This is a genomic window from Tsukamurella soli, from assembly GCF_039541155.1.
Classification (GTDB): Bacteria; Actinomycetota; Actinomycetes; order Mycobacteriales; family Mycobacteriaceae; genus Tsukamurella; species Tsukamurella soli.
In genome coordinates, this window is the sequence record NZ_BAABFR010000008.1 from 1 (window position 1) to 54,911 (window position 54,911).

The window sequence follows — 54,911 nt, forward strand, 5'->3', positions numbered from 1 at the left end:
CGGTCTCCGCGGGTAGCCATGGCGCCGGCGCGGGCGCAGGCGGCCACGTCTCCGCCGGTAGCGGCGGCGTGAGCGGCCACGCCGGCGGCGGTGGCGGCGTTCACTGACGTCGGTCTCGACGGCGGGGCGGGTCGCGCAAGCGGCCCGCCCCGTTTCTCTTCTTCCACAAGTCCGGACCGTTCCCAAAAGTAGTAAGTCGATGCAATCGAAATTTCTCTGATCCGCGGTTATAAAGGTCGCGATTCAGGTTTCAAACTCCGGCATCGGGTAATAGTGTTAACGCCGTGTGAGACGTCGATCACGCGTCTCTCAGGACCGTTGAGAAGGAGCCGGACATGACCGGTAAGCATCGGACGACCCCGCGCAGGGTCATCGCGCGCCGCGCGGCCACCGCAGCGGGCGCGATCGCAGCCACCGCGGGACTCGGCCTCGCGCAGCAGGGGGTTGCGCAGGCCGACACCACGACGGGGCCCGACTACACGCAGATCATCACCGACTCGTCGAACACGCTGAACAACTCGCTCGAGGCCGCGAACAACGTCAGCGCGATCCTCAACAACGTCACCAACCCGGTCACCTCGGCGGTGAACGGAGTCGTGCCGGGGCTCCTGCCGACGGACTCGAGTTGGTACAACCAGGCGAACGTCTTGGATCCGGCCGATCTGTCGACGACGCTCGGTGACGTCGCCAACCTGCTCGACGTGACCGGAACCGACGTCAGCAACATCCCGGGCCTGCCGAGCAACGCGGTCAGCTCCACACTCGGAACCGGCTTGGGCGATAGCCTCAGCACTGTTGGCGGTGCACTCGGAGACGTCGCCGACGTCCTGGACGTTCTCAGTCCGGTGACGGGCGCCTTGAGCGACCTCAATACAGCGATCGAGCCCCTGAACGATGTGGTCTCGGACGTCAACAGCCTGCTCGCCACACTCCCCGGTGGCCAAGGGCTCGAGCTGGGAACGATCTCGGTACCGACGCTCAGCAGCCTCCTCAGTGCGCTCGGCGTCGTCGCGACGAACACCCAGTACGGCAACGACTTCGACTGGGGACTGCTCGGCATCAGCGGAAACACGACGGTCAACAACCTGTTCGTACAGATTCCGAGCATCTCGCTCAGCGGACTGGTAGGCACGGCGGTGGACCAGGTGGACGCCAGCCTCAGCAGCATCTCGGGCAACAACGTCGTCCTCGGCGCAGTCAACACCGTTCTCTCCGGCTCGGGCCTCAGTCTCAGCGACATCTCCGGCGATGTGGGCGATGTGCTCGACGACGCCGGCCTCGATGCCACGACGCCGTCGATCACCGCCTGGGATCCGACCGCCACGGGCACGTATACATTGCCCTTCAACGGCGCCATCGGCTTCTTGGACACCATGCCCGTACTCGATGTCGGCCCCCTCGACACCGACCTCGTCGGCGTCCCTGCCCTCTCGACGAGCGACACCGTCGTCGCCATCCCGATCACGGCGTACGGAATCACCTTCCCCGGCAACCTGTTCAGCTACGGCACGCTCAGCACGCCCGGCCTGGTCCTCCCTACGGCGACCGGAGTGTCCATGGTCGGCGGGACGTCCCTGTCGAACTTCGCCATCGCCGACCTCGGCTTCAACGACCTCACCGTGACGACCGGGCAGTCCTCCTACTACGGCACCAACGGCGTATACAGCAACAGCGGTGTCTCGGCGGCCACGCTCTCGGTCGCGGGCCTGACGATCCCCATCGAGTACTCGATGGGCAGCTACTACTACGGCACCACGGGGGTCGGCTTCACCCTCCCGTCGATCGACGGCGTCAGCCTGCTGCCTCCGATCGACATCGGCACCGTCCCCGACCAGACGTCAGACGACGGCCTCATCACCGCTTCCGTCATCAATACCCTCGTATCCACGGCCGGTGTCACGTCGACTCCAGTTACAGATGTCACCGGCCTGCTGGGCCTGGACAGCGGGATCCAGACCGTCGCGTCCGCCCTGGGTTCCGTATACACGCCGATTGCGTCGACCGTCGGGGGCCCGATCACGAGCTACCTCAACGACAACGTGGGCACCTGGGCCAACAACCTCGCGAGCGAGGCGAACAGCCTGTCGGGGAGCCTCGCGACGCAGACCGGCGACGCGGCGACCTCGCTCGGCGTCACCCCGAACTCCACCGCCCCCGCAGCCACTCCGGCGGTCGTACCCGCAGCGACGACAACCACTTCCCTGCTGGCGACCAACAAGGTCACGACACCCAGCACGACTACCGACACCACCAACGGTACGGCCGACACCACCAGCAGCACGACGAGCAGCACCACCACCAGCAGCACGACGAGCGGCACGACAAGCAGCAGCACGACCGGCGGTAAGGGAGTCGGAGGTGCGGTCCATTCGGTAGCCAGCGCGGTCCACAACGCGATCAGCGGGATGACGCACGGCGGCAGTGCCGGTAGCAGCTCCAGTGGGGGCAGCAGTGGCGGCAGCAGCCACGGCTCGAGCTCCGGTAAGACCGGCTAGCCAACTATAGCGGGATCGACTGGACCGCAGCACATTTGCGCGCCCAGCGACCACACCTCCTCGAGGCGACGGCCCCGGCACCATCGTGCTGGGGCCGTTTCGCAATGCGTTCCGGGTCGGTCGGGTGGACGCCGCCGCCACGAAGATCCACCGCAGTTACGGGGACGCCCCGCGGACCACGCGCCTCACAGTCGCGCGGCGAGCCAGCCGAGATCGGCGACGAACCGCCATCTCTTGCGTGCCGGGATACAAGCCGCGCGACGGCCGTTCGGTGCAGGCGGCGATACACCCGTGACTCGCAACCTCTTCGGCCACGCACAGCGAGACGATCAGCCGGTACCCGACGGGGCTCACAGGCCAGGCCGAGGCTGCGGCGCACTCGGCTGACGAAACGGTCGTCCGCAGAGCCGTGCAGCGGTCACATCGATCTTCCTGCGCGCCTTTGGCGGTCACATAACAGCTGCCCGACCGATCGGCTGTCGCGGTCCCCCAGCGGAGGTCGCACGCTCGCGCGGGAGGTGCCCCTGTGGGAAGACACTCTTCTCTATGCACATACGACCCACAGCTGGTGTGTGCGCAGTGCTGGACGAGTGGCCTAGCGTCGACGGCGGCCCAGCGCGACCTGGTGGGGCAGGCGGGGCTCGAACCCGCGACCAGCGGATTATGAGTCCGCGGCTCTAACCGACTGAGCTACTGCCCCGCAGCGCGAATGCGCCAGCGACACTCTACCGCCCGATTCGCCGAACCCCACCTCCGGGACGGCGAACCGTCGCACACTTGACCGATGATCCGTTTGCGAACGTCGACGCAGATGGGGCCCGTCAAGGTCACCATCTCCCCCGCCGCCCGCGCAGCGGCATCGAAGGGCACCGGGCGTCGGGCGATATCGGTCCGCCGGGCGGTGTCAGCCCGTCAGACGATCCCACGCAAAACGGGCCGACGCACGGCCACCAGCGACGACGCACGGGGTGGGGCGCGGATGCCGGCACCGTCGGCCTTGACCTCGGGAGCACATGCGGGCGAGCCTACGACGGCACCTGCCGCCTCCACGGCGAAGGCCGCAGCGGCCGCGAAGGCCGCCGGCGCGCGCCTGCGGGGTACGACGTTGACCGCGCCGACGTCCGCGCCGCCGCCGGTCGCTCCCGCCGGTTGGTATCCCGATCCGGACAACTCCAACGCCGTCCGGTGGTGGAACGGCCGTAAGTGGACCCGCCGCGTCGCTCCGCGCGCGTAGGCCGCCTGCCCGAGGAGACGAGGGCTCTTCACGGGCTTCCATGATGTCTAGCAACCAGTTACGAAGATCAGAGGATTCCCCCGCCAGCGTGACCGCTTGCGCCGCCGCTGACGCTAGCACAGGCGGGCGATCGACGGCCGTGCTCAGATACGCATACCGGGCACACCGGATGCGAGACCACGCCAGGAGGACGCGCACACGGTCGGTCTCGGCGACCGATGCCGGACCGTGGACCGCGCACGCATCCCTACCGGAGATCGCCCGCCCCAGCGGACGTCGCCGTCCCCAGCCGGGATCGCACACTCATTCGGGACCGTGATGCAGCGTAGAGGGGAGCACTGGCAGTAGGGCACCGAACGCACCACGCTGGCCGCGGCTGGGCACAACCGGAGTCACGACGGCGGCACGCCCGACACCGGCGGCTGCGACCGACAACGGGCCGTCCGACCGACACAGGGCCACACCCAGCCGAGGCCGGCACCGAGCCACTCACGCCGCGTCGGCGGCGGGGGTTGTCCGAGTGTCAGACCGCCAGGCTCGTGGGCAGTTCCCACCGGCACTCGATCGCGACCGCGTCGTACACGATCGTCGGCCGGTCGTCGTAGCTGGCCGTCACACGGCCGTACTCGTAGGTCACATGCGTGTGTCCCCTCGGCAGCGTGATGCTGGTTCCGTCGCCGAATCGGACTCTGATCGGATCCTTCATGTATAGAAGATGACACTAGAGTGACTGGTGTGACATCCACCACGCCCAAATCGAGATCATCTTGTGGCCGGTGACATGTCGGACCGTGACGTAAAGCGCACTTCGCCGCCATGCGGCCGTCAACTGATTCAGTGTGATAAATTGCCATTGTGTCATATCGCACACCGTGGGAAGAGCTACTCACGTCGCTACGCGCGCGGGTGTATGCGCTGACCGGGCGCGAGAGCACCTTGCGCGCCGCCTGTGCACGCGTGATCCCCATGATCCCGACGCCTCCCCCGATCACCGATCCAACCGAGCCCCCTGCAACCGCACTCGCACCGGACGAGGAATGACCGCGCGCTGGAGAAACCTGCGTGTTCCGGCGCGCAGAACAGGCACCGACGGCTTAGCGTGATCGCATGACACGCGCGCAGGAGCACGCCGAAGAGCTCCACCAGCTCGGCATCAGCAGGCCGACCACAGGCCAACCGGACGACGCGCACCGCGCATCGATCAGAACCTTCCTCTACCGCCTCGCCAGCGACATCGACGGCGAGGCCGACAAGCTGGGAGTCCCCGTCACTCAGTTGTGGAAGGCGCTCGGCGACGCGCTCTCCGACCTCGAGGCCGGAGCCGCCGGCGGCAGCGTGATCCAGAAGCTGGAGCACTACTTCCGCGGACTCGCCGACCACCGCTGACGACGCACAGCCGGCGACCACCGTCGACGGCTGGGAACACTACTGCGCCGGACGTGGTTGGCCACAACCGTGGAATCCGCAGCCGAGCGACAGCATCTGCACCCGCTCCTCGCCGGGCGAGTGAGCCCGTACCGATTCGACGTCGGCCATGTGCTCACCGCTGCGCAGTCCCGGCTGTTGCTCGAGGCCGCGGGCCACGCACCGTCGGCCGGGAACTCGCAGCCGTGGGGCTTCCGCCCGGCGCTCCGCGGCGACCCCGTACACCGGTTGATCGTCGGGCACCTCGCACCGAGCTCGGCCCGATGGGCCCCGGACGCCAGCGCACTCATCGTCACAGCCGCCCGGCGCGCGGTAGGCGACATGCCCTACTCGGATTTCGCGGACTACGACCTCGGGCAGGCGGTGGCGCACCTGACGATCCAGGCCGAGGCGATGGGCCTGGCCTGCCACCAGTTCCGAGCATTCGACCTCGGCGGACTGACCGACGACCTCCGCCCGGCGCCCGGCTGGGCGATCATGTCCGTCGTGGCGGTCGGTCGGTCCGTCGACGAGACGACGGCCACCCCCGACAGGATGGCCATCGACGAACTGGTGACCGCAGCGTGGGAGCCGGATCGGGCATGACCGGTGCCCGGGCACCGGGGCTCCGCGATCGCACCCGTCACAGCGGCAGCGGCGCGCCTTCGCGTGCACCGGGCCCGGGGCGGGCGATGACGGACGTGCGCTCCACGATCTCACCGCACCCGTCACACACCCCGCGCAACCGCACGTCGCCGCCGCACCCCAGGTGCACGAGGGTGACGGGCGGACCGGCCGGTGCGGACCACCTGTCGCCCCACTCCCGCATCGCACCGATCACGTGCCACAGATCGAGCCCCTTGTCTGTGAGCCGGTAGTCGTACCGGATCGGCTTGTCCTGGTACGGCTCTCGCATCAGGATCCCGTCCTCCACCAGCTGCTCGAGCCGCAGGGTGAGCACGTTGCGGGCGATCCCGAGCCGCTCACGGAAGTCCTCGAACCGCGTCACACCCAGCAGAGCATCACGGATGATGAGCGGCGTCCACCGCTCCCCTACGACCTCGAGACATTGGGCCACGGAGCAGTTGACGTCGGCGAAGCTGGTCCTGCGCATGCCTCCAGGATAGTCGGTTGCGTCAAGCAACTCACTCACCTACGGTAAGTTGCATGACAAAACTCGATGCGCTCGCTCCGGCGCCATCGGCGCCGGCCCGCCGAGTACCGCACCCCGCAGCGATGCTCGCGGTCGTGTGCATCGGCACGATGATGACCTTCGTCGACGTCTCGTCGACCATCGCCGCGCTGGCCACCATCCAGGCGGACCTGCGGCCGTCGGCGGCGTCGGCGGTGTGGATCACCAGCGCCTACAGCCTGGTGGTGGCGAGCCTGGTACTGGTCGCGGGCACCGCGGCCGATCTGCTCGGTCGACGCCTCGTGTTCGGCGCCGGCGCCGCCACGTTCGCGATCGGGAGCGCCTTTGCGATGGTCGCCGGGTCGACGGGAATGCTGATCGCCGCGCAGGCCGTGATGGGCGTGGGCGGCGCGATGGTGCTGCCGTCCGGCCTGGCGCTGGTGACCCACGCGTTCAGCGATCCGCACCGGCGGACCGTGGGTGTCAGCATCTGGGCGGGCAGCTCCGGGCTCGGGCTGGCGCTCGGCCCCGTCCTCGCGGGGACATTCGTGAAGGCCGGCTCGTGGCATCTCGCGTTCGCGACCAACGTGGTGCTCGGCATAGGTGCAGTGCTCGGCGCCGTCCTCGTCCTCGCCGAGAGTCGGTATCCCGGCCGTCGTCGGCTCGACCCCGTCGGCGTGGCCCTCGGCACGCTGACGGTGGCGACCCTCACATTCGCCGTCATCGAGGGCGGCACAATGGGCTACGGCTCGGAGACGATCGTCACCGCGTGGATCGTGGCGGTAGCCGCACTCGCCGGGTTCGTGACATGGGAGTCGCGCCACCCGTCACCGATGTTGGACGTACGTCTGTTCCAGTCGCCGTCGTTCAGCGCCGTGATGGCGGTGGCGGCCACCGCGATGTTCGGCTTCACCGGCACCGCGCTGCTGACCACGCTGCAACTGCAGCATTCCGCGGGCACGACCGTCCTCGGCGCCGGACTGCGCCTGCTGGCGATGTTCATCCCGTTCGTCGCCGCCAGTGCGTCCGCAGGGCTCGTCGTGCGCCGCACCGGCTTCCGGGTGATCCTCACTGCCGGCCTGACCCTCATGGCCGCCGGCGACCTCCTGCTCCTGCTGACCCGGCCCGGCCCGGACTTCGCGCGAATGCTGCCCGGTCTACTCGTCGTGGGCCTCGGCGCAGGCGTCCTCGTCGCACCGTCGACGGCGGCCGCGGTGATCAGTGTTCCCACCGCGCAGGCCGGCATGGCGAGCGCTGCCGTCAACATGTTCCGACAGGTGGGCAACGTACTCGGCGCTGCGGTGCTCGGCACGGTACTCACCACCGGATTCGCCGAGCAACTCGGCCGACGCCTGTCCACGGCGCACGTGCCCACCCCGGTAGCCGACGGTGTCGTGGCCGCCGCCGGGCACGGCGACGCGGGCGCCGCCGCGCTTCCGGCCCACCTGACGCGGGTGGTCGAGGACGCCGTGCGCGGTGCCTTCACCACCGCGGACCATCACGGACTGGTGGTGGGCGCCGCGGTCCTGCTCGTCGTCGCGGTACCCGCGGCGCTGTTCGTCCGGTCGCGCCCCGCGGCCGCCTGAGAACCGGCCACAAGAGACAAGAAGACAAGGGAAAAGGGAGAATCATCATGCTCATCGATAGAGCCACCGTCCTGGTCACCGGCGCCACCGGCGGCCTCGGCCGGGAGTTCGTCCGCCAGACCCTCGAGCGCGGCGCCCACAAGGTGTACGCGGGCACGCGCCGCGACCACGACTGGCACGACCCGCGCGTCGTGCCGGTGCGGCTCGACGTGACCGATGCCCAGCAGATCGCCGCCACCGCCGAGACCGCCGCCGACACCGGCCTGCTGATCAACAACGCCGGCGTGAAAGGGGCACCGTCGCTGCTCGCGTCCCCGTTCGAGGAGATCCGGGCGACCTTCGAGGCCAACGTCTTCGGCCCGCTCGCCCTGACCCGCGCGCTCGCACCGGCGCTGGCCGCGGCAGGCGGAGGGGCCGTGGTGGACGTGCACTCGGTGCTCAGCTGGCTCGCGCAGCCCGGCGCCTACAGCGGCTCCAAAGCCGCACTGTGGGGCCTGACCAATTCGCTCCGGCTGGAACTCGCCGGTCAGGGGACACAGGTGTTGGGCGCGCACCTCGGCTACACAGACACACCGATGACCACCCACGTGGACGCACCCAAGAGCGATCCCGCGGTGATCGTGGGACGGATTCTCGATGCGCTGGAGGCGGGAGCCGACGAAGCCCTGGCCGACGACGTCACGGTGGCGGTCAGAGCGGGGCTGGCCGGCGCGACGACTGGGCGTCTCGGCTGACGGAACGGCGGAATCAGTTGCGCGGCTGCATGGAACACGCAGCCGCGCACACGTCATCGACTGTGGGTGGCGGCCCGCCGCGTGGGCCGGGCCTCGCTGAAGTGGCCCGGCACCCGGCAGTGCACGTACGGGGTCTGCCACTCGCGGTTACCGTCGGCCTCGGTGTAGGCCCGGCGGATCATCAGCAAGCCGCCGCACACCGGACAGGGATCTGTGGTCTGCGTCTCAACGTACATACCACGACGCTACGCCCGTGCTCCTCGATCCGACCCCGGTTGATCTCTTCGGCAACGCACCGGTGGAAATCGGGCCCTTCTCAGGCGATTCGGCCTAGCCTTGCGTAGAGATCAACGGCGATCGAAGGGGCACACGTGTTGGACCACTACGACGTACGTGGCAGGAGGATCGAGTTCGGCATCCGGCCGGCGGTTCCGCAGCCTCCGCGGAGGCGCATCCTCGATGTGCTGACATCGCTGCTGAATGCCGCGGCCGACCTCGACTCGATGGTCTGGGCCGCGAAATACCAAGCGGCGCACGCAGAGCTCGAGCACTGAAGCGTCACGTGAGTGCCGACGGTGACGACCCGGCACCGTCGGCGTCGCAGACCCACGCCCCTCCGGACGCGGGCCTGCGAGCCGTGTCCGTCCCTTCTGGAATGATCGATGATGTGACGGCGAAGGACGTGACCCCAAGCCCGCAGGACTCCTCCGAACCGGACGATCCTGGTCGGGCTCGCGGCGCGCTCGCCTCGGCACGCGAGGCCGTGCACGCGCTGAACCGGAACCCGACCGCGGCCGGCGCCGTCCGGGCCGCTCGCGAGATGCTGCCCGGCGGACCGAAGAAGGACCTCTTCCGCCCGGAGGCCGAGTCGACCCAGCGTCTGAACGCCCTACTCGACCGCGTGATCGGCGAGGAGCCGACGGTGACACGCGAGTTCGGCAGCCTGTTCACCGCCACCTGGCAGGCCTTTCTCTCGCGCCGCGACGAGGACTACGCACCTCCGAAGCCGGTGACGATCCTGTTCACCGACCTGGTCGCCTTCTCATCGTGGGCCCTGCACCGCAGCGACGATGAGATCGTGCGGCTGCTGGACGCCGTCAACCGCACCACCCGCGACGTGATCCACCGGCACGGCGGCGTAGTGATCAAAACGATGGGCGACGGCGCGATGGCCGCGTTCGACAGCGACAGCGCCATCGAGGCGACCTTCGAGGCGGTCGAGGCGGTCGGGCAGATCGACGTGGCCGACGGATACCGTCCGATCCTGCGGGCCGGCCTGCACACCGGAACGCCGCAGCGGGTCAAGGGCGATCTGATCGGCGTCGACGTCAACATCGCCGCGCGCGTCGCCGAGGCCGCCAGCGGCGGCGAGGTGCTGGCGTCGGAGACCGTCTTCACCATCGCCGACCGCACCCGCTACCAACTGCGGCCCCGGCGGTTCAAGGCCAAGGGCGCGCCCCGGAAGCTGCAGGTCTACGCGGTGCGCCCACTGTACTGAGCGCTCACGCCGTGAAGAATTCGCTCAAGCCGAGGGCGCGCAACGCTCGGCGGTAGGCGACCGAGCTGCGGTCTGCCGCGATGTTGACCTCGAGCCGTGGGTCGAGCGGCAGGTTCTCGGGCTTCTGGATCTCGACGACCTCACGGTCCTCCTCGAAGATCCGGAGGTTGAAGTCGTGCACCTCCTGTTCCGGCCGGTCCGTGTCGAAGTTGCGGGCCAGCGGCGCGAACATGCGCGTCTGCCGCGCCGACACCGGGCTGGCGGCGTTCATGATCTCGAGAATCCCGTCGTCCGGGAAGTGCACCGCGATCGTCGCGGTGAACGGGACGAACAGCTCGAAGTGCCGCAGCCACTCGAACCCGTCCTCTCCACTCCTACCTCCGTGCGGGTAGTTGCCGACGGAGCTGCGGTAATCGACCTCGAACCCATAGTCGGTGCGCACCGGGTTGTATGCGGGCACCACCGCGTTGTCCGGGTCGCCGAACGTGCCCGCATGCACGAACCCGAAGTGCGCGACGTCGAGAAATCCCTCGACCTGCCGGCCGGCGAACGCCTTGACATCGAACCCGGCGAGGTTGATGTTCTGGAATCCGGGTCGGTCCCAGTGCCGCATCGCCGGCATGAGCTCCGGATAGGCGCCGCGGTCGAGCGACGTCCATACCAGCCCGTAGCGTTCCACGACCCGGTACGGCCGCAGGTGCATCCGCGCCGGGATCTTGTCGTCGGGATGGGCGGGGATGCCCACACACCGTCCGCCGGCGCCGAACCGCAGGCCGTGGTACCGACACGCGATCGTGTCACCGTCGCCGGTACCCGCGCTGAGCGGCACGCCGCGGTGCGGGCAGATGTCGTCCGCGACCACGACCTCGGTACCCGCGCGGTACACGACGAGTGGGGCGTCGAGGAGGCGGACGTGGACGGGTGCCTCACCGATGTCACCGGCGAGCGCCACCGGATACCAGTGGCGCGCAAGGATCCGCCAGTCGTCGGTGTGGAAGGTGCATTCGCGTGGCGGCGTCGATGGCGCGGTGTCTTCGCGAACTGCCTCGATGGTCATGGATGTCCCCTTCTCGGAGATGGCTGGGCGATGCTCGGAGACGGCCCGGCAGCCCCGGAGTGATCGCGTTCGGGAGACGCGTGCGTCGGGGCGCGCTCCAGCTGCCTGGCCGTGTCGACAGTGGGAGCACGGATCACCGGGCGCGCAGCCGCGACGTGGTTCCAGAGCGCCGTGCTGCGGTCGGGGATGCGTTCAGAAGCGCCTGCGGCCGTGGGCGATCCGGCCTGGAACCCAGGGGCCGCGGTGAGCGAGGGCGCGGAGATCCACAGCGGGTGCGTGCATCGGGTCCCTCCTCAGTCGGCTGCCGACGGTCTGTCCTCAGTCTGCGGCGTGGCGGGACGGGAGGCCAACTCCTGAACGTAAAACCTGGGTTACCGAGCGAGTACGATCAGGCGGTCGCCACGTGGACGCCACCGAGAACCGTGGACGAATCCCGCAGGTACGCGGGGCTGCTGGCGTCCGCAGTACGGATGGTGACCACGACCGCGTATAGCCTCCGCCCCTCGGGAACGGCCACGATCAGCGATGTCGAGGGTTGCGCTGGAGTGACGGAGTGCGCGGCCGCAGTGGAGTACGACACGACGGCGCTGGGGAATCCGCACGCGGTCCCGCGGCTCACGCTGGGCGCGGCCGTGGCAGCTGCGCGGAGACGGGCGATCTCGTCGTCGATCACCGCCCGCGGCGTGCGCGAGCCGGTGTCGTCCCGTATCACCACGTCGGCTTCGGGCGGGACGCCGCCGGCGCGATGCGCCGGGTCGACGACGGCGGCGCGGACGCCGTCGGTGAGCGGGGCCGCGTGCCATCCCGCGGGGATGGGGAGATCGACCCGCGGCTCGGCGCCCGAGCGGACCGCCGGCACCGTCGGGACCGATACCGGCTGACACGACGTGTCTGCGGACGCCGCCCCCAGGACGGCTGGACCGATGAGCGTGGCGACGGCGGCTGATGCGAGAAGCGTTCCCAACACCGCGGGCGCATGCGAGCTGCTTGATAGCACAGCTCACAATAACCCGTTATCAACGTGAATTCCAGATTTGCCGTCATATGATCTGCTACACACTTATCCAGAACGTGTGGACCATCTCGCGATCCGCTGGTGGTGCTCGGGCGACCGATGCGCCAGCGGCTGCATGGCCGCCGCCAGCGATAGGACCGAATCGAGCGATCCGGTCCGCGATTCCGACAGCAGACGCTTCGCCATCCGCAACGCATGCCCCGGGTTGCGGACGATGCGCTGCGCAAGCGCGTGTGCGGCGGGCAACAGCTCGTCGTGCGGAACGACCCGGCCGACCATCCCCCATTCGAGGGCGGTGGCAGCGTCCACCCGGTCGCCCGTGAACGTCATCTCGGCGGCCCGCTCGCTGCCCACCACGCGCGGCAGGAACCATGAGCCACCGTCGCCGGGGATCAGGCCGAGTTGCACGAAGCTCTCTGCGAAGAACGCCCGCTCGGAGGCTACGCGCATGTCACACATCATCGCCAGATCGCAGCCCGCTCCCACTGCGGCGCCGTTCACCGCGGCGATCGCCGGCACCTCGAGGCGGGCCATCGCGCGCGGAATGCGTTGGATGCCGGACATGTACGCGTACCGCTGCTCGATCGGGTCGAGGCCGAACATCCCCTCGCGGTCGGCCATCTCGCGCACGTTGCCGCCGGCGGAGAAGATCCTGCCCGCACCGGTCAGGATCACCGCACGGATCTCGACGTCGGCGTTGACGGCGTCGACCGCCCGCTCGAGGCCGTCGATCACGTCCGCGCCCGTGATCGCGTTGCCCTGGTCGGGCAGGTTGAGCGTCCACACCTGGACGGGTCCGTCGATGGCGATGTCGAGTGGTGCGTCCACGGACGGATTCCTGCTTCTCTCGTGCGCGCCGCCGTCGTGGCGTCACGGCCTGACTGCAGGTTATCGGGTGACGACGGTGCCGGGCCCGCTATCTGCTGAGGTCGATCGGGTCGCGCCACGCGACACCAGCCACGACCGGGCCGCACTCAGTGGCGCCGCAGGAACTCGGCCGTCGCCTCGGCCAGGCGACGGGGTTGTTCGGCCACCATGCAGTGGCCCGCCCCGTCGATCACGGTCCGGGATGCCCGGTCGCCGATCTTCTTCTGCAGGGCGAGCGAGCCGGCCGGCGGCGCGATGGCGTCCTGGCCGCCTTGCACGATGAGCAGGGGCGCAGTGCCTCCGCCCTCGTACAGCGATACCGCGGTGGCTCCGGATGCCTGCGTCTCGAGGAGCGCCGCCGCCGGATACCAGCCCGTGTACCAGACCGACGCGTCGTTGCCGGGCGCGAAGAATCCGTCGGCGACCGCCTTCTTGAACTCGGGGGCCGGCGTGGTCGGGCTGGTCACAGCGGCGAGTATCCGCACCGCCTCGGGTGCAGGCACGCCCGCGCCCGCACCCCACAGCACGATGGAACGAACGACCTCGGGGCTGAGCGTCGCGAGGCGCCGAGCCACGCGATTGCCGAAGTCGTGGCCGACGATGTGCGCGCGACCACCGTTCGCGCTGATGATCTCGCGGAGGTCGGCGGCGAAGTCGTCGAGCGTCACTGTCGCGTCGGGACGTGCCGGCGCGTCCCGCGTGGCTCCGGCCGCCCGGGGGTCGAAGCTGACGACCCGATAGCCCGCCTCGGCGAGAAGGACCGCGACCTGATCGAAATCCGCTGCGCCGCGGGCGAGACTGGGATGGATCACCACCAGGTCGCCTGCGCCCACGGACCTCAGCTGGAAGCACGACCCATCGGCGGATTGGAATACCTCGGCGGTGAGGGCCCCCGGATCGCCCGTCGAAGCCGGCGTCATCGATGCCGCCGGGCCGGTCCTGTCCGACGTGGAACACGCTGCTGTAGCCGCGCCCACTCCCACCACGGCCGCCGCGACGAACCCCCTCCGGTTCATGCGGGCCCTCCCGCACTGTTCACCGAGCGCCTCCTCGATCGCGACGCCGCGATCAGCCAGGCGGCCGAGAGGGCGATGATCACGACGTCCAGAAGTGGGTGAACGACGCTGAAGACGTTCTTCTGCACGACGAAGACCCGGATCACCCCGCTCGTGCCGCCGATCGCCGTGGCGACGATCGCCAGACATGCCGCGATCCGCGTGGGGCGGGCGATGAGGGCTCCCCCCAGGGCGGCGTAGGGCACCGCGAATGCCGCGGAGCCGATCACCGTCGAGGTGACGTGCAGCGCCCACAACTGGCTGAAGTGCGTCGTCGCCGTGATCAGCAGCAGTACACCTGCGACGCGGGGGCGGCGGTCGAGACCGGGAGACGGGCGGCTCATCAGTGGGAGATCTCCTGTCGTAGGCTCAGCGATCGTCGGTGCACACCGCCCCGTCACAATAGTCAGGTATAACTGACTATTATTCGACGCTAGATACACTGGTGGGCGATGTCAAACCCACGACGACGACTCGACGCAGACGGCCTGCTGATGATCGCCCTCACGACCGAGTCGCGTATCGGAGCACTCGCGCGCCGTGTCGCTGCGATCGCCACCGACGAGGTGCTCGCCGCGGCGGTCGAATGCGACCCGCGACTGCGGCTCGCCCACGTGAGGGTGCTCGCGGCCCTGGAACACGGTCCCGTTCGGGCGAGCGCGGTGGCCGCCCGGCTCGGCGCGACCAAACAGACGATCGGCCCGCTGGTGGACGAGCTCGTCGTATGGGGCATCCTCACGCGCGAGCCCGACCCGGCCGACCGGCGCGCGAAGCTGCTGCACCCCACCGCGTCCGGATCGATCGTCGGTCAGCGCGTTCTGGCGGCGGCCGAGGCGGTGGAACAACGCTGGCGCGTCCTCGTCGGCCCCGACGAGCTGGACCACTGCCGGAGAACGCTGTGGCGACTCCTCGACGGGCAGGATCGGGACGAGCAGAACTGGTAGGCGTCCGGTCACATCGCGGCTACGAGGCATCCGCGTCGAGCAGCCGGGCGAGGAGTGCGGCCAGCCGCTCGAGGTCGCCGGCCGGGAGGGTACCTACTGCGGCAGGCGGGCGGAGCAGGATCGCGTCGGCGGTCGCGACTGCCTCGCGCCCGGCGGCCGTGAGCGAGACCAGCTTCCGCCGCCGGTCGCCGGGGTCCTGTCGGCGTTCGACGAGCTCGTGCCGCTCGAGCTTGTCGACGACCAGCGTCGCATAGGGGGCGTCGAAGCCGTTGGCGTCCGCGATCGCGCGCAGGCTCATCGGGCCCCCACGGAGCTGGAACAGGACCCGCCCCCGACCGCCGCCGAGGCCGAATCCCAGCGCGTCGGCGAGTTCGCGGTGGCGGCTGTGGGATTGGACGAATCGCTGCATCAGGTCCCAGGCGCGGCGGGCGGGATCCTCGGTGGTCACCACGGCACCGTCCGGCCGAGGTAGTCGACGTAGTGCAGTCCCGGTGCACCACTGAGCGATTCGAGTGTTCGGACGACGTTCGGGATGCTCTCGTCGACGGTGAGCTTCGCGCCTTCTCCGCCGAGTTCGGTGCGCACCCAGCCGGGCGCCATGAGGACCAGCGCCCGCGGCTCGCCGGCATGGCGTGCCGCGTAGCTACGCATGAAGGTGTTGAGCGCCGCCTTGCTGCCGCGATACACCTCGTGCCCGCCTCGCTCGTTGTTGGTCACACTTCCCTGCCCCGAGGACATCACACCGATCGTCCCCTCGGATTCGATGAGATCCTGCAGCGTCTCTATGACGCGCAGCGGACTGAGCGCGTTGGTCACGAACACCCGGACGAAGTCGTCGGTGGGCGTCTGCGCGACGGTGACATCGGATCGACTCGTGACGCCGGCGTTCACGAACAGCAGACCGAACCGCCTTCCTGCCAGCCGATCTCGCAGCGCGTCGATCTGCTCCGGTTCCGTGACGTCGACCGTCTCGATCTCGATCGCGCCGGGGTGCGCGTCCGCGAGGTCGTGCAACGGGGTGCGGGCCGAACCGCGGACGGTGGCCACGACGTGCCGGCCACGGCGAACCCACTCCTGCGCCAGCGCCGATCCCAGACCGCGAGATCCGCCGATCAGCAACACATTCGAATTAGTTGTAGACATAGCAACTATTATGCGTCATACAACTAATTCAGTCAAGAAGACTCGACGGTCACCGTGCCGACGGATCCGATTCGATGACGGCGCACAGCACATGGCGCACCTGCGCACGCAGCCAGGCATGCGCGGGGTCGCTGTCGTAACGGTGGTGCCACGCGACGATCACCGGCACCGACGGCAGCTCGACGGGCAGGGGACGCACGTGCAGCCCCAGCCTCGTCCATGTGGGACGACAGACCTGTTCCGCGACGACGGTGACGACGTCGGTGGCGGCCACCAGCTCGAGCGCCACCGAACTCGTGGGAAGAGCGGCGATCACGTGCCGTCGCAGGCCGTGCTGTGCAAGAACCTCGTCGACGGGACCCCGCAGCCGGCCGCGCCGCGAGATGGTCACGTGGCCCGCCGCGGCGAAGCGCTCCATCGTCAGCTCCCCTGCCGCAAGGGGGTGACCAGGGCGAAACACCGCCACCATGCGATCGGAACCCACTGTTTCCGAGGCGATCTCGGGCCGCAGAGGTGCGGTAGCCCCGATCTCCACGTCGGTGTGTCCGCGAGCCAGGTCTGCGACGTCATCGGCGGGCTCGGCGAGGAATCGGACGGCGGCGTGTGGCGCGAAGCCGGCGATCCGGCCGAGCAGCGACGGTGCCAGCGCCGCGGCGAGCGCATCGTGACAGCGCAGGGTGAACGCACGGTCGAGGGTGTCGAGGTCCAAGGTCTGCTCCGGCGTGAGGAGGGCAGCCGCCCTCCGAACCACGTCGCGGGTCTCGTCCCGAAGGGCGAGAGCCCTAGGCGTGGGGGTCATGGTGCGGCCCGTGCGCACGAGGATGTCGTCCCCGGTCGCCCGTCGGATGCGGGCGAGGGTCCGGCTCATCGCCGGCGGCGACAGGTGCAGGCGGTCGGCGGCCGCGGCCACGCTGTTCTCTTCCAACAGGGCGTCCAGCGCCACGAGCAGGTTCAGATCCACATGCACCACGGTAACTATTCGAATACCAAGCATGCACTCGCAATCATCGACCGGCGCACCTAACGTCGGAGATGAACCCCGGGCCGCCGACCGCTACCGAGTCGCCCACGCGCCCATACGAATCCACCGAGGAGATACCACCATGGCTCTCGATGCGCGCAGCGCCCCCTCCCCTAGCGACGAGTTGTCGGAACTACTGCCGGCGGTCGTGGACGCCACGACGGCGGCCGGCGACCGACTGCTCGCGACGTTCTCGCCCGACTCCCGTCCGGCCGGGCGCGCCGACATGTTCGCCGCCGGCCGCCGCAACGAGGACCTGGTACTCGAGCACCTGCGACCGGCGCTCACAACGATGCGCCCGGACGCCCGGTGGCTACCGGACGACCTCGAGGCTGCACGGCTACCACGCGGTGAATGGTGGGTGGTCGATGCGGTCGAGGGCAACGTCAACCACATCCACGGCATGCCCGAGTGGGGTGTGACGGTGACACTGGTGCGTGATGAGGCGCCGGTGCTGACCGTGGTCCGGCAGCCGATCGGCGACCTCACCTATTCGGCGGTGACCGGTGGCGGCGCGTTCTGCAACGACCACCGGATGCAGGTGTCGGCCAAGACGGACCTGGATGCCGCGATCGTGGCGACCGGCCAGGCGGAGGTGGGACAGACGGACACCTACCGCCGGATCGGCGCGTCGGTCGCCGCACTGCTCGGCCGAGCCCTGGTGGTGCGGGCGTTCGTCCCCTCCACGTTCCCCATGCTGCTGGTCGCATCGGGTCGGCACGAGGCGTTCTGGCAGTACGGGCCCGTGCTGCCCGGTGTGGCCGCGGGCGCGCTGTTCGTCCGCGAGGCGGGCGGCACAGTGAGTCGGGTCGACGGATCGGCATGGCGGCCGGGCAGTCCCGACATCATCGTCGCCGCACCCGGCGTGCACGCCGCCGCGGTCGCGGTGCTGCGCGACATCGCCTGATCTGTACGCCCCACCCACGGACCCTCCCGACGACATCCAGAGATGAGCACTGCCATGGAACTGACGATCCTCGCCGCGTCCGGCGCCACCGGTCTCGAGCTGACCCGCCAGGCACTCGATCGCGGCCACACCGTCACCGCGATCGCCCGCACCCCCGAGCGCGTCACCGTCGACTCCCCCCGGCTGATCCGCGTGAAAGCCGATGTCCACGACCCGGATTCGATGTCCTCCGCGCTGGCCGGCAGCTCGGTGATCCTGTCCGGGCTGGGTATCGCGGGCGGTGACGACCCCGGAGCGCTCGCCGCCGGGGCCCGCTCCGTGATCGCCGCCCGACCGCGGCTCGTCGTCTGGCTGGGTGCGTACGGCACCGGGCGTTCCGCACCCGCCGCCGGTGTCCTCACCCGGAACCTGCTGCGGATGCTCGGACCCCAGCTGGCCGACAAGGTGGCCGCCGACACGATCGTGCTCGACGCCGGTGGCATCGTGTTCCACGCCGGACCGCTGTCGAACGGCGCGCTCAGCGCGACCCGACGGGCCGTCGGGCTCGACCGGGCGCCCCGGCGGCCGTTCCCCGCCCGCGTCAGCCGAGCGACCGTCGCCGCGCTCATGCTCGACGAGGCCGAGAACCCGGGCGAGCCCGGCACGATCCGTATTCCGCTGCAACGGTGAGGTACCGCCGCCTGCGATCGCGTTGAGCACAGCGTCCGCACGAACCGAGAGATCAGTGCACCAGTCTGCTGTGCCCGACCCAGTAGGGCGCCTTCAAGGTCTTCTTGTCCAGCTTGCCGGATGCGTTGACTGGTAAGGAGTCGACGAAGTCGACCGACTTGGGTGCCCACACGCTGCCTTTGCGTTCCTTGACCAGGGCGATGAGCTCGGCGTCGGTCACCGTCGATCCGACTGCGCGCACGACCACGGCCTTGACAGCCTCCCCCCACTTGTCGTCGGGGATACCGATGACGGCGCACTGTGCGACATTCCGGTGGCTCATCAGGACATCCTCGATCTGGCGGGGGAAGACGTTGAATCCACCGGTCACGACCATGTCCTTCTTACGATCGACGATGAACAGGTATCCGTCCTCGTCGAGGTATCCGATGTCACCGGAGTGGACCCACCCGTTGCGCAGTGCTTCGTCATCCTTGGACGAGTCGAGATATCCGATCATCGCGCCATCTTGGCGAGCACAGATCTCACCGGTCACTCCCGTCGGAACCGGGTTGTCGTCACCGTCCTGGATGGTCAGCTCGACGTGGTACATCACCCTTCCGGCAGACGCCAGCCGGGCGACGTCCGCGCTCGTATCGACCCGGTGGTCCTCCTTGCGCAGGCAGGACATGAAGCCGGGCTCGGTTCCGGCATAGGCCTGGACGAACACCTGACCGAACACGTCGACGGCTTCCCGCAGCCGATCCGGTGCCATAGGCGACCCCGCATAGACGACGGTGCGCAGCGACGACAGGTCCGCTTCCGTCCGCCGAGGATGCGCGAGCATCACGTAGATCACGGTGGGGACCAGGGCGATTGCCGTGACGCGATGCCTCTCGATCGTGTCGAGCAGCAGGTCCACGTCCAACCCAGGAAGGACCACGGTGGTACCGCCGCGCATCATCGTGGGTAGAACGAAGATCTGGGTGAAGTGGGTGAGTGGGGCACCGTGAGCGAAGACCTCGCCCGCCGCGATGTCGCCGATCTCCATGCCCGCCACAATGGCCGCCGTCCCCCAGCTGCGGTGGGTATGCCGTACCCCTTTCGGGGTGCCGGTGCTACCTGACGTGTACATGATCAACGCCAGATCGTCGGGTTGCACATCGACCGCCGGCGGGTGGTCGGGCTGGGCGCCGAAGAACTGCGCGTAGTCGATCGCTCCGTCGATCCTCGCACCGGACAGGCGGATCAACCGGCGGAGCGAGGGGCAGCGGTCCGCGAATCCCGCAACCACGTCATCGAACTTGTCGTGATAGATCAGCGTGGTGGCGCCCGAGGTGGTGAGGAAGTGCAGAAGGTCGTTCGCCGACGCGCGGGCCTGCATCTGGACCATCGCCGCCCCGGATTTCCAGATGCCGTATTGGGTGGGAATGAACTCGAGGCAGTTGGGCATCAGCAGGCCGACGGACTCGCCGCGGGTGACGCCGAGCTCCACGAGACCGTTTCCGACGCGATTGGTCCACTGCTGTAGCTCGCGGTAGCTGATGCTGCGGTCACCACGCCCCCCCAGTCGCGCTGCTCACCCTGTCGACGAGGGCGGTCTTGTCGCGGTAGTACCCACAGGCTCGGTCCAGCGGCTCGTAGATCGCGTTCCACATCGACATTGCGTGCTCCGTTTCAGGGGTCGGGCTTTTCATAGGTCGTGCACCGAGATGGGGTGGACCGGCGCGCAGCATGCGCTCACATGCCGAGTCGTGCTGCGTCTTGATGGCGTCGATGACGGCCGCGACCGGAAGGACTTGCTTGATGCCACCCACCCCGTGGCCGGCACCCCATACGTCACGGTTACGCAGGAGGCGCTCCTGACGGAAGCCCCCGTCGGGACCCTCGTCGCTTACCGGGGCTTCGGCGGTTGGTCGACGCCGGTCGAGCCAGGCGGACAACACGTTCGCCGGTATGCCGCCCACGCCCGAGGTCAGGTGCACGTCGTCGAGGTCGGCGTCGACCAAGGCGGCTCGGTAGCCCGCACTCGCCCAGCTCTCCGTCGTGGCGATCAGGCGCGTCCCGAGATACACCAGATCGGCGCCCAGCATCTGGGCGGCGAGGATCGACGGCCCGTCGGTGATCCCACCGGCGAGGACGACGATGCCGTCGAAACGTTCCCGCACAGCGCGAACGAACGCGAAGGGGTTGGCTGCTCCGGTCTGGCCACCGGCTCCCGCGGTGAGCAGGATGAGGCCGTCGACTCCGGCCTCGAGTGCACGGTCGACGTGCCGCATGGTGGCGACATCGGCCAGTACGGTACATCCGGCGGCGTGCAGCGGTGCGACCACCCCGGCTGGGGATCCGACGCTGGTGATGACGATCTCGACGCCATGTCGGATAAGGCAGTCCACGTCCCCCTGCAGGCGCGCGTTGGTGCGGTGGACGACCAGGTTCGCCGCGACCGGCGCGGCGGCGGGAGACTGCGCCAGCGTGGCGAAGATCCGGTTCAGCCATTCGTCAAGGGCATCGACCGTCGGGGCGTTGTGTGTGGGGAACGAACCGACGATCCCACTACGACACGCTGCGACGACGAGCTCTGGTCCCGACACCCCCGTCATAGGGGCGGCGATCGCCGGCAACACGAGGCGATCGATCCAGTCGGCGGCCGTCACCTGCCGATCCCGAACCTCGCGCCCGCCACGAATAGCCTGTCCCTCATCGACTCTCCCATCATTTGGCTAGTGCTTATTCGGTTATGGTGCCACGCCAACCGAATCGTCACTAGCCCTTTCGGTTAGTCTTCTTCCGTGCCCGCTGTACCCGCTACTCCCCCGCCCCCGCGGGGTACGCGCCCGCACAACCGCAGGGCGTTGCTTCTGTCGGCCGCTGCCGACCTGTTCGCCGAGAACGGCTACGGCAACGTGTCGATGAAGGACGTCGCCGCGGCGAGCAACATGTCGGCTTCGTCCCTCTACACGCACTTCGCCAGCAAGAACGAGTTGCTCTACGAGGTCATCGCCGACCAGATCGACCGAAGCCTGAGCTACATCGAAGACGGATCCACCGCCGCTCCCCGATCCACCTACGCCCTCAGCGAGATCGCCGCCGGGCTCACGGCCGGAGTCCTAGCGCACAGGTCGCTGGGTGTGCTGTGGCAGAGAGAGGCGCGCAGCCTCGACGCTGCCGGTCGCGCAGAGCTGCGGCGGAGGCTGACGGGATTCGGCGCAGTGGTCCGGGACGCGCTCCTCGTACAGCGGCCCGACATGGCGACGGATCAGGCTGCGCTCCTGACCCAGTGCGCGTTCGGCGCGGTGACCAGCATCTCTTTCCACCATCAGTCGCTCCCGCGCCGCGAATTCGCCACCCTGCTCAGTGACCTCTGCCTGCGGATGCTGCTGTTGGAGCCCGCCGTCGCGACCGCCCGCTACCGGGCGAGGCGCAGGCCGATCACGCCCCGATCCGGCGGTCGACGACAGGAACTCGCCGATGCGGCGATCACTCTGTTCGCGCGGCGTGGCTTCAGCGAGGTCACCATCGACGACATCGGCGCGACTGTGGGGATCGCCGGCCCCAGCGTGTACAAGCATGTCAAGAGCAAGCAGGAGCTCCTTCAGATCGCGTTCGACCACTCGACGGCCATACTTCGCGACGCCCTCACCCGAGTCGAGCGCAGTTCGCAGGCCCCCACCGACGCGGTACGCGCCGTCACCGACTCCTACCTGGCGCTCGCGCTCGACCAGGCAGACCTGATCACAGTGCTCATCGGCGAAGCCCATCATCTCGACGGCGAAGCGCAGAGACACGCGCGGCACGTGCAGCGGGAGTACATCGACGCCTGGGCCGCCCTGATCCATCGCATCCGCGACGAAGCCCCCACTGTGACCCGCATCAAGATTCAGGCGGCGCAGATGGTCGCGAACGATATCGGCCGAACCCCACACCTCCACCGCGTCCGAGGATGGCGGGCGACCGTCGAGAATGCCTGCTGGACGCTGCAGCAATGACCTGAATCGCCCGAGGGCCGCTCGCGCTGATCGTCCGCACTGCAACTCCTACGGCCCTGAGCAGGGCGGCCCCGTCGCCCCACCAGCAGAGCACGCCCCCTGGAGCCGCAGGTGCTTCTGGAATTGCAACGGGGACATGCCGTTGGGGTGGCGGAAGTGACGGTGGAAGGTCGAGACGCTCATCGAAGCGGTCCGGGCGAGCTCGGCACCGGATCCGTCGCCGCCACGCTGGCGAGGCTCGACGCTCTCAGGGCCGAATACGAGTCCCTGGAATCCATCGCGTTCGGTGTCGACGACCCACCCGGCGACGCCGGTCGGCCGTCGGCAACCGCAGCCGATCGAGCGTGATCGACGTATCCCGACGAACGGAGACATCCACAGTCGGAATGCGCCTGCGTGCACGAGGGCTCTCGGAACCTGGCACCATGGCTGGGGTCTGGAAACGGGGGAACGAGACAGTGGTGGTGTCGATCCGGCGGCGGGAGCTGCTGCTGGCCGTGGTCCTGTCCGGGGTGTCGGGATTCCTCGACGCGGTCGGCTACCTGTATCTCGGTGGGTTCTTCATCTCCTTCATGAGCGGCAACTCGACGAAGATGGCCGCGTCCGCGGCCGAAGGGATGTGGCCGAGCGCAGGTCGAGCGCTCGGCGTGATCGGGCTGTTCTTCCTCGGGGTGATCGCAGGATCGGTGATGTCGAGGGTCGGGGACGGCCGGGCGACGGTGCTGTGGGCGACCACCGGCGTCGTGACCGTCGCCGCCGCTGCGCACACCGCCGGAGTCACGGTTCCAGCGGTTTTGCTGCTGGCGGTCGCGATGGGAGTACTGAACTCCACCTTCCAACGCGGCGGCGAGGTCTCGATCGGCTTGACCTATATGACCGGCACACTGGTCAAAGCAGGACAGCGCCTCGTCGACGCCGCATTCGGCGGCCCCCGCTACCTGTGGCTGCGCTATGTGATGCTCTGGCTCGCTCTGACCAGCGGAGCGGTCGCCGGCGCCTACAGCTACACCCGCTGGCACCTGACCGTTCTCTGGGGCGCCGCCGCCGTTCTCGCGGCTACCGCCGCCGTCACGACCATCGTTCGTGCAGCCACCCGCACGCGCCCGTCGGCGGGGGGTAACAGATGAATATCGGGTCGTGATCCATCCGTCGAATCGCCCGCCCGACATGTTCCGGCGTCGTAGCCTCACTTCCGTGATCGAACTAGTCGCGAGGATGGTGTCAGACAGTCGGCCCGCCACGCCCTGGTCCTCCATCGCGTATGCATGGGTGCCGTCCCGTGCGCGGACGGAGGTACCGGTGTGGACGACCCAGGTCGACCTGGTCGAGTACGTGCGGCGAGGAGGTGAGTTCCACGTGTGGTGCGAGCACGAGGACTACTGTGTCGGGATCATGACCGACGACGCCGGACGGGAATGCCTGCGGGCGCACGAGTTCGGGGTCTGGAACGACATCCTCGACGGTCTGCCGCTGCGTGCGGACGACGCGGCGGACCTTCGGGCCGCGCCCCTCGGCGGACACCGCTGACATCACCGGCCTGGAAGGCCGGGTACACCGGACCGGCGAGCGTCGCGCCGAACACAGCCCCCTTCCGGGCCGGCGACCACGATTTCTGCTCGATCAGGACGGACTTCGACCTACATTGGTCACGTTCGGGCGGTTGCCCATCGATCGCCTCGCAGGGCCTTCCGGCCGCCGGGCTCAGATACGAAAGCGCGAGGAGACACCCGATGTCGAAGCTCGACCCGGCGCAGACGCAGATCACACTGACGGACGCCATACCGTGGCGGGTGCCCGACCTGGCACCGCCGAACAGCGTTGCAGAAGCAGTGCTGGCAGGAGGTGAGGACCAGGAAGGCGCCTACCTGGTCCTCATGAAGTGGTATCCGGGTTGGATGAGCGCCCCACACACCTACGTGACCGACCGCCTGTGCGTGGTTCTGTCCGGGGTCTGGTGGTGCAACAGCGGTCCTGACTTCGATCCGGGCCGAGCAGTCGCCGTCTACCCGGGCGGATTCGTCCGTCGGGTGGCCGGCACGCCGCACTACGACGGGGCCCGCGCCGACGCCACCGAACCGGCCGTGATCGCGGTCAGTGGCCTAGGTCCGGTGAGGCAGTCCTGGGTCGACCCGTCCCTGCCGGTGCTCCGGCAGTGGTGAGCACCGATCGCGATCCGCGCCCGATCGATTCGTAACGCCGGTACCGCCCGCACTCGATGACACTCACTCGCGGTGCGGATCGGAACGGGCCGTAGCGCCCGCGATGACCAGATCCAGGCACTCGCGGAACAGGTCGTCGACGGTGCGGCCGGGAGCGAAGTATTCGGCGATACCGGACACCATGGTCGGGTGCTGTTCGGCGAACACGGTCATATCGAAGCCGTCCAGCGCCTTCGCATCGGGGCGCGGCGCCTGCTCCTCGAGCACGTGACCGACGGTGAAGCGTTCGATCGTCAGCACGATGACGCGAGCCTGCCGCAACGGGACACCGCGCGTCACCAGCGTGCTCATCGCCAATTCGGAGATCGCGGCCATCCTCAGCGACAGCTGCGACGCCGATAGGACACGGGCGCCGTCCGGGTGAGCCAAGAGCGCGCGGCGCAGCCTCTCGGCAAGGCCACCCAGCCAGTCCTGCCAGCGTTCGTCCGGCTCCGGTGGCGCCAGTTCAGGGAACTCCTGGTCGAGAATCGCCTCGGCGAGTGCGGTGACCAAGGCTGCCTTGCTGGGCAGATGCCAATACAGCGTCGGCTGTCGCACGCCGAGCCGGGCCGCCAGCTTGCGCAGCGTCACCCCTTCGAGGCCTTCTGCGTCCAGCAGGGCGACCGCCTCGGTGACGATCCGCTGTCGATCCAACGCCACTGTCCCACCTCCCCGCACACCCTATCAGTGATAGAGTCCCTCTATCACCGATAGGGACGTGGGGCGTTCGCCTACGTCGCACGATGATTGAAGGACGAGGATGACAACCGACAACTCACTGCGCGACCTGCTACACAGGGCCAGTCATCACATCCCGGGGATTCCGGCCCATCTCGATCGGCCGTCCGGCCATCAGGGCAAGACCCGCCACGGCCATTCGCGGCGTCACCGCGACGCCTCCGAACGCGCACAGCACCGCACGTGGAATCACTCGCCCGCCCGGCCTCCACGCGTCCTCGGGGAATGGCAGAGCCGGGTTGCCGCGTTCTTCGGCCGGGACCCGCGATGAAGGCGGCCGTGTTGCACGAGGTCGGCGGCGTTCCCCGGTATGAGGACTTTCCCGATCCGGTAGGCGGCGACGGGGACGTGCTCATCGACGTGATAGCCGTCGCCGTCGAGCACGTCGACAAGCAGATCGCGGCCGGCGCACACTACGCCAGCAAGAAGTACCTCTCCGAACTGCCGATGATCCCGGCCTTCGACGGTGTCGGCACCCTGCCGGACGGCACGCTCGTCGGATTCGGCGACCTCCGTCCGCCCTACGGTGCACTCGCCGAGCACGCGGTGGTGGGCAGCCGAGCCTACGCGCCGATCCCCGACGGGATCGATCCAGTTGTCGCGACCCTGCTCAGCACGGCGGTCACAGGCATGTCCATCACGACCGCCGCGGGGTTCGTCTCCGGGGAGACGGTACTGGTGCAAGGCGCCACCGGGGTCGCCGGGCGGCTCGCGGTCCAGGTTGCGCGGCTACTCGGCGCAGGGCGGATCGTGGCGACCGGCCGCGACGATGATCAACTACGCGACGTGCAGGCCCTCGGCGCCGATACCGTGATCAACACCGCGGTCTCCGATGACGCGTTGACGCAGGCATTCATCGATGCCGGGAACGGCGGGTACGACGTCGTCGTGGACTACCTCTGGGGCCGGCCCACCGAGATTCTGCTGCGCGCGCTGATCCCGGAATCGTTCGCGTTCGCGAAGCCGACCCGCCTGATCCAGGTCGGCGAGGCGGCCGGTCGCCGACTCACCGTCGACGCCGCGAGCCTGCGGACGTCCGGCGTCGAGATCTATGGCGCGGCCAAGGGATTCGACGCGGTCACCATCGGCGAGGCGTACCGGCGGATAGTCGAGTGGGCACTGTCCGGCGAGCTCGCGTTCGAGATGGAGACGATCCCCTTGAGCGAGATCGAAACCGCCTGGCAGCGAACCGATCTGCGGGGTAGACGACTCGTCGCACTGCCATGACCGATAGCCGGTTTAGCACCTTAGCAATTACAAGGAACACGCAATCTGCACGTTATGTTCTGATGGAAGATTCTTTGCATTAGGGTTCCGTCTGTCGATGCCCGCTCCGGGCACCGAGAGGGGCGATCCACCTTGCGCTACAACACATTGGCGGGAAGATGTCTGAGCAGGTAGAGAACGTGGTGCCGGTGTGGACGCTGACCACTACCGAAGTCGACATGCAGGTGGCGGTCGACGAGTCGTCGATGACGCCGCAGCGACTGACCGAGCTCCGCAGCGCACTGGCGTTGTTCGCGGACGCCCCGATCGCGACGCTCGAGGTCCACCCGAGACCTCGCGATCTCGACCGGTCGCACGGGATCCCCTTTGGAGCGATGAGTCCACTCGCTCGACATCTCGGGACGCTGATCTCCGGTGCCGCGAAGTCGACCTCGTCTGCGGCAACCGGTGAGGCGCTCTACCGAATGGTCGTGCCGGCCAAAGTCGCCGCTCAGATCGGCAGCGGCGTGTTGTCCCCGATGGCGTCCAGTGCGGTCTCGGGTGGCGTCCACAGCGCGCTGGTCGGCGCGAAGGGCATCGCGGCCCAGGCGTCGTTCATACCGGCCGTCGGCGTGGGTGCGGCAGGCGCAGCGACCGCCGGGATCGGCGCGTTGACCGTCGCCGCACCGCTGATGCTCATGGCCGTCGCAGCGGGGGCGAGCGTCTACGCGGAATACCAGCGCAAGCAAGCGATCGACCGACTCACGACACTGCTCGAGAAGCTCCATGCGGACCGACTCGACGACGAACGCAACCGGCTCGACGGCTGCCGGAATGCGATCGACAAGGCAACGGCGGTCCTTCTCGATCAGGGCCGGATCGGGGCCTCACTCGGGCTCGACAGCGCTGTCCACGCCATCGACACAGAGATCGCGTCGGCAGAACGACGCCTCGCGCAGTGGCGGCGGTCGCTGGCCACACTCCGGGGCGACACGATCGAACTGGCAGCCCTCAACAGGGCACTTCCCGGGATCGACGCCCCCGACAGCGAGTTCTACGCTCATCTGGAGCTGGCGCGACTCGCCATAGCTCTCAAGCGTCGCGTTCTCGTGCTGCAAGCGGTGGAGCATGCCCAGCTGAACGAGGGGAACCCGTTCGACAATTTCGTGGCAGCGCTCGAGCTGGACTCGCAGAACCTCGACAAGCTGGTTGCCAGCCTCGACAGTCTCCTATATCGACTGTCGACGGTGCGAATCGATCGATCACATGGCGTATTCGACTTCACCTTCGGCTCCGGTGACGTGGACAAGCTGCTGAACACCGCACACCGACTGCGTGCCCTCAGCGACAGCGTTTCCCCAATCGAGCAGCCGAAGGACGTCGCGATCGAGATCGCACGTGAGGCGGACGGCTCCATCCTCGTGTTCCCCGCGATCGCCGCGCAAGCCACTCCGATGCCGGGGCGGAGACATGTCGGGGCGGATGCGTCAATCGGGTAGCGAGCGACGTCGGGGCTATCTAGATGACATCGATGAACGGCCCGCTCGCCGCTCCGAGCGAGTTCCTTCCCGAGATCGACGTCGCGGCGGTCGGGCGACAGCCACGCCTGACCGTGGCGTTCCGTTTGATCCTGCTGATTCCGCACTACATCGTGCTCGGTGCTCTGGGTATCACCTCGGGGGTCGTCGGGGTCATCACGTGGTTTGCTGCGCTGTTCACCGCGCACACCCCGGACTTCGCACGCAGGTACCAGACCGGGTACATCAATCGGTTCGCCCGGGTGAGCGGGTACTCGATGTTTCTGACCAGTTCGTACCCACCGTTCGCGTGGCAGCCCACCGGCTGTCCGGTCGTGGCGCACATCCCGCCGCCGACCCACCTCAACAGATGGACGGTGTTCTTCCGGGGGATCCTCAGGATCCCCGCCGCCGTCGTCGTGGTGGTCGCCGGCTTCGGCCTCGGTGTCGTGTCGGTGATCGTATGGATCGTCGTACTGGTTCTGGGGCGCACGCCCGGGGCGGTCTTCCAGGCCAACGCGGCGGTTCTCCGGTACACCGTGCGGTACAACGCGTACTGGCTGATGCTGACGCCGGCGTACCGAAACACCTCTTCGGTGACCGGGAGTTCGGCGTCGCCCGGGCGACGCCGACGCGGCCGCTGCTGTTGACGGGCGCGGCCCGGGCGCTACTGGTGGTCTACATCGTGTTCGGCGTCCTGGGATACCTGGCCGATGTCGGGACAACGTCCACACGGCGCTCACGACGCATCCGGTCACCGCCGAGAACCCGGACGGCTAAGCGCCCGGCTCGTTGCGACCCTCCGGAATCGGTGGTCCGGCGGCGCACTGGCGGTGGCACGTCGGTCGCCGCCCGGGCCTCCGAGAACCGCGCCGGTCCGATGCCGTTCATCGGCTCCGGGTGTATCCGCGCGCGCCCGATCAGCTCCGTTGCGACCGGATAGCAAAAGAGACGGAGTCCGAAGACCCCGTCCCGCCTGCGATGTTGCGCTCCCCCAACTGGACTCGAACCAGTAACCCTTCGGAGTGGTGTCGAAGGAATCACCAAATTCCCACAAAACACTACGATTCGTATAGATGCAGATCAAGGCACCTCACCTCGCTGGTTTCAGTCTCTGGTTGCAGGCAGACGCTGGGAATCCGTTACATAAGCGTTCCGCTCCGACTTGCCAAGCAGGGCTTGCCTACGGAGACGTTGCACAACGACAGTCTCACACCTCACACCTCCGCGCCCCGGTCCTCGAAGATCCCCCGCACCGCTAGTGTCCGGCAGTCGACGACCGCCAGGTTCCGATCGGCACTCGACCCGTCGCGGTCGAGTCCCAGACGGTGACGTTCCTCTGGCCGTCCAGGTCCAGCCGTTCCCGCGCGGCAGGTGGGGTGATCCGGTGGGTGCCGTCGGCGTCGACCCGCGACGCAGTGAGCGCGCCGTGGTCGGCGTGGTTCCCGGCCACCCACAGCAGGCGCACGCCGCGGTCGGCGGAACGTCTGTCGAGGTCGCCGAGGTATCGCACGCCGCTCGATCCCGGCCGCAGACCGAAATCGCCGACGCGGACGATGGTGTCGACGCCATGATCGACCGCGGTGTCGACCGCATGTACCGGGCCCAGTGACCGCTTCCGTGCCAGTCACCGACCACCACGACGTGGTCGGGATCCGCTATGGGCACATAGTGCCTTGTCGGATAGCCGGACGGCCAGCGGATTTCGGCCGGTCGGTTCGAACCTGAGGGCGTCGGGCTGCTGCTTGATGTCGCTAGGTCGGCTCACGACGAAGGCCCGGAACCCACTGCCGCCACGCAGTAACCTCGGTTCCGGGCCTTCGACACATGTCCGCGCCAGCGAACCGACGCGCTTCGGACTGTATCTGATCCGCCGCGCGGAATGCGCACCGTTGGGGACCGTCGATGGGACATCCCCCTCAGCGCGAGTTCGGTTCATGTCCGACAGGATCCATCACGGCGATGTAGGCAAGTTTGCTTGTTTACAAGTTTGCTTACCCGCCGCGGCGAAGGTGGACCTCCAAGCCGAACGAGTCGAGCACGGACCCCGCTGAATCCCCACGCAAACAAGCGTGTTTGCTTACAAGCTTCCTTACCGACTCGAGGGACTGCTGCACGGATAGGTGACATCTGATCTGGCTTGCCCGTCGGGCGGTCGGGAAGGATGTAGCTGTGCCCAAGCCCTACCCTCAGGAGTTTCGTGACGACGTCGTCCGCGTGGCCCGCAGCCGCGGCGACGGGGTGACGATCGAACAGGTCGCTAAAGACTTCGGGGTGCACCCGATGACGCTGCAGAAGTGGATGCGCCGCGCCGACGTCGACGACGGCGTGAAACCCGGCGTGACTTCGTCCGAGTCCGCCGAACTGCGTGAGGCAAACAAGCGGATCCGGTTGTTGGAGCAGGAGAACGAGGTCCTGCGTCGGGCGGCGGCGTATCTGTCGCAGGCGAACCTGCCGGGAAAAGGCTCTACCCGCTCGTGAAGGAGCTCGCCGCCGACGGGATCCCCGTCGCGGTGTCGTGCCGGGTCCTCAAGCTCTCGCGTCAGCCCTATTACCGATGGCTGCGCCGGCCGGTCACCGCCGCCGAGGTCATCGAGGCGTGGCGGGCGAACGCGCTGGTCGACGCGTACCGCGACGATCCCGAGTTCGGATACCGGTTCCTCGTCGGCGAAGCCCGGGAGGCTGGTGAGTCGATGTGCGAGCGGACCGCGTGGCGGATCTGCCGCGACAACGGCTGGTGGTCGGTGTTCGGGAAGAAACGAGGCCGCAACGGTAAGCGGTCGGGGCCGCCGGTGCACGACGACCTGGTCCGCCGCGAGTTCACCGCGGATGCGCCGAATCGGTTGTGGCTCACCGACATCACCGAACACCACACAGGTGAGGGCAAGCTCTACCTGTGCGCGGTCAAGGACGTGTACTCCGGCCGGATCGTGGGCTACTCCATGGATTCGCGGATGAAGGCTCGACTCGCCGTGAATGCGCTCGACAGCGCCGTCGCCCGCCGGGGTGATGTCGCGGGCTGCATCGTGCACAGCGACAGGGGTTCCCAGTTCCGATCGCGGAAGTTCGTGCACGCCTTGAATACTCATGATCTGGTCGGGTCGATGGGCAAGGTCGGGGCGTGCGGCGACAACGCCGCGATGGAGAGCTTCTTCGCACTGCTGCAACGCAACGTCCTCGACCGCCGCCGCTGGGACACCCGACAGCAGCTGCGGATCGCGATCGTCACCTGGATCGAACGCACCTACCACCGGCGGCGGAGACAGGTCCGCCTCGGGCTGTTGACCCCCGTCGAATACGAGACCATCATCGACCCAGCCGCACCAGCGGCATGACACCCAAACTGTCACCTATCCGTGCAGCAGTCCCCGATGTCACTCGCGGATACGCCACGGCTCGACCCGCCCGCGGTCCCACGGTGCCACATCGACCCGCTCGAGGTCCTCGCCGCGGGCATGAGCCTCGGGCCGGCCCTCTAGACGGTTCTGCAGGGTGACGCGATGAACCCCCAGTGCCCGCGCCAGCTGCGTCACCGACACCCGACCGAGCACCAACGTCGCCGCGAGGTCGCGTTCGAGTTGCTCCGCGCGCAGGCGCGCTTCACGGGCAGCGACGAGGGCCTGCAACGCGTCGTCGACATCCGCCTCACGCGCCCGCGCGATCGACTGCAGCACTTCCACCGCATCGCTGTGTGCAGCAGCGAGTGCACGCGCCCGGAACGGCAGCAGTTGCTGTGCGGCTTCGGCTGCGACCGGATCGATCCGCCGCATCTGTGGCCCCCTGCGGTGTAGGCGGTGGAACCGCAACCGTAACGCGAGCCTGTGAAGCCCGCGATCAGCGGCGCTCACGACACGGCCGATCCTGAGGGACCGTCATCCGCTGGGTGCGAAGCCCACCGCCCGCATCACGCTGGACGTAGAGTCCGGCGGCCGTCCCGATACGTGGCGGAGCATCGAGGTGCAGGCGATGGGCAAGTCTGCGCGCGTCGTCCTCCAACGCGATCGCACGGGAGACGGTCCCCGTTCGGATGTGGAGCGCGACCGTCTCGATATCAGAGAGGAGTATCAGCTGCGTGCGCAGTTCAGCGGCCGCCACGCCGAGTCCATGCCACCGCGCGAAACCGCTCGACCCCGCGTTGCCGATCACTACGAGCGGATCGGCAACGCTTCGCAGCGCCAAGTCGGCGAGCAGTGCCCGGCGACCGAACACGAGGTCCGTCATCTGATCGATATCTCTTGAGCCCCAACGATAATGATCGACACCCGCCGCGTGGAGGGACTGTCGAAGCTGCTCGATCAACCCCCGCTGCGCGTCGGCGGCGCGACCCGTGCACACGACGATCGGCGCACTCGGCAGCGTGAAGGTCAGTCCGCCGAGCGTGAACGTGCACGAATCCGTGGTGTTGACGCTGGCCATGATCCACCTCCGACGGGATGTGTAGCGCATCTGCGCTACACATCTAAAGCATGCAACCCTTCGCCCAGATGGTCAATACCCTTTCGGCACAAACATTTTCACCATGATGTAAATCAAACACGCTTTGTATCATCGTGGTTCGACTTCCGCCCCTGGAGACTCGCAGCGGCGCGACCGAGAAGGTACGGCGCGAAGAACCGATGCCCTCTCCGGATCACCGGCCACAGCGCACGCGCATACGCCGAGTCGAGACTGATCTGCGTCGCGACGACGGCTTGCCCCGGGGTGGTGACGGCGACCATGCGGGCGAGAAGTCCTCCGGCGGAGTCGAGTCCGACGACGAACACGTCGGGCCGATCGTCAAGGACCTTCCATCCGACGATGTAGCCAGAAGTCGGGGTGAGCGGGCCGAACCTGGCGCCCAGCAGCACCTTCCCGACACCGGCCCAGGGAACCTTAAACCAGATCGGCGCATCCTCGACGAACGCACGCATCCACTGCTCTGGCGTCCGGTCGACGGTCGTGTCCACCGAGTACGCATCCTGGTAATCCACCCGGTCGAACAGTTGCAACTCTGTGACCTTCGCGGGCGGAGCGATCTCGACGGGCTCGGCGGTGGTCACCGCAGCCCTCCAGACGGCGCGACGACCGAGCCGCGTGTTGCGTGCTCGGCAAGGCGCTTGAAGTTCAGCAACTGTCGGCGGGCCATAACGAGATCGCCGACGCTCAACAGCGGTGCGGCTACACGAGACAGCGCCCCGAACGGGCCACCCCATCGTCTCGCCGTGATCTTCAGAAGGAGGCGCGTACCGCCGTCGCCGCTCGGTCTCAGGACGTACGACATGAGCACGCCGGCGAGTTCGGCAGTCAGGGCTCGGTTCGGCTCCACCGATAGAACCCGACCCAACGGACGGCCCCCGGAGGCAGTGAACCGATCCCCCACCTCCGGGTCACCCAGACCCAACGCGACCCGGGGCGACCGCCGACCAAGGTTGTCGATCCAATCGTACGAATAGGGCGCAAGACGTACTTGAATCAGCCACGACCACACCTTCTCCGGCGAGGCGGCGATCGTCACCCCACGCCAGACCTCGATCGCGGGTTCGCCGACCAACCGGTCGCAAGGAAACTCCTCGGCGATCTCCACCATTGTCACGCCCCACCGATCGCCGATCATCACGCCTCCATTTTTTAATGAACGGATCGTTCAGCTAAACGGAGCGTATAGCATTGTCAGTGTGGCGACAAGAGGCCGGAAGCGCAGTCCCGAGATCGACGCGGCGATCCGCGCGGCGGCCGCCGAGGTGCTCGGTGAAGTCGGCTACGCGAGCCTGACGATGGAGGCCGTCGCCGCCCGCGCGGGAGTCAGCAAAGCGACCCTCTACCTGCGCTATCCGTCGCGCGCGGTCCTCGTCTTCGACGCGATCTTCGGCAAGACCAAGGTTCGGGATGTCCCCGACCACGGCGACATCCGCGCCGAGCTGCGCGAGACCTACCGCTGGGCAGTAGACGAGTTCTCCGCGTCCGAGGCCCGCGCAGCAATCCCCGGGCTGCTCGCGGAGGTCGGGTCGGCACCGGAGCTGGCCCGGCTCGTACGCACCGTCGCCGTCGAACCCGAGTACGGACGCGTCCGATCGATGCTGGAACGGGCCCGGACGCGCGGCGAGATCCGGACCGACGCCGACATCGATCTCATGATCGACGTGTTCATCGGCACAGCACTCGCCCGGGTGACCTTGATCGACCACCCGCTCGACCACGACTTCGGCGACCGACTGGTCGACCTGATCCTCGACGGGGCACGGTAAGCAAGGAAACAAGCTTGCTTACTTGCATGCTTACGACTCGATAGCGAACCTTCGCAAATGGCTTTGCCCGCGGATCGCGCGTTCGGAAAGCGTGAGTGCCATAGTGACGTGGAGTAGATCAGGACCGCTCCCACCGAGGGATACCGTCGACCAGCACACATTTCAGCCCAACCGCGGGGTGAGTGTGCCCAAGCCAGTCCGTTGGGCACGGGTTGCCGGTCACGACATCGGGGATCGTGACCCACTGCTGCGGGTTCGCCGGATCGTTCACCCTCTGGCACTCGATCGCCGGCTGACCGTCATAACCGGGCCCAAGGGTGCCGATGTGAGCGCACCCGTTGCCGGTCGGCGCAGCCTGGGCAACGGTCGGGATCGTCGCAAGCGCGACTCCACAACTCAGGGCTGCAACGAGCAGCAATTTCATCTCGGTTCCCCACTGTGACAACACCTTCGAGCGGCCCACACCGCGCCTTGCGAGTGAACCGTATCGCATCGACGTTCCGCAAGTTTGTAAACAAGCAAGTTTACTTACCGCTGATCAGGCCAATGCCGCCTCCGCCCACCGATGGACGACACGCGGTGCAACACTGTCCCCATGTACTCCGGTGTCCGCCTCGTCCCCCAGGCAGCCGATGCAGTCGCCACCATCTCCGTCGGCGATGCGGGCTGGTGGCTCGTCTCGGTGCGTGGAGAGGCCCACCAGCAGCCGTGCCCCACTCTGGAGGACGCGCTCTACGACGCGAGGCAGCTCGGCCACGAGGCCGGGTTCGATGGGATCGTGACGGTGCGCCCGGCGGACGAGGCGACAGTGGACGTGCTTGCAGCACACCGGGATCGACTGCTCGCTGTGGCCGCTGAGATCACCGCGTGGATTTCGGGGTGAACGTCACGACTGCTTCCACCGTGGGATGCCATCCGCGTACTGAGGCGCCCGCCAATCGGTTCGCCGCAAGCTCGTAAACAAGCCTGCTTGCAAGCTTTCTGGCGGTTCGAACTCGTCTTCCCGCGACCCAGCGCCCATCGGCCCATTCCCGCTCTGCGTCGGTCACCGCCCCGCGGGTCTCCGCGAGGGCAGGCACGAGCGTCCCGCTCCGGTCGTCATCTACAAGTCGGCTACTCGCCGAGTTCGATGTCCATCGCCGCGAACCAGGGCGGGGCCGTGCATGTCGGGCGGTCTGCTGCGCAGCAGCCGCATTGAGGTATCCCGCCCAGCACGACGTCGGCCCGGGCGGTGCAGGTAAAGCCAGGCACGCGCTGGGGGCATTCACGGGCCCCGGATTGGTCAGTGGCGGCATTCATCCATCGTCCGCAGTGCGCGGATTCCGGGGCATCCCGCTCATCGTCGAGATTCCCGTCGCGACCTACTCACGGGAACCGACTCGCGATCGCCGAGACGATCTGATCCGGTGCGTCTTCCTGGATGAAGTGCCCCGCCTGGGACAGCTCTACGACCTCGAGATCAGTGAAGGTGGCCCGAATGCGAGGGAGGCACGCTCTGGGCCGGAAGACCATGTCCCGCATGCCCCACACCGCCAGAGTCCGCTTGTCACCGAGGAGGGCCGGCACGTCCTCGGCGAGCCGCTCCAACAGTGGGCGCGCCACACGAATCTCCCTGGGCATGACCGCGAGGCCACACCGCGCCTCTGCCGTGGGCTGCACCATGCGGTACTGGTCCGCCTCGACGTCGGTGAGCGTCGGGCCGAGCCGTCCCAGCAGGAACTGCTCCACCAGCAGGTTCCGTTCGAGGATCCGCCGCTGCATGGGGCGGCTGCTCATGATCACACTGAACGCCCGATTCGCCAACGGTTCGATCGGCCAGAAGACGGTGTTACCCAATACCATCCCCCTGACACGGTCGGCCCGCTCGGTCGCCGCCCCCAGCCCGATCGGGCCACCCCAGTCCTGCCCCATCACGATGAACCCGTCCAACTGCAGATGGTCGACCAACTCGCCGAGGACCGTGGTGTGCTCGGCGATCGTGTAGCCGAAGCTCGCGGGCCGTTCCGACAATCCGAAGCCGAGGTAGTCCACGGCGATGCATCGATACCGGTCACGCAGCCCCTTCACGATCTTCCGGTACAGGAAACTCCAGGTCGGAGAACCGTGGCAGAACAGCAGCGGCGGTCCGGACCCCTCGTCCATGTAGTGGAGCCGACCGACCGACGAGTCGAACCACCGCGACGCGAAGGGGTACAGGCCGTCGTCGGGAACGAAGTCGATCATCACTGCGCGCGCCTCCCATGTCCGCTACATCTGTAGAGCCTTTGGCCCGAGACTCTACACCTGTAGCATCGAGACGTGTCTACGACTACAGCGAGCGGTCGTGAGCGGCGGGAGGCGATCGCCGACAGCGGCATTCGCATCATCGCCCGCGACGGCGTCCGCGCGCTCACCCACCGAGCCGTCGACCGCGAGGCGGGGATACCCCAGGGGTCGACCTCCTACCACGCGAACACGCGGCTCGCTCTGCTGGAACTCATCGTCGACGCACTCGCCGACCGAGCGATCGCCGACGCCCGGCAGGTTGCACGCTCGCTGGACACCATGTTCCAGAACGGCCGCCGACTCGACACCGCCGAGCTAGCCGGGATGATCGCCGAGTTGGTCGAGACACTCGCGGCGCGCCGCGACGACATGAGAGCCCGCTACGCGCTGATCCTCGAACTCGACGACGCGCCTCTACTACGCGAGAAGCTGACGACACAGTCCGAGGTCCACGCCATCAACCGTCAGGTCACGGAGTCGGCCCTCACCAGCGCGGGTCTGCCCAACTCCGACGAACGGGTGGAGGAACTCCTCGCTCTCACAGACGCGCTGCTGTTCCATCGCACGGCCATCGACGAGACCACCTCGCTGGAAGCCATCCTCGGCGCATACCTGCGCGGCACCGCCCCCTCGCCGTAGTCATCCGCGGGTGTCAGCTTCTTGATCCGTCTCGATCATCAGGGTCGGTCTCGTTCATCATGCTCCGCCAAGCGAACTCGGTGCCCGTGCCAGGCCCCATCCGGTTCTGCTACACCGTCGAGTCGGCGTCGAAGACGGTCCCCACTCGCACGCCACGAGTCGCGGCGCACGGGGACCGTTCATCTCGTCGATCAATCCCCCGGCGTATGGATCCCGCTGTCGTCGCCCGTTTCGACCCGTGCCACGGCTGCCTGTTCGGCGTCGGTCGGCGGATGCAGCCGCAAGTGTGCCCGCCCCCACCACCGGTTGATCACCGCGTCTACCCGGGACAGGTCGAAGTCATCGTCGGCCTCCGCGAGGGCGGTGCGGAACTCGGCCTCGAACTCGGGCAGATCATCCGGGGCGACGTCGGCAAGCACGGCACGGATGGACGGTCCAGTGCGCTCGAGGTCACGTGCGGCCTTCGTAGGCTGCGTGGGCTGCGCATCGACGTCCTCGTTCAGGTCTGCCGTCCGGGCCGTGAGCCCGAGACGTTCGGGCTCGAAGTCGACATCAGCGCCGTCGGCGGTACCGAGCAGGCCCGGGAGTGCGAGCGCGGCGCGCAGGCGTGCGGCGTTCCTCGGGGATCGGAGCAGATACGCCGAGTCGTCTCCGAGCGTCCAGTCGCGAAGCATGTCGTCGCCCGATTCGTCGATAAAGGCCACTAGCTCCGAGTGCCGCTCGTGCCCGGGCCGTTGCTGCAGCTCGGCGTGCCACCTGACGGCGTAGGCGCGCAGTGCGCTGACCATCTCGATCGCAGCCTCCTCCCGCGTGGCGCCGGCTGCTGCCACCGGAACGCTGGGCAACGCCGCCACCCAACCGTCGTCATCATGGACGAGGATCGGGCGTAGGGTGTCGGTCCCCCGCTCGCGGCTACGGCTGAAGTTGCGGCGCACAGTGGGTGACGTGAGAACGCGGGCAAGCAGCTCACGGAGGATCTGCCGATCTGCGTCGTCGGGGCGCGGGACGACCGGCATCTCGTCGTCGGCGTACTGATGCAGGTTCGCCCCGTCTCCCCGCGGCATCCCGGCGGCGTACGCCTCGGCCGTTCCTCGCCAACTCCGGATCAAGTCCGCCCGCTCACCGGGCGCCGCGGCCGCGAATGCCGCGTCCATCTCGTCGCGTTCCTCGGCCGACAAGTACTGGGTCCACTCGCGATCCTGCTCGCCCGCCTCGTCGCTCATTCCCCCATGGTCCCTCGTAGCGGCAGCGGGAGCACACTGGTTTCCGGTTTACCATCGCGCCGCGAGCAGTGGACAATAGGTGCGTGCCCGGTACCTTGCACATCCACCTCTCTGTTGCCGCCCGCCGGGGGGTGGCCGCGCTCGTCGCGTGACGGCAGCAAGGCCAGGCGGTCACCCCAACACGTTGTGCGGCACAATCGTCCCGTGACCCACCAGAGCGACCCGACCCACCATCCCCACCCCGCCGATTCCGACTGGTCCCCCTACGGTGCGGATCTGGGCAGCCGCGTGCAGGCGCTGCGCCGTGAGCGTGGTCTGTCGCAGACGCAGTTGGCCGAACGCGCGGGGCTGCATCGCAATCAGGTGTCGAACATCGAGCGCAACGTCAGCTCGGGTGACCGGTGTTCGGACCCGCACCTGTCGACGCTGTACCGCCTCGCCGCGGCGTTGGGTGTGCCGCCGGAGCGGCTGCTGCCGCGGCGGTGAGGGGCGTCGGATCGACGCAGGTCGAGCAGCTCTCCGCCCGAGGCCCCTTCACCGCTGTGCGAAGATCGCACGCATTGATGCGAGGGCTCTCGGTCGACGGATCGCCACGGCGCGGGCCGATGCGCAGACGGTCGATACCGTCTGTGTCACGTCCTCGACCGTCCACCGCCCTGCCAGCGGTGTTCATCCCCACCGAGGCCGCACGCGCGTCGTATCCGAGAGTTATATTCGGGTCATCCCCTGTTGATCGACGGCCGAGAGGAGTCGCAGTGGATCGGCTACACGACGCGGAGACACTCCAGTTCACCGTCGGACCGGCGATCTCCGACGACGAGGTCGCCGAGAGCCTCCGCGGGCACTGGTACCGGTTGGTGGCACTCGACACCCGAGGCGGCACGCGAGGAGTCATCCGCCCGCTCTCGTCCATGCACGTCCGCTGCGGGACGTCGCCCCGTACGCCGCGATCGTCGGCGCCGCCGACACCCCGCTGCGTGGTTGGGACGCGTTCGAGCACGTCTTCGTCGGCGGGTGGGATTCGCTGGGGCGTTCTCTGTTCGAGCGGACGGTTCGGCAGATCACCGCACACCTCCCGCACGGCGGACCGGCAGTGGTGATTCCGGCGCCGGTCGGGGAACCGGAACGGCGATGGCACCCGGACATGCAGTTCGCCGCGGAGACCCCGTACGGCATCGTGCAGGCGTACACCGCGGGCGAGATCGACCACGCCGAGATGGTCGAGCAACTCGTCCACTTCCCGTACGCCGCGGCCGCGCCCTGCGACCCGGGGGACGGCCTGTCACGACTGGATCCACCCGGCGCGTTCGGTGAGGTGCTGCGGGCGTACCGGGAGAAGCTGATCGACCGGCGGACGTACGGCGAGGTCGTGACCCGTCATGCAGCCGCGGCGGTGGGGTGACCACCGGTCCCGACGAGGACGAGATCGACGAGATCGAAGCGCATCGCTGGCTCTGTAGCGCACTCAGCAAGCCGGGCGAGCCACTCGATCCACGCGGGCCCAACGCGACGCTGTCGAACCCCGACTGGTTCGTTCGAACGGGGGCGGGGGCCGAGTACCTCGTCCTGCCGACACGCGAAGACGTGTGGGACAGGATCATCCCGGTACCGGCGGGGACCGTCCCCGTCGAGCGGCACGCCTGCCTGTTCGCCGGACCGCCGGGGGCGGGCAAGACCTACGTCCGCGAGCAGCTGCTGCGGCTCTCCCCGGGCGGCTGGGAGATCATCGACCCGGACGTGATCAAGGTCGATCTGTTGCGGGAGGCGATCGCGGACGGATCGTACGAGACCTACCTGAAACCGGACCTGATCCGTGGATTCGAGGCGGAGGGCCACCGGTTCCGGCCTCTCGAACTCGCTGCGCTCGTGCACGAGGAGTCGTCGCTGATAGCCAAACTGCAACGGGCGGAGGCCATCGCGGCGGGGCGCAACATCGTCGTCGACACGGTGCTCGGCAGTCGCGACACGGCATCCGGGTTCGTCCAGGACCTCGTCGCGGCCGGTTACAGCCTCGACATCATCGACGTCGAGGTCCCCGAGGAACTGTCGTTGCTGCGGATCCGGCAACGGTGGCGCGAGCAGACGGAGGAGTCTGACTCGGACCCGGACGGACTCGGCGGGCGTTGGGTCCCCAGCGACTTCCCCCACGATCTGTACGATCGCTCGACCGTGCCGGGTCGCGCAGTGTCGCAGGAGATGGCGCGTGTGTCCGGAGCCCGGTACCGCAGGTTCTGGACACCCGGCGCGGACGCCGACGCGGTCATCGAGGTCGACACCGGCGCCTGATTCCCCCATTGAGCAAGAAGGAACATCGCCCGCCGGGGCCGCCTCCGCCGTCGATAATTCATTGACATACCGCAATGGATCGGTGCAGTCTCGATCAGCGAACGTCGCCGACACCGCTCGGTGGGCTCATTCCGCCCGCCGGGTCGTCGATGAGAACGTCGGAACAGCGCGCGCAGCGTCGGAAGGAGCAGAAGTGACGAGCACCTGGGCTGTGACCACGACGTACGACGTCGACCCCGACATGGAGACCATGGATCGGTGGGAGACGGCGCTCGCCGGTGCCGACGGGAGCGTCGGTCGTCGGCCGCGCGTGCTGTACGCCGACGACCGGATCGTCACGGACGTGACCGTGTACGTGGACGCGCCCGACGACGTCGCCGCGCTGCAGTCTGCTCGGGATCTGGTCGGACCCGTGATCGGAGAGCACCCCGTCATCGCCTCGGAGGTCGAGGACGAGCAGGTGCACTACGACCGCGCCGACGCCCCGACCCTGCCGCATCTGGTCTCCGCCCCGGAGGTCGGCGAGATCCTCGAGGTCAGCCGCCAGCGCGTGCATCAGCTCCGATCGACGTCGACGTTCCCGCAGCCGCTGTTCGAGCTGCGCTCCGGCGCGATCTGGGACCGGGCCGCGATCGAGGCGTTCGCGCAGAGGTGGGACCGCCGACCGGGCCCGCGCCGCTCAGCCGCCGCGGTCGTGATGGAGGTGCGGCCGCCGCCTGGCGCGAGGCCGCGCGGCGTGGTCGCATCGAAGAGGGTGTCGGCGATGAAGACGGTCCCCTCGAAGAAGAGTCCGACCGCTCCGTCGAAACGAGACGGGTCACACGGCTCGGTTCCGGCGGCCGCCCGGCGGAGAGCCCGCGGCTGATCCGCCGCCGGGTCCACGGCTGCACCTACCGGACGATGCGGAGAACGATCACCTTGACGTACTGGTCATTCACCGCGTAGGTCAGCAGCCCCCGACCACCGGCGAACACCGCAGTCCACTGGTCGGCCCGTTTGTCGTATCGCCCGCCACCCTTGGGATCGTCGAGGATCGTCGAGAACGTCGCATCGAAGGAACGTCGCATGTCACTCGGTAGCGCCGCGTACTGTTCCCGCGCGATCTCCAACCAGATCGGCGAATACAGTGCCACTAACCCGCCCTCCTCGGGGAGGTCGGGAGTCCGTCGAAGTCACCTGCGGCCACCTGCTCGATGACGCTGCGCTCCTCCGGAGTCGGCGGGTTGAGTCGCAGGTGCGCCACACCCCACCACCGATCGAGAACCTCGTCCACCCGCGACAGGTCGAAGTCGTCGTCGGCCTCGGCCAGGGCGATCCGGAACTCCGCCTCGAACTCTGCAAGGTCGTCGGGTGCCACAGCGGTGAGCGCGGCGCGGATCGCGGGACCGGTCCTCTCCACCGCGGTGTAGCCACTCACCTGCGCATCGTATCGCCCACCTCGGTGGATTCGTCGGCATCCCACGACGGTGCGTCTCGCGGCGGGCGACGGCGCAGCGGTGAGGGGACCGTCTCGGGCATTGACTGCAACCACCCCATTACGTACAATTTTCTGTACGTAGAGAGGTGATCGCTGTGAAGACCATGACCTATTCCGAGTCCCGGGCGAAGTACGCCGAGACGCTCGATGCGGTGACCGACGATCGCGAGGAGGTCGTGATCACCCGCGCCGGTCACGAGCCCGTCGTGATCGTGTCGCTCGACGACTACCAGTCGCTCAAGGAGACCGCGTACCTGCTGCGGAGCCCGGAGAACGCACGCCGCCTGCTCACCTCCATCGAGCGCCTCGAATCCGGCGGCGGACACGAGCACGGTCTCGCCGACGGATGAGGCTGGTCTGGGACTCCCTCGCCTGGGAGGACTACGTCCGGTGGCAGACCGAGGACCGCAAGATCCTCAAACGCGTCAACACGCTGATCAAGGACATCGACAGGAACGGCAACGAGGGCATCGGCAAGCCGGAGCCGCTCAAGCACGGGTTCCAGGGGTACTGGTCGCGCCGGATCACCGATGAGCACCGGCTCGTCTACAAGATCGTCGACGGCGACATCCGCATCGCCGCATGCCGGTACCACTACGGGCGTTGATCCACCACCGCCCATGCGCTTTCGACCAGACGACCACCGCTCACCGAGGACTGATCGCCTCGCCCCGACAATGCCTGGCCAGGGGACGTGACATGCCGAGCAGACGCCGCGGGTCCACGGCTGCATCGGTCCGAGCGCGACCTGACGGACGGTCCGGGACTCCCTCCGGCACCCACGGAGAGGACGGGATGATGCCTGCGCGAAGCGCGTCGCCTCGATCGGCCGCACGCGACCTCCGCACAGCGGAGTGGAACGTCGACGGCAGGATCCCCTTCCCTGTCGACCCGTTCGAGATCGCCGCCCGCCTCGGGGTCGAGGTGCACGTCGCGCCGCTCGCGAGCGGTGTGGCCGGGTTCGCCGTGAAGGACGACGGCCCCGCCGAGATCTACGTCGACTCGCGTTCCGCGGCGGAGGTCCAGCGGTGCGTCGTCGCCCACGAGCTGGGCCGCATCGTCGAGAACCGGGGTGCGGACAGGATCGGCCACGTCTACCGGCGCGACGGCCGCTCGTCGGCCGCCGCCGAGTCGTGGGCCGACCGGTTCGCTGCGGAACTGTTGATGCCCGAGGCGATCGTGGTGAAGAACTGGGCCGAGGGGTGGTCACCCGAGAGGTTGCGCCGTAGGTTCGACGTGTCCGGTCCGGCGATGACCCACAGGCTGAGCGGACTCGGGCTGATCTGACTCCGGCGGGGTTCGGATCCCGCACGGACGGCGCGGGCCGGTGCGCGCGTCCGGCTCCAGCTGCACCGGCATCGGCGCGACAGGCAGCACGTCCGGCTTCCCCCAGCTGCGCGTCGACGTGGCAGTACCGAGGGGACCGTCGCTACGGGTGAGACGCCGCGATGCACGTCTCGACCGACGAAGAGCACGTGTGGCATGCGAGAAGGTGACAGATCCTGCCTGATAGCCGGATCGTTGTCACTTTCCGAGTCTCCGAAACTGACAGTCACGGCTCCCGCGAGTCCGGTGAAGTCGAGGCGGTAGTGGACGCGGCTCGCCTTGGGCTGGGACAGTCGCGCGATTCGCCTGCCGTACAGCTACACGTCGAGTGGTTCGGCGCGGTCAGCCATGGGTCACCGACACGTGCGCGAACTTCGGTACGACGACCATGGACACACCGCATTCGGACAGGGCCCGCAGCGCGGTGTCGACGGAGACCGGCACCCCCGTTCCATCCGTGAGACCGTCATGCGGGAGACGCCGAGACGTTCGGCGAGGTCGGCCTGCTGCCAGTCGCGATCCTGCCGTGCTGTGCGCACGGCGGAGCCGAGAGCTTCGGAGTCGGGTACCCACGACCACACTGGGTGATTCATATATCGATCATCGTTCAGGACCGGCACGAATGATCTAAATATCGATCTCACTCGGCCCTCCGCATCACCCTCGCCCCACACTCCACCGAGCTGCGACGACACAGCTGGGACAGCACGGCTCACAGCCGGTGATGCTCACCGGTGTGGACCCCACTGCCTGGGTGTGGACCCGTGGACCCGGTTCACCTTCACCGCCGATACGGGAAGCTCCTCGACGAATCCCCAGCTCAGGCTATAGAAGATGAAAAATCACGGCCGTCTCTTATAGCCGCTGTGTGCGGAGCGTGGACCCAGGGTCCACGGGTCCACACCTCGCCGCGTCACCACCGGCGGCACGACCGATCCGGAGATCCAGGAGATCCGCCGCATCCGTGACCGTGTGCGCAGCGTCGACACCCGCGACCTGGATGCGCAGCGGCGTCTCACCGCGGAGCTGCGCGCCGAGCGGGATCGGCTTGTCCGGTCCCGCTGAGCACATCCCCCACGACAACGGGATCGACCGGATATTCCGCACGAGTGTCGTTCCCGATCTGTTCGGCGATACACGACCGTCCCCGAACCCACTGCCCATCCTCGTCGGGGCGCAGCCCGGGGCGGGCAAGACACGAGCGGGGTTCGAGGCGGCCCGCGAATCGGGACGTGACGTGGTGCGCATCATCGGCGACGACCTGCGGATCTATCACCCCGCGTACGAGGAGCTGCTCGAACGGTCCCCACTGCGATGTCACGCACCGGCTGGAGCGGCGGTCTCCTCGATCGGTGTATGGATGATCGTCAGGTGGAGTCCGAGCCCCACCCCGATGTTCACCAGAGCGTCGAGGGAGAACTTGTCGATCTTTCCGCGGATCAGGTCGCTCATGCGGGGCGCGGTGATACCGAGCCTGTGCGCGGCGTCCGCCTGCGACCACCCGTACGCGGTGATCACCTCCGCGATCGAGATCATGAGATCGGCGCGTACGCGGAGGTTAGCGGCCTCCTCCTCGGTGTCGGCGACCGCTTCCCACGGGTCCGCCGTGGTGGTGATCGTGACGTCCTCGTCTTCGTCGGTCATTGCTGTTCTCCCTTCCGGCTCTTCTCGATGACCGCCTTGTAGCGCTTGGCGGCGAGGTCTTTCACCGATTGCGGTGTCTTCTCGGTCTTCTTCGCGAAGACGGCCAGCACATACACCGCGGACGGGTCGCCCACGACCACGTACACGGTGCGGTAGATCCCGTCGCTGTCCTTGACCCGGATCTCGCGTACACCTTTGCCGATGGAGGGCATCGGTCGCCAGTTCTGCGGTTCCAGTCCCCGTTGCACACGTCGCAATTGGAAGCCCATCATCCGTTGAGCCGACGGTGGCTGCTCTCGCATGTCGGACAGAGTGGCTCCCACCCAGCTGATGGGCGTGTCCGGATCACTCACCACACGATGTTATCAGAACCGATAACTATAGGGCCAGGGACCGTTCGAGGACCCGAAGGGCGACTACCCCCGCGGCGTTGCGTCGGATTCGGCTCGAATCTGACGCGCGGACGACGGGTAGCGGAAACCGCCGGGGGACCGTCGTCTCGTCAGAGACCGAACAGCCTCCGGCGCTCATCCCGTTCCCGCTCCGCACGCAGCCGACGGGCACGGGCCAGCTCGGGATCGGGCCCGGACCGCTCGTCGAACACCTCGTCGTCGCCGACCACCAGGACGCGGTCGAACTGCGCCCAGTCCGGCCCGGCTGCGGCGAACGTCGTCGCGATCACCAGACGCGGGCCGCTGTCGTCCGCCAGGAGCGTCTCCGCGGCCTCCCGCAGCGGTGCGCCGATGCCCTCCTGGTGGCCGTGGAACCACTCCGGGTAGGCGTCGACGTGCGGCAGGTACACCGCCCGTTCGACGCCGTCGTCCGCGGTGACGGCGCGGACCATGTCCCGCAGCGCCGCGACGGGGTCGGCCGCGAGCGGTGCCAGGTCCGTGGCGAACACGTCGCTCAGGTTGTAGAGATGCAGACCCGAGGGTGTCCCCCACGCACGGGGCACGATCACCGTGTCCTCGGTGTGGAAGAGCGGGACGTGCAGCTCCCATCCGTCGGCGAGCATCCCGTGCACCAGGGCCGTGCTCCGGTCCACCAGGCGGTACACGCCGAAGCCATTCCGCAGCCGAAGCAGCACCCGCCGGTGTCCCGCCGTGGTCAGCCCCCGCAGCGGGCCGAGATGGAAGTCGCGTCCGTATGCCATGTGCGGCAAGGTATCGCCCCCTGTGCGGGGTCGGCGGCCGCGGCGCGACCGGCGGTGGGAGGAGCCCACGAAAAACGTGGAGATCGACCTCGGAAGAATCCGGTTCGCACCGGTTTCCGGCGCACCGGACGGCGATGATTCCGCAGGTCAGTGCGGTATTACGCGTCGATCGGTGAGACTACCGGATCGAACGGGATGAGATACAGAACAGCCCCGCGTTCTTGAGGACCAGCACGGGTGAGACTACCGGATCGAACGGGATGAGATACAGAACGAGAAACTCGTCGAGGGGGCTTGCCAGGGTGAGACTACCGGATCGAACGGGATGAGATACAGAACCCGCTCGATCAGATGGTGGCGGCCCTGCGTGAGGCTACCGGATCGATAGAGATCGAGATACAGAACCAGTCGACAACGGTCCGCGGCAGAATCGCTGCGTGGCACGCCGATTCCGCACCCTCACCGATGCCGTCGCCCACCCGGACACGACGCTGCGGCGGTACCTCGACGGGCGGTTCCCGTACGTGCGCCCGATCCAGGACGCCTACCGCGCCGCCGCCGGTCCGATGCTGGTGCCTCCCGGTGAGGCACCGTCGGGGACCGTCGGCGCGGCGTTCGACGCCCAGCTGCGGTTCACCCTGGACCCGGCGCACACCGACACCCTGGCGACCCGGTCCCCCGACCTGCTGCGCAGACAGGTCCTGCGCGACGCGGTGGCGGAGGCGGTCGCCCTCGCCGGGCCCGCCGCGGCCGCCGGGGACGAGGACACCGCAGCGCGGGCGAGCTGGGTCTACGCGCTGGGCACCGAGCTGTACCGCAACCCGCGGGCGAAGGACGGGTCACCGCTGCGGGAGTTCTTCGACCGGCCCGCCGTCACCGCCGCGGATCTGCTGGCCCTCGCGCCGCCGGACGCGCTCCGTCAGCTCTCCGCGCTGGCGGCGGTCGCCCGTGAGCGTCTCCTGCCGCACCTGCACGGGGATCTGCGGCTCGGCGTCGAGTTCGACGGCTCGCAGCTGTGCCGGGCCGAGGCCGATGTGATCAGCGGCGGCCTGCTGCTGGAGGTTAAGGCGCGCCGCGGGAAGGAACGCCACCCCCGCGGCTCGGACGTGTGGTACGACGACCTGCCCGGCGACGTGCTCCACCAGCTCCTCGGCTACCTGCTGTTCGACCGCTCGGACACGTACCGGATCGACCGCATCGGCGTGTACTCGGCGCGGTACGGCACCTTCGCGGTGTGGGACGTGGGCGCGACGCTCGCCGCGATGGCCGGGGAACCGGTCGATCTCGCCGCCGAACGCGCGCAGGTGTGGCGGATCCTCGAAGCAGAGGCGGCGGATCGCGCTGCGCGGACCGCCGTGGTCGAACAGATCACGGTGCTCTCCTGCCCCTGCCCCCGCTGCGGGGCGGCGGAGGGTGACCCGTGCGACTGGGAGCGTCCGTACCCGCACGTCGAGCGGATCCGTGCGCGGCGTGCGCGCCGGGATGATGTGCGCCGGTCGCTGTGACGATGCGGCGGTCTCATCCGTCTGCTGCCAGCCGGTCAGGACGTGACACGCCCATCGGATCCGCCCCGCCCCGCTCGACAACGTGCCGCTACCCGCGCAGTGTGCACGCTGAGACGTGTCTGGGCCGAACCCGATGGTCTCGCGGAGGGTCCTCCCCGCTACCGGTACTGCGGGCGGGTCCGGATCTGACTGTTCTCGGGAAGGCCGACGCCCTTCTGCGCCAGGGCCCGCAGCACCGACTGACCGACGCCGAGCGGTAGCGCCGCCGAGCTGTGTGCAAGCGCGACGGGTATCACGGCGTTCGGGTACAGCCGTGTGCGCACGCCGTCGAGGACCTCGCAGATCGCCCTCAGTGTCGGGTAGCTGGCGAAGTCCTCGGCCGCGGTGCCTTCGTAGGGCAGGACCCCGGCCTTCGGCGGGACGGTGATGACGAGTGGGTCACCGGTGGTGGTGCGGTAGATGAACCGGCGCCCGTAGAACTCGTCTGTGCCGTACCGGTTTCCAGCGGGCCTGCCGGTGATCCGGTTGATGTATTCGGTGGTCAGCCGCATCACGTGACCTTCCGGGATGATGTCGCGGATCAGCTCGGCGTGCTCGACGAACCGTCCGGTCTTCTCGACGCCGACCAGCAGTGGTAGATCGGTTCCCAGACCGTCCGACCAGGTGAACAGCTTGTCGAGATACTCCTGGAACCGCCGCTTGAGTGGCGCCACGACGCCGAACAGCGCAAGGGGACCGTCGGTGATGAAGATGGTGTCACGGAACGCATCGAGCGGGCGGTCGGCATGCACGTAGAAGGTGTCGAGGTAGCTCAGCGTCATGAGCCGCTCGGCCACGTTCATCGCCCGCGTGATCGGACCCTGGTTGGAACCCTCCTCGCTGTACTCCTCGTGCGTGCGGAGCACATCTGCGAGGTACAGCGGCTCCGCGCAGGAGGGACACGTCGCGCCGTCCTTCCCGACAAGGGGACCGTTTCCGGACGGATAGTCGTGGGTCCTCGACGGGCAGGTGCGGAGGACGATTCCGGGTGCCTGGACACCCGGACCGCCGTGGAGAGTCAGCAGCGCGTCCGCGAGGGTCAGATCCGAGTCCGCGTCGTAGCGGGTCTCGCGGAGGAACCGGTCCATCTCGCGGCGCCAGGTGTCGACACCCGAGAAGCCGTGCTGCACCAGACCGGACCCCGGCAGCGCCGCGTCGAACGCCGCGGCGTGGTGCGCCTCGCTCACCAGACGTGGATCGACGAACGGTCCCTTCCCGGCCTCGTCGAGCTTGCCGATCTCGAGTAGTGACCCGGCCACCCTGATGTAGCCGACCTTGATCGTCGGGTGCTCCCGTGTCGCCTCCACCTCGGTCTCGGATCCGTCGACCGTGATGGAGAAACGGACGTCGGACGCCTGGATGCGCGTCGGCAGCGAGTCGACGGAAACGCAGAGATCCGTGATCCGGTTCTCGTCGTCCGGGCGTGCCTGCGCGATCTCCCAGCGGGAGAACGCATCCTGGACCGCCTTGCTGGACACGGTGGGGACGTGGCCGAGTCTGGGTGCCCGCTCGTTCGGGTACGGCATGTCAGCTCTCCACGACGGATCCGTCGGCCGCGACCGGCGGCAGACCGGCCGCCCGACGAGCAGCATTGATCATCGCGTGGTCGAACTTGGCGATCTGCACCGGGACGATGTACTTGCCGGAGTAGGTCTTCATCCGCACGAACCCGACGTCCTCGCAGCGGCGGATGCTGTCCGCCCAGGTCTTGAAGTCGTAGTAGTGCGACAGCTCGTGAGTCTCCTTGTCGGAGTTGAGGTGTGCGACGATCCAGTTCGACGTGTTCGACAGGATCCGCTGGTCGACACTGGACACCTCCTGCGTCGCGTACACGAGCCCGATCTTGTACTTGGCCGCCTCCTTGGACAGGCGCACCCACGGGTTGCCGGACACCTCCTTGGCGCCGCGCTCGAACAGGTTGTGCGCCTCCTCGACGACGATCTGGAACTTGATCGGATCGTCCCCGTCACGGAACCGTGTGTTCGCCTGCGACAGCAGATGATTGACGATGTTCTCGCTGATGATGCGCGGCACCTCACCGGATCCGTGGGCCAGATCGACGATCGCCAACCGACCACCGGCCATGTCGTCCCAGATCAGGTCCTCCACGCGCGCGTCCGAGTGCGCGGAGTGGAACTCCCGCAGCGAACGCACTGCGGCCGGGCCGCTGGCCTTGCTCAGGAACCCGCCGATGTGCTTGAACGGCTTGTCCCCCTGACCCGAACTGCTTGTGTCCCACGATCCGTCGTTCATCATGAAGAGCGTGACCGCATGCGCAGCTCGTGGAGAGGTGGCCCGGTAGGCGCTGCCGCCCTCGCGGATCAGCTGCACGAGACCTGGGTTATCCCTGTCGAAGTCTGCGAAATGACTTTTGTCCCAGGTGAATACAAGTCCAGTTCCCTTGCCGGAGTTGGAGAATCCCCCACGGAACCCGCACTCGTAGAGGATCCCGTACATGCCGATTCGCGCGCGCTCCCAGTGCGTGTGTTCGCTCCGTTCATCCTTCGGGGGCTCGTCCCACTTGATCGCGGCGAACGTCTTGACGTTCGCGTACTGCCCGTACTGGGCCGTCACCGCGTCGTTCACGAACTCGGTGACGGCGGTGAAGTTCGCGATGTCGTAGAAGTCCATGGCAAGCGGCTTCACCTGGGGATCCGAATCGTCCGCTCCCATGCGGTAGATCCGCACCGAGTCGGCGTCGCCGAGCAGTTTGAGCCCGGTGTTGTCCTGCTTGTTCACCGCGGCGTACTCGCCCTGCGGGTCGAAGATCAGCTGGCCGATCGGCTCCTGGTGCTCGCTCGCGTACTTGTGCACCGCCGTCGCCAGGGTCTTGATGGTGTTCGACTTGCCGGTGCGGGTCATGCCGAACACGGCGGTCTTGCGGGAGATGAAGTCGTCGACGTGAACGTCTACGGCCGCGGTGTCCGTTCCCGCCGCTCGGGCACGGCGGCGCGTCGAGGAGAACCGGACCGTGCCGATGGTGACGGTGCCGTCCTCGGTGCTGTCCGAGAAGGAGGCGAGCCACGACAGGACTCCCTTCGACGGCAGGAACACCTGGTACTTCGCGGAGGCGATCACGTTGTCGACGTCGGCTCCGAACTCGACCGTCGCGTTGCGGTCGTCGTCGGTGTAGAAGGTCCCGATCACCTCGCAGTCGAACGCCGACTGCTGGAGTTCGTTGCGGGTCAGCACGTCGGTTACCTCGTCGAACTGCCGCCCGCTGTTGGTGGCGTCGCGGACCACCGCCAGCCGGGTCTGCACCAGCTCGGCTTCGTTGGGCAGCGGCGCGGTGCCACGTACCCGCAGGAGGATCAGCTCGTCGTCGGTGAGGATGAACCCGTCCTCGGTCTGGTCGCCCGCCGCGGCGAGGAGGAACCCTCCCAGCGGGACACCTCCGGCCTCCGACTTGCGGAAGTCGTCGGTGAGCACGATCGCCCGGCTGTAGTCGAGGTGGTAGATCCCGCCGATCGGCGGGCAGTCGTCGTTGATCTGCTTGGCGAGCTTGTGGTCCGCCTTCGACCGGTTCTGGATGGTGTTGAGGAAGCTCACGGGGTCGGCCTTTCGCGGGTGGGGTCGTTCGGGAGATTGGTGAAGAGCACTTCACGGCCCGGCACCGGTGCCGTGCGGGAGCCGCGTGTGGTGTAGTGGTGCGCCACCCGGTACTCGTGCACGTCGGTCGGTCCGCGGTACATGTCGAGGACGAGCGGCTCGGCGTCGTAGGAGAGGATCCACCGGTGCTCCGTTCCGAGCAGGTGGCTGGCCAGCTCCCTGTGGTGGCGTTCCTTGAACGGCATCTTGTACAGCCGATCCGCCTTGTGGATGTACGGCGGATCGAGGTAGAGCACGGTGGCCTTCGGGTCATGCCCCCCGGCGTGCCAGCGGACCCGGTCGAGAGTGCGTTGCCACGTCGAGTTCCAGACGTCCTCGTCGTCGAGGATCCGGCCCGCCTTCGCCAGCCGGTGCACGTTGAGGATGCGCTCCGCGATGGCGTCCTTGTTGAATCGGCAGTCGATCGGGTAGTCGGACGTCTGGGCCCGCCCACCGATCGGCCCGGCTCTGTTGTCGATGATGCCGGAGAACGTGGTGCGGTTGAGGAACAGGAACTTGAGCGCCCGCCTGCGGTCGGATACGGGCCTGGCTGCGCGCCAGTTGTCCCACTCGGCGACGGTCACAGTCAACTTCATCATGTCGTCGACCAGCCGTTCCCCGTTCCGGGACGCCTCCCGCCAGAACGCGGATACCAGAGGATCGAGGTCACCGATCAGCACCGTGTCCACAGCGTCGTGCTCGAGCAGCCCGAGGGACACGCTCGCACCACCGCAGAACGGCTCGACGAACAGCTTCGGGCGCGGAACGTTGGCATCGATCAGCTGGCGGATCGCGGGGATCATCTTCCGCTTCGATCCCGGGTACCGGAGCGGGGACAGCGACGCGTTCCGGAGGGGATAGCGCCTGCCCGCCAGCAGCGGCACCTGCTCCGATGCGGACGGTCGAGGTGAGGGAGGGTGGAACGGTGCCGGTTCGTCGACGACCGATAGAGGTGCACTCACTACTCCCCCTCCCCCGAGGCTAGAGCCGGATTCATCCCGAACCGGTCATAGCGGATCATCGTAGGGCAAGCGTCGGACGCGAACGCAGCATTCAGTGGCCACCGCGCGCGGGCCGTATCCGGCTCGTCCATCGTCACCATGTCGGGCACGCTACGTGCGCGTCCGGCCTTCCAACGACTCGGCCGCGACGACACGCCGAGAGCGTCGACGATCAGTGGGGACCGACATCGGCAGCAGAGTCGTGTACTGCGGTTTCTGTCGGTGGAGAGGACCTTTCGGACCGCCGTGCATAACGTCCGGACGTCATGGACCGGCCGTGTGTGTCACGTCCTGAACAGCCGTACCGCGGTGGAGGCGGTGTACGAGCGCGCGTACCGGATGGGCCGGGTGTCGGCCGCCGACCGCACCGCGTTCCACCGCGCGCTCAACGCCCGCGGATGGAAGAAGTCCGAGCCCGACGACGACCTGATCCCGGCGGAGACGCCGCGGCTGGCGGCGAGTCTCGGTGAGGCGCTGCGGACGCGGGCCGGGATGAGCCGCGAGGAGGTGGCGCGGATGACCGGCCGCCGCACCCCCGCTGGAGACGACCCGTTCCTGCCCGCCGAGCGCCGGTTGCGGACGGTGTGAGGGACCGTCTGTTCGGGTAGTCTCACCTTGATGCAACGGTGGTTCCGGTACCTTGTTCTGTTTCTCACTCTGGTTCGATCCGGTAGTCTCATCCAACGCGACTCGGCCAGCAGCTCAGGCAGTTCTGTATCTCATCCCGTTCGATCCGGTAGTCTCACTGGTGCAATCGGGAACTCCTCTGTTCTGTATCTCATCCGATTCGACCCGGCAGTCTCACCACAGCTCTGTTCGAACATCGACCTGAGGTTCTGTATCTCATCCGGTTCGATCCGGTAGTATCTCTCACAGAGGTTGGAGAACATGGCCACCACACAGTTCTGTATCTCGTCTCGCTCGATCCGGTAGTCTCACCGGTGCGGACTGGGAATGGCCCGACCTCGTTCTGTATCTCATCCCGTTCGATCCGGTAGCCTTACAGGTGAGCCCAGCGATAGGCACCGTACGGTTCTGTATCTCATCCCATTCGATCCGATATTCTCACGGGAACCATGAGCGCCCACCCATCGACGGTTCTGTATCTCATCCCGTTCGATCCGGTAGACTCACAACATCGCGTTCACCACTGACGGGTGGGGTTCTGTATCTCATCCCGTTCGATCCGGTAGACTCACAACATCGCGTTCACCACTGACGGGTGGGGTTCTGTATCTCATCCCGTTCGATCCGGTGGTCTCACCGATCGGCGCGTAATACCGCACTGACCTGCGTGTTCATCTGGTATACCGATTCCCGAAGACGCGGTGCACGGGCACTTCTTCGACCTGCTGTGGGGCGGTTTCTGATCGGGTGATCCAGACGACTTGAAGATGGCCGATTCCACAGATCGATTCACGCTCCGGGTCGGTGATTCCGCACTGCTGCTGGGACACGCGCTCGTCACGGGCCCGGCCGGATCCGGTAAGAGCCACCTCATCCGGTCGATGACGGTCGTGGCCGATACCCGTCGAGGCGCGATCGGACGCCCACCGTCACTCACCGCCGAGCAGGAGCGCGAGATGGCCGACCGGCTGCTGGCTGGTGAATCGGCGACTGCGTCGGCCGCGAGACGCGTCGTCGCGGTACGGACACCGGACAGCCGATGGTGCTCGCGGTAGACGGCGCGGCGCCCTCAGACCAAGAGCGATATCATGGGCGTACGTTCGATATCGCCATGCAGCGGAGGGAGGCCACCGTGAAGAACGTCCTGGTACGGAACCTCAGCGACGAGGTCCACCGCGCGCTCCGCCGCCGGGCCGCGGAACACGGCCGCAGTGCGGAGGCGGAGATCCGCGCGATCATCACCGAGGCCGTCCAACCCCCGCAGCGGGTACGGGTGGGGTCGCTGCTCGCCAGGATCGGGCGTGAGGCCGCGCTGACCGACGAGGAGCACGCCCTGATCGACGACGCCCGCGACCGGACCCCCGCAGCGCCTCCGGAGTTCGGATGATCATCCTCGACACGAACGTCGTCAGCGAGCCCCTCCGTGGTGCACCGGACGGCCGCGTCGTGGACTGGCTGGACGCCCAGAGCATCGACACCCTCTACCTCACCACGATCACGGTCGGCGAACTGCGATACGGCGTCGC

At 67.8% G+C, this 54,911-nt stretch carries 63 protein-coding genes, 1 tRNA gene and 2 pseudogenes (1 of these 66 running past the window's edge); 35 read left to right on the forward strand and 31 right to left on the reverse strand.

What is annotated here, in order from left to right; translation table 11 throughout:
• Positions 1-335: 335 nt before the first annotated feature.
• Entirely contained in the window at positions 336-2,495 is a 2,160-nt protein-coding gene (locus tag ABD908_RS03930; RefSeq protein WP_344991171.1) for a beta strand repeat-containing protein, read from the forward strand.
• Positions 2,496-3,118: 623 nt separating this feature from the next.
• Here ABD908_RS03930 and ABD908_RS03935 read toward each other — a convergent pair.
• Positions 3,119-3,195: transfer RNA gene (locus ABD908_RS03935), tRNA-Ile, on the reverse strand.
• A gap of 279 nt (positions 3,196-3,474) precedes the next feature.
• Between ABD908_RS03935 and ABD908_RS03940 the strand changes: the two genes are divergently transcribed.
• Positions 3,475-3,729 carry a DUF2510 domain-containing protein gene (locus ABD908_RS03940; RefSeq protein WP_344991442.1) on the forward strand — a complete coding sequence of 85 codons (255 nt, stop codon included), beginning with the start codon at positions 3,475-3,477 and terminating at the stop codon, positions 3,727-3,729.
• Positions 3,730-4,252: 523 nt separating this feature from the next.
• On the opposite strand, the gene ABD908_RS03945 is transcribed toward ABD908_RS03940, so the two are convergent.
• Positions 4,253-4,435 carry a hypothetical protein gene (locus ABD908_RS03945; RefSeq protein ID WP_344991174.1) on the reverse strand — a complete coding sequence of 61 codons (183 nt, stop codon included), beginning with the start codon at positions 4,433-4,435 and terminating at the stop codon, positions 4,253-4,255.
• Between the two features lie 401 nt (positions 4,436-4,836).
• Between ABD908_RS03945 and ABD908_RS03950 the strand changes: the two genes are divergently transcribed.
• On the forward strand, positions 4,837-5,115 hold the full coding sequence (locus ABD908_RS03950) for a hypothetical protein (protein WP_344991176.1): 279 nt from the start codon (positions 4,837-4,839) through the stop codon (positions 5,113-5,115).
• Between the two features lie 69 nt (positions 5,116-5,184).
• Positions 5,185-5,739, forward strand: a complete 555-nt coding sequence (locus ABD908_RS03955) for a nitroreductase family protein (RefSeq protein WP_344991178.1) — start codon at positions 5,185-5,187, stop codon at positions 5,737-5,739.
• A gap of 37 nt (positions 5,740-5,776) precedes the next feature.
• Here the strand turns inward: ABD908_RS03955 and ABD908_RS03960 are convergent, their stop codons facing one another.
• Positions 5,777-6,247, reverse strand: a complete 471-nt coding sequence (locus tag ABD908_RS03960) for a winged helix-turn-helix transcriptional regulator (RefSeq protein WP_344991181.1) — start codon at positions 6,245-6,247, stop codon at positions 5,777-5,779.
• 53 nt (positions 6,248-6,300) lie between these two features.
• Between ABD908_RS03960 and ABD908_RS03965 the strand changes: the two genes are divergently transcribed.
• Both ABD908_RS03965 and ABD908_RS03970 read left to right on the forward strand, forming a co-directional pair.
• Positions 6,301-7,851, forward strand: a complete 1,551-nt coding sequence (locus ABD908_RS03965; RefSeq protein WP_344991183.1) for an MFS transporter — start codon at positions 6,301-6,303, stop codon at positions 7,849-7,851.
• A 44-nt stretch (positions 7,852-7,895) separates the two neighbouring features.
• Positions 7,896-8,585, forward strand: coding sequence for an SDR family oxidoreductase (locus ABD908_RS03970; RefSeq protein ID WP_344991444.1), 690 nt, complete (start codon positions 7,896-7,898; stop codon positions 8,583-8,585).
• Positions 8,586-8,638: 53 nt separating this feature from the next.
• Here the strand turns inward: ABD908_RS03970 and ABD908_RS03975 are convergent, their stop codons facing one another.
• Positions 8,639-8,821: a hypothetical protein gene (locus ABD908_RS03975; RefSeq protein WP_344991185.1), complete on the reverse strand. Its 183-nt coding sequence runs from the start codon at positions 8,819-8,821 to the stop codon at positions 8,639-8,641.
• Positions 8,822-8,956: 135 nt separating this feature from the next.
• Between ABD908_RS03975 and ABD908_RS03980 the strand changes: the two genes are divergently transcribed.
• Together ABD908_RS03980 and ABD908_RS03985 are read left to right on the forward strand one after the other, a co-directional pair.
• The gene (locus tag ABD908_RS03980; RefSeq protein ID WP_344991188.1) at positions 8,957-9,139 is read left to right on the forward strand and encodes a hypothetical protein; all 183 of its coding nucleotides are present in this window, start codon (positions 8,957-8,959) and stop codon (positions 9,137-9,139) included.
• Positions 9,140-9,147: 8 nt separating this feature from the next.
• On the forward strand, positions 9,148-10,083 hold the full coding sequence (locus tag ABD908_RS03985; protein WP_344991191.1) for an adenylate/guanylate cyclase domain-containing protein: 936 nt from the start codon (positions 9,148-9,150) through the stop codon (positions 10,081-10,083).
• Between the two features lie 4 nt (positions 10,084-10,087).
• Here the strand turns inward: ABD908_RS03985 and ABD908_RS03990 are convergent, their stop codons facing one another.
• From ABD908_RS03990 to ABD908_RS04010, 5 genes are all read right to left on the reverse strand, one after another.
• The gene (locus ABD908_RS03990; RefSeq protein WP_344991192.1) at positions 10,088-11,140 is read right to left on the reverse strand and encodes a Rieske 2Fe-2S domain-containing protein; all 1,053 of its coding nucleotides are present in this window, start codon (positions 11,138-11,140) and stop codon (positions 10,088-10,090) included.
• A 388-nt stretch (positions 11,141-11,528) separates the two neighbouring features.
• On the reverse strand, positions 11,529-12,107 hold the full coding sequence (locus ABD908_RS03995; RefSeq protein WP_344991195.1) for an LpqN/LpqT family lipoprotein: 579 nt from the start codon (positions 12,105-12,107) through the stop codon (positions 11,529-11,531).
• 93 nt (positions 12,108-12,200) lie between these two features.
• Complete coding sequence (locus ABD908_RS04000) at positions 12,201-12,983, reverse strand: crotonase/enoyl-CoA hydratase family protein (protein WP_344991197.1); 783 nt, start codon at positions 12,981-12,983, stop codon at positions 12,201-12,203.
• Positions 12,984-13,129: 146 nt separating this feature from the next.
• A complete protein-coding gene (locus ABD908_RS04005; RefSeq protein WP_344991200.1) occupies positions 13,130-14,038 on the reverse strand; it encodes an alpha/beta fold hydrolase in 909 nt (302 codons plus the stop codon).
• The gene (locus ABD908_RS04010; protein WP_344991203.1) at positions 14,035-14,421 is read right to left on the reverse strand and encodes a hypothetical protein; all 387 of its coding nucleotides are present in this window, start codon (positions 14,419-14,421) and stop codon (positions 14,035-14,037) included. The genes ABD908_RS04005 and ABD908_RS04010 overlap by 4 nt, the downstream gene beginning before the upstream one ends.
• A 108-nt stretch (positions 14,422-14,529) precedes the next feature.
• Between ABD908_RS04010 and ABD908_RS04015 the strand changes: the two genes are divergently transcribed.
• A complete protein-coding gene (locus tag ABD908_RS04015; protein WP_344991206.1) occupies positions 14,530-15,021 on the forward strand; it encodes a MarR family winged helix-turn-helix transcriptional regulator in 492 nt (163 codons plus the stop codon).
• Between the two features lie 19 nt (positions 15,022-15,040).
• Here the strand turns inward: ABD908_RS04015 and ABD908_RS04020 are convergent, their stop codons facing one another.
• The 3 genes from ABD908_RS04020 to ABD908_RS04030 are packed head-to-tail and all read right to left on the reverse strand — an operon-like array spanning position 15,041 to position 17,125.
• On the reverse strand, positions 15,041-15,469 hold the full coding sequence (locus ABD908_RS04020; RefSeq protein ID WP_344991209.1) for a MarR family winged helix-turn-helix transcriptional regulator: 429 nt from the start codon (positions 15,467-15,469) through the stop codon (positions 15,041-15,043).
• Positions 15,466-16,164, reverse strand: coding sequence for an SDR family NAD(P)-dependent oxidoreductase (locus ABD908_RS04025; RefSeq protein WP_344991212.1), 699 nt, complete (start codon positions 16,162-16,164; stop codon positions 15,466-15,468). Before ABD908_RS04025 ends, ABD908_RS04020 begins: the two co-directional genes overlap by 4 nt.
• A 49-nt stretch (positions 16,165-16,213) precedes the next feature.
• On the reverse strand, positions 16,214-17,125 hold the full coding sequence (locus ABD908_RS04030; RefSeq protein WP_344991215.1) for a LysR family transcriptional regulator: 912 nt from the start codon (positions 17,123-17,125) through the stop codon (positions 16,214-16,216).
• A gap of 142 nt (positions 17,126-17,267) precedes the next feature.
• Here ABD908_RS04030 and ABD908_RS04035 point away from each other — a divergent pair, with 142 nt between their 5' ends.
• Both ABD908_RS04035 and ABD908_RS04040 read left to right on the forward strand, forming a co-directional pair.
• Positions 17,268-18,092, forward strand: a complete 825-nt coding sequence (locus ABD908_RS04035) for an inositol monophosphatase family protein (RefSeq protein WP_344991218.1) — start codon at positions 17,268-17,270, stop codon at positions 18,090-18,092.
• Positions 18,093-18,146: 54 nt separating this feature from the next.
• A complete protein-coding gene (locus ABD908_RS04040; RefSeq protein WP_344991221.1) occupies positions 18,147-18,761 on the forward strand; it encodes an NAD(P)-dependent oxidoreductase in 615 nt (204 codons plus the stop codon).
• A gap of 52 nt (positions 18,762-18,813) precedes the next feature.
• Here the strand turns inward: ABD908_RS04040 and ABD908_RS04045 are convergent, their stop codons facing one another.
• Positions 18,814-20,310: an AMP-binding protein gene (locus ABD908_RS04045; RefSeq protein WP_344991445.1), complete on the reverse strand. Its 1,497-nt coding sequence runs from the start codon at positions 20,308-20,310 to the stop codon at positions 18,814-18,816.
• The gene (locus tag ABD908_RS04050) at positions 20,294-21,397 is read right to left on the reverse strand and encodes an NAD(P)H-dependent flavin oxidoreductase (protein WP_344991224.1); all 1,104 of its coding nucleotides are present in this window, start codon (positions 21,395-21,397) and stop codon (positions 20,294-20,296) included. The genes ABD908_RS04045 and ABD908_RS04050 overlap by 17 nt, the downstream gene beginning before the upstream one ends.
• A 135-nt stretch (positions 21,398-21,532) precedes the next feature.
• Between ABD908_RS04050 and ABD908_RS04055 the strand changes: the two genes are divergently transcribed.
• From ABD908_RS04055 to ABD908_RS04070, 4 genes are all read left to right on the forward strand, one after another.
• Positions 21,533-22,729 (forward strand): TetR/AcrR family transcriptional regulator, encoded by a 1,197-nt coding sequence (locus ABD908_RS04055; RefSeq protein ID WP_344991227.1) that lies wholly within the window; start codon positions 21,533-21,535, stop codon positions 22,727-22,729.
• Between the two features lie 485 nt (positions 22,730-23,214).
• Positions 23,215-23,856, forward strand: coding sequence for a YoaK family protein (locus ABD908_RS04060; RefSeq protein ID WP_425584341.1), 642 nt, complete (start codon positions 23,215-23,217; stop codon positions 23,854-23,856).
• Positions 23,857-23,923: 67 nt separating this feature from the next.
• On the forward strand, positions 23,924-24,256 hold the full coding sequence (locus ABD908_RS04065; RefSeq protein WP_344991233.1) for a hypothetical protein: 333 nt from the start codon (positions 23,924-23,926) through the stop codon (positions 24,254-24,256).
• A gap of 203 nt (positions 24,257-24,459) precedes the next feature.
• Positions 24,460-24,888, forward strand: coding sequence for a cupin domain-containing protein (locus ABD908_RS04070; protein WP_344991236.1), 429 nt, complete (start codon positions 24,460-24,462; stop codon positions 24,886-24,888).
• Between the two features lie 63 nt (positions 24,889-24,951).
• Here the strand turns inward: ABD908_RS04070 and ABD908_RS04075 are convergent, their stop codons facing one another.
• Positions 24,952-25,587, reverse strand: a complete 636-nt coding sequence (locus tag ABD908_RS04075; RefSeq protein ID WP_344991238.1) for a TetR/AcrR family transcriptional regulator C-terminal domain-containing protein — start codon at positions 25,585-25,587, stop codon at positions 24,952-24,954.
• 345 nt (positions 25,588-25,932) lie between these two features.
• Here ABD908_RS04075 and ABD908_RS04080 point away from each other — a divergent pair, with 345 nt between their 5' ends.
• The 3 genes from ABD908_RS04080 (at position 25,933) to ABD908_RS04090 (ending at position 29,038) form a co-directional block, all read left to right on the forward strand.
• Positions 25,933-26,892 carry a quinone oxidoreductase family protein gene (locus ABD908_RS04080; RefSeq protein WP_344991241.1) on the forward strand — a complete coding sequence of 320 codons (960 nt, stop codon included), beginning with the start codon at positions 25,933-25,935 and terminating at the stop codon, positions 26,890-26,892.
• A 158-nt stretch (positions 26,893-27,050) separates the two neighbouring features.
• Positions 27,051-28,370 (forward strand): hypothetical protein, encoded by a 1,320-nt coding sequence (locus ABD908_RS04085; RefSeq protein WP_344991243.1) that lies wholly within the window; start codon positions 27,051-27,053, stop codon positions 28,368-28,370.
• A gap of 23 nt (positions 28,371-28,393) precedes the next feature.
• Positions 28,394-29,038 carry a DUF4389 domain-containing protein gene (locus ABD908_RS04090; RefSeq protein ID WP_344991247.1) on the forward strand — a complete coding sequence of 215 codons (645 nt, stop codon included), beginning with the start codon at positions 28,394-28,396 and terminating at the stop codon, positions 29,036-29,038.
• A gap of 608 nt (positions 29,039-29,646) precedes the next feature.
• On the opposite strand, the gene ABD908_RS04095 is transcribed toward ABD908_RS04090, so the two are convergent.
• Entirely contained in the window at positions 29,647-29,901 is a 255-nt protein-coding gene (locus tag ABD908_RS04095; protein WP_344991250.1) for a hypothetical protein, read from the reverse strand.
• Between the two features lie 659 nt (positions 29,902-30,560).
• On the opposite strand from ABD908_RS04095, the gene ABD908_RS04100 reads away from it, so the two are divergent.
• Positions 30,561-31,723 (forward strand): IS3 family transposase gene (locus ABD908_RS04100; protein WP_344991253.1). Its coding sequence is split into 2 segments (ribosomal slippage): positions 30,561-30,845 and positions 30,848-31,723, totalling 1,161 coding nucleotides; the frame shifts between segments, so codons are not numbered across the junction.
• Positions 31,724-31,762: 39 nt separating this feature from the next.
• Here the strand turns inward: ABD908_RS04100 and ABD908_RS04105 are convergent.
• From ABD908_RS04105 to ABD908_RS04120, 4 genes are all read right to left on the reverse strand, one after another.
• Positions 31,763-32,158: a hypothetical protein gene (locus ABD908_RS04105; RefSeq protein WP_344991256.1), complete on the reverse strand. Its 396-nt coding sequence runs from the start codon at positions 32,156-32,158 to the stop codon at positions 31,763-31,765.
• A gap of 64 nt (positions 32,159-32,222) precedes the next feature.
• Complete coding sequence (locus ABD908_RS04110; RefSeq protein ID WP_344991259.1) at positions 32,223-32,804, reverse strand: hypothetical protein; 582 nt, start codon at positions 32,802-32,804, stop codon at positions 32,223-32,225.
• Positions 32,805-32,917: 113 nt separating this feature from the next.
• Complete coding sequence (locus tag ABD908_RS04115; protein ID WP_344991262.1) at positions 32,918-33,427, reverse strand: hypothetical protein; 510 nt, start codon at positions 33,425-33,427, stop codon at positions 32,918-32,920.
• The gene (locus tag ABD908_RS04120) at positions 33,424-33,981 is read right to left on the reverse strand and encodes an SRPBCC family protein (RefSeq protein ID WP_344991265.1); all 558 of its coding nucleotides are present in this window, start codon (positions 33,979-33,981) and stop codon (positions 33,424-33,426) included. Before ABD908_RS04120 ends, ABD908_RS04115 begins: the two co-directional genes overlap by 4 nt.
• A 61-nt stretch (positions 33,982-34,042) precedes the next feature.
• Between ABD908_RS04120 and ABD908_RS04125 the strand changes: the two genes are divergently transcribed.
• Together ABD908_RS04125 and ABD908_RS04130 are read left to right on the forward strand one after the other, a co-directional pair.
• A complete protein-coding gene (locus tag ABD908_RS04125) occupies positions 34,043-34,612 on the forward strand; it encodes a TetR/AcrR family transcriptional regulator (RefSeq protein ID WP_344991268.1) in 570 nt (189 codons plus the stop codon).
• 595 nt (positions 34,613-35,207) lie between these two features.
• The gene (locus ABD908_RS04130; protein WP_344991271.1) at positions 35,208-35,495 is read left to right on the forward strand and encodes a hypothetical protein; all 288 of its coding nucleotides are present in this window, start codon (positions 35,208-35,210) and stop codon (positions 35,493-35,495) included.
• Between the two features lie 482 nt (positions 35,496-35,977).
• Here the strand turns inward: ABD908_RS04130 and ABD908_RS04135 are convergent, their stop codons facing one another.
• On the reverse strand, positions 35,978-36,838 hold the full coding sequence (locus ABD908_RS04135; protein ID WP_344991274.1) for a haloalkane dehalogenase: 861 nt from the start codon (positions 36,836-36,838) through the stop codon (positions 35,978-35,980).
• Positions 36,839-36,910: 72 nt separating this feature from the next.
• On the opposite strand from ABD908_RS04135, the gene ABD908_RS04140 reads away from it, so the two are divergent.
• Entirely contained in the window at positions 36,911-37,516 is a 606-nt protein-coding gene (locus ABD908_RS04140; RefSeq protein ID WP_344991276.1) for a TetR/AcrR family transcriptional regulator, read from the forward strand.
• 191 nt (positions 37,517-37,707) lie between these two features.
• On the opposite strand, the gene ABD908_RS04145 is transcribed toward ABD908_RS04140, so the two are convergent.
• Positions 37,708-38,739 (reverse strand): DUF6247 family protein, encoded by a 1,032-nt coding sequence (locus ABD908_RS04145; protein WP_344991279.1) that lies wholly within the window; start codon positions 38,737-38,739, stop codon positions 37,708-37,710.
• 204 nt (positions 38,740-38,943) lie between these two features.
• Here ABD908_RS04145 and ABD908_RS04150 point away from each other — a divergent pair, with 204 nt between their 5' ends.
• The 4 genes from ABD908_RS04150 to ABD908_RS04165 all read left to right on the forward strand — a co-directional run bounded on the left by ABD908_RS04150 (position 38,944) and on the right by ABD908_RS04165 (position 41,890).
• On the forward strand, positions 38,944-39,225 hold the full coding sequence (locus ABD908_RS04150; RefSeq protein ID WP_344991281.1) for a helix-turn-helix domain-containing protein: 282 nt from the start codon (positions 38,944-38,946) through the stop codon (positions 39,223-39,225).
• A gap of 658 nt (positions 39,226-39,883) precedes the next feature.
• Complete coding sequence (locus tag ABD908_RS04155) at positions 39,884-40,141, forward strand: hypothetical protein (protein WP_344991284.1); 258 nt, start codon at positions 39,884-39,886, stop codon at positions 40,139-40,141.
• Positions 40,138-41,025 (forward strand): zeta toxin family protein, encoded by an 888-nt coding sequence (locus ABD908_RS04160; RefSeq protein ID WP_344991288.1) that lies wholly within the window; start codon positions 40,138-40,140, stop codon positions 41,023-41,025. Before ABD908_RS04155 ends, ABD908_RS04160 begins: the two co-directional genes overlap by 4 nt.
• 193 nt (positions 41,026-41,218) lie before the next feature.
• Positions 41,219-41,890 (forward strand): helix-turn-helix transcriptional regulator, encoded by a 672-nt coding sequence (locus tag ABD908_RS04165; protein WP_344991291.1) that lies wholly within the window; start codon positions 41,219-41,221, stop codon positions 41,888-41,890.
• 25 nt (positions 41,891-41,915) lie between these two features.
• On the opposite strand, the gene ABD908_RS04170 is transcribed toward ABD908_RS04165, so the two are convergent.
• A complete protein-coding gene (locus tag ABD908_RS04170; protein ID WP_344991292.1) occupies positions 41,916-42,158 on the reverse strand; it encodes a hypothetical protein in 243 nt (80 codons plus the stop codon).
• On the reverse strand, positions 42,158-42,442 hold the full coding sequence (locus tag ABD908_RS04175; RefSeq protein ID WP_344991295.1) for a DUF6247 family protein: 285 nt from the start codon (positions 42,440-42,442) through the stop codon (positions 42,158-42,160). The genes ABD908_RS04170 and ABD908_RS04175 overlap by 1 nt, the downstream gene beginning before the upstream one ends.
• Positions 42,443-42,597: 155 nt before the next feature.
• Between ABD908_RS04175 and ABD908_RS04180 the strand changes: the two genes are divergently transcribed.
• From ABD908_RS04180 to ABD908_RS04190, 3 genes are all read left to right on the forward strand, one after another.
• Positions 42,598-42,852: a type II toxin-antitoxin system Phd/YefM family antitoxin gene (locus tag ABD908_RS04180; protein WP_344991298.1), complete on the forward strand. Its 255-nt coding sequence runs from the start codon at positions 42,598-42,600 to the stop codon at positions 42,850-42,852.
• Positions 42,849-43,109, forward strand: a complete 261-nt coding sequence (locus tag ABD908_RS04185) for a Txe/YoeB family addiction module toxin (RefSeq protein WP_344991301.1) — start codon at positions 42,849-42,851, stop codon at positions 43,107-43,109. The genes ABD908_RS04180 and ABD908_RS04185 overlap by 4 nt, the downstream gene beginning before the upstream one ends.
• A 191-nt stretch (positions 43,110-43,300) precedes the next feature.
• Positions 43,301-43,789, forward strand: coding sequence for an ImmA/IrrE family metallo-endopeptidase (locus ABD908_RS04190; RefSeq protein ID WP_344991304.1), 489 nt, complete (start codon positions 43,301-43,303; stop codon positions 43,787-43,789).
• Between the two features lie 515 nt (positions 43,790-44,304).
• Here the strand turns inward: ABD908_RS04190 and ABD908_RS04195 are convergent.
• Positions 44,305-44,421: pseudogene (locus tag ABD908_RS04195) on the reverse strand (helix-turn-helix domain-containing protein); the annotation flags it as partial.
• 407 nt (positions 44,422-44,828) lie between these two features.
• Here ABD908_RS04195 and ABD908_RS27555 point away from each other — a divergent pair.
• Positions 44,829-45,092, forward strand: a pseudogene (locus ABD908_RS27555) (zeta toxin family protein); the annotation flags it as partial.
• A gap of 53 nt (positions 45,093-45,145) precedes the next feature.
• Here the strand turns inward: ABD908_RS27555 and ABD908_RS04200 are convergent.
• The 3 genes from ABD908_RS04200 to ABD908_RS04210 all read right to left on the reverse strand — a co-directional run bounded on the left by ABD908_RS04200 (position 45,146) and on the right by ABD908_RS04210 (position 46,625).
• The gene (locus ABD908_RS04200) at positions 45,146-45,472 is read right to left on the reverse strand and encodes a helix-turn-helix domain-containing protein (RefSeq protein ID WP_344991307.1); all 327 of its coding nucleotides are present in this window, start codon (positions 45,470-45,472) and stop codon (positions 45,146-45,148) included.
• A complete protein-coding gene (locus tag ABD908_RS04205) occupies positions 45,469-45,825 on the reverse strand; it encodes a type II toxin-antitoxin system RelE/ParE family toxin (protein ID WP_344991310.1) in 357 nt (118 codons plus the stop codon). Before ABD908_RS04205 ends, ABD908_RS04200 begins: the two co-directional genes overlap by 4 nt.
• A gap of 149 nt (positions 45,826-45,974) precedes the next feature.
• Positions 45,975-46,625 carry a hypothetical protein gene (locus ABD908_RS04210; protein WP_344991313.1) on the reverse strand — a complete coding sequence of 217 codons (651 nt, stop codon included), beginning with the start codon at positions 46,623-46,625 and terminating at the stop codon, positions 45,975-45,977.
• A gap of 437 nt (positions 46,626-47,062) precedes the next feature.
• On the opposite strand from ABD908_RS04210, the gene ABD908_RS04215 reads away from it, so the two are divergent.
• Positions 47,063-48,130 (forward strand): zinc finger domain-containing protein, encoded by a 1,068-nt coding sequence (locus ABD908_RS04215; protein ID WP_344991316.1) that lies wholly within the window; start codon positions 47,063-47,065, stop codon positions 48,128-48,130.
• Between the two features lie 158 nt (positions 48,131-48,288).
• Here the strand turns inward: ABD908_RS04215 and ABD908_RS04220 are convergent, their stop codons facing one another.
• From ABD908_RS04220 to ABD908_RS04230, 3 genes are read right to left on the reverse strand one after another with little or no spacing between them, the layout of a single operon-like run.
• The gene (locus ABD908_RS04220) at positions 48,289-49,695 is read right to left on the reverse strand and encodes a hypothetical protein (RefSeq protein WP_344991319.1); all 1,407 of its coding nucleotides are present in this window, start codon (positions 49,693-49,695) and stop codon (positions 48,289-48,291) included.
• A gap of 1 nt (position 49,696) precedes the next feature.
• Positions 49,697-51,718, reverse strand: a complete 2,022-nt coding sequence (locus ABD908_RS04225; RefSeq protein WP_344991322.1) for an ATP-binding protein — start codon at positions 51,716-51,718, stop codon at positions 49,697-49,699.
• Complete coding sequence (locus tag ABD908_RS04230) at positions 51,715-52,719, reverse strand: DNA adenine methylase (RefSeq protein ID WP_344991325.1); 1,005 nt, start codon at positions 52,717-52,719, stop codon at positions 51,715-51,717. The genes ABD908_RS04225 and ABD908_RS04230 overlap by 4 nt, the downstream gene beginning before the upstream one ends.
• A gap of 318 nt (positions 52,720-53,037) precedes the next feature.
• Here ABD908_RS04230 and ABD908_RS04235 point away from each other — a divergent pair, with 318 nt between their 5' ends.
• The 4 genes from ABD908_RS04235 to ABD908_RS04250 form a co-directional block, all read left to right on the forward strand.
• Positions 53,038-53,346, forward strand: coding sequence for a hypothetical protein (locus ABD908_RS04235; RefSeq protein WP_344991328.1), 309 nt, complete (start codon positions 53,038-53,040; stop codon positions 53,344-53,346).
• Between the two features lie 806 nt (positions 53,347-54,152).
• A complete protein-coding gene (locus ABD908_RS04240; protein WP_344991331.1) occupies positions 54,153-54,440 on the forward strand; it encodes an ATP-binding protein in 288 nt (95 codons plus the stop codon).
• Between the two features lie 56 nt (positions 54,441-54,496).
• Positions 54,497-54,772, forward strand: coding sequence for a FitA-like ribbon-helix-helix domain-containing protein (locus ABD908_RS04245; protein WP_344991334.1), 276 nt, complete (start codon positions 54,497-54,499; stop codon positions 54,770-54,772).
• Positions 54,769-54,911, forward strand: partial view of a type II toxin-antitoxin system VapC family toxin gene (locus ABD908_RS04250; RefSeq protein ID WP_344991337.1) — the beginning only. 277 nt of this gene lie beyond the right edge of the window; the window shows 143 of its 420 coding nt (coding positions 1-143); its start codon is at positions 54,769-54,771; its stop codon lies beyond the right edge, outside the window. The genes ABD908_RS04245 and ABD908_RS04250 overlap by 4 nt, the downstream gene beginning before the upstream one ends.

Coding starts and splice junctions, on each gene's coding strand:
- ABD908_RS04210 (WP_344991313.1), bottom strand. CDS start 46,625: ATGGCATACGGACGCGACTTCCATCTCGGCCCGCTGCGGGGGCTGACC.
- ABD908_RS04185 (WP_344991301.1), top strand. CDS start 42,849: ATGAGGCTGGTCTGGGACTCCCTCGCCTGGGAGGACTACGTCCGGTGG.
- ABD908_RS03990 (WP_344991192.1), bottom strand. CDS start 11,140: ATGACCATCGAGGCAGTTCGCGAAGACACCGCGCCATCGACGCCGCCA.
- ABD908_RS04200 (WP_344991307.1), bottom strand. CDS start 45,472: ATGACCGACGAAGACGAGGACGTCACGATCACCACCACGGCGGACCCG.
- ABD908_RS04040 (WP_344991221.1), top strand. CDS start 18,147: ATGGAACTGACGATCCTCGCCGCGTCCGGCGCCACCGGTCTCGAGCTG.
- ABD908_RS04035 (WP_344991218.1), top strand. CDS start 17,268: ATGGCTCTCGATGCGCGCAGCGCCCCCTCCCCTAGCGACGAGTTGTCG.
- ABD908_RS04080 (WP_344991241.1), top strand. CDS start 25,933: ATGAAGGCGGCCGTGTTGCACGAGGTCGGCGGCGTTCCCCGGTATGAG.
- ABD908_RS04240 (WP_344991331.1), top strand. CDS start 54,153: ATGGCCGATTCCACAGATCGATTCACGCTCCGGGTCGGTGATTCCGCA.
- ABD908_RS03950 (WP_344991176.1), top strand. CDS start 4,837: ATGACACGCGCGCAGGAGCACGCCGAAGAGCTCCACCAGCTCGGCATC.
- ABD908_RS04130 (WP_344991271.1), top strand. CDS start 35,208: ATGTACTCCGGTGTCCGCCTCGTCCCCCAGGCAGCCGATGCAGTCGCC.
- ABD908_RS04110 (WP_344991259.1), bottom strand. CDS start 32,804: ATGGCCAGCGTCAACACCACGGATTCGTGCACGTTCACGCTCGGCGGA.
- ABD908_RS04155 (WP_344991284.1), top strand. CDS start 39,884: ATGCAGTTCGCCGCGGAGACCCCGTACGGCATCGTGCAGGCGTACACC.
- ABD908_RS04245 (WP_344991334.1), top strand. CDS start 54,497: ATGCAGCGGAGGGAGGCCACCGTGAAGAACGTCCTGGTACGGAACCTC.
- ABD908_RS04010 (WP_344991203.1), bottom strand. CDS start 14,421: ATGAGCCGCCCGTCTCCCGGTCTCGACCGCCGCCCCCGCGTCGCAGGT.
- ABD908_RS04005 (WP_344991200.1), bottom strand. CDS start 14,038: ATGAACCGGAGGGGGTTCGTCGCGGCGGCCGTGGTGGGAGTGGGCGCG.
- ABD908_RS04090 (WP_344991247.1), top strand. CDS start 28,394: ATGACATCGATGAACGGCCCGCTCGCCGCTCCGAGCGAGTTCCTTCCC.
- ABD908_RS04190 (WP_344991304.1), top strand. CDS start 43,301: ATGCCTGCGCGAAGCGCGTCGCCTCGATCGGCCGCACGCGACCTCCGC.
- ABD908_RS03945 (WP_344991174.1), bottom strand. CDS start 4,435: ATGAAGGATCCGATCAGAGTCCGATTCGGCGACGGAACCAGCATCACG.
- ABD908_RS04070 (WP_344991236.1), top strand. CDS start 24,460: ATGTCGAAGCTCGACCCGGCGCAGACGCAGATCACACTGACGGACGCC.
- ABD908_RS04015 (WP_344991206.1), top strand. CDS start 14,530: ATGTCAAACCCACGACGACGACTCGACGCAGACGGCCTGCTGATGATC.
- ABD908_RS04145 (WP_344991279.1), bottom strand. CDS start 38,739: ATGAGCGACGAGGCGGGCGAGCAGGATCGCGAGTGGACCCAGTACTTG.
- ABD908_RS04105 (WP_344991256.1), bottom strand. CDS start 32,158: ATGCGGCGGATCGATCCGGTCGCAGCCGAAGCCGCACAGCAACTGCTG.
- ABD908_RS03960 (WP_344991181.1), bottom strand. CDS start 6,247: ATGCGCAGGACCAGCTTCGCCGACGTCAACTGCTCCGTGGCCCAATGT.
- ABD908_RS04120 (WP_344991265.1), bottom strand. CDS start 33,981: ATGATCGGCGATCGGTGGGGCGTGACAATGGTGGAGATCGCCGAGGAG.
- ABD908_RS03975 (WP_344991185.1), bottom strand. CDS start 8,821: ATGTACGTTGAGACGCAGACCACAGATCCCTGTCCGGTGTGCGGCGGC.
- ABD908_RS04025 (WP_344991212.1), bottom strand. CDS start 16,164: ATGTCTACAACTAATTCGAATGTGTTGCTGATCGGCGGATCTCGCGGT.
- ABD908_RS03930 (WP_344991171.1), top strand. CDS start 336: ATGACCGGTAAGCATCGGACGACCCCGCGCAGGGTCATCGCGCGCCGC.
- ABD908_RS03940 (WP_344991442.1), top strand. CDS start 3,475: ATGCCGGCACCGTCGGCCTTGACCTCGGGAGCACATGCGGGCGAGCCT.
- ABD908_RS04220 (WP_344991319.1), bottom strand. CDS start 49,695: ATGCCGTACCCGAACGAGCGGGCACCCAGACTCGGCCACGTCCCCACC.
- ABD908_RS03965 (WP_344991183.1), top strand. CDS start 6,301: ATGACAAAACTCGATGCGCTCGCTCCGGCGCCATCGGCGCCGGCCCGC.
- ABD908_RS04085 (WP_344991243.1), top strand. CDS start 27,051: ATGTCTGAGCAGGTAGAGAACGTGGTGCCGGTGTGGACGCTGACCACT.